The 57,671-nt window shown below is 53.5% G+C and carries 47 protein-coding genes (2 of these 47 cut by a window edge); 17 read left to right on the forward strand and 30 right to left on the reverse strand.

Going from position 1 to position 57,671, the window contains the following annotated elements; translation table 11 throughout:
* The 3 genes from glmS to FOE74_RS13680 all read left to right on the forward strand — a co-directional run.
* Positions 1-1,102, forward strand: partial view of a glutamine--fructose-6-phosphate transaminase (isomerizing) gene (gene glmS / locus FOE74_RS13670; RefSeq protein WP_149099168.1) — the 3' portion only. The gene continues 737 nt to the left of window position 1, outside the view; only the last 1,102 of its 1,839 coding nucleotides appear in the window; its start codon lies off the left edge, out of view; the stop codon is at positions 1,100-1,102.
* 530 nt (positions 1,103-1,632) lie between these two features.
* Positions 1,633-3,651 (forward strand): DUF1800 domain-containing protein, encoded by a 2,019-nt coding sequence (locus FOE74_RS13675; RefSeq protein ID WP_149099169.1) that lies wholly within the window; start codon positions 1,633-1,635, stop codon positions 3,649-3,651.
* A gap of 38 nt (positions 3,652-3,689) precedes the next feature.
* On the forward strand, positions 3,690-4,958 hold the full coding sequence (locus FOE74_RS13680) for a DUF1501 domain-containing protein (protein WP_149099170.1): 1,269 nt from the start codon (positions 3,690-3,692) through the stop codon (positions 4,956-4,958).
* Positions 4,959-5,383: 425 nt separating this feature from the next.
* Here FOE74_RS13680 and FOE74_RS13685 read toward each other — a convergent pair whose 3' ends face one another.
* On the reverse strand, positions 5,384-5,797 hold the full coding sequence (locus FOE74_RS13685) for a hypothetical protein (protein WP_149099171.1): 414 nt from the start codon (positions 5,795-5,797) through the stop codon (positions 5,384-5,386).
* Between the two features lie 48 nt (positions 5,798-5,845).
* Between FOE74_RS13685 and FOE74_RS13690 the strand changes: the two genes are divergently transcribed.
* A complete protein-coding gene (locus FOE74_RS13690) occupies positions 5,846-6,229 on the forward strand; it encodes a RidA family protein (protein ID WP_149099172.1) in 384 nt (127 codons plus the stop codon).
* A gap of 214 nt (positions 6,230-6,443) precedes the next feature.
* On the opposite strand, the gene FOE74_RS13695 is transcribed toward FOE74_RS13690, so the two are convergent.
* Positions 6,444-7,415, reverse strand: coding sequence for a YihY/virulence factor BrkB family protein (locus FOE74_RS13695; protein ID WP_149099173.1), 972 nt, complete (start codon positions 7,413-7,415; stop codon positions 6,444-6,446).
* Between the two features lie 210 nt (positions 7,416-7,625).
* Between FOE74_RS13695 and gltX the strand changes: the two genes are divergently transcribed.
* The 4 genes from gltX to FOE74_RS13715 all read left to right on the forward strand — a co-directional run bounded on the left by gltX (position 7,626) and on the right by FOE74_RS13715 (position 11,066).
* A complete protein-coding gene (gene gltX / locus FOE74_RS13700; RefSeq protein WP_149099174.1) occupies positions 7,626-9,164 on the forward strand; it encodes a glutamate--tRNA ligase in 1,539 nt (512 codons plus the stop codon).
* A gap of 226 nt (positions 9,165-9,390) precedes the next feature.
* Positions 9,391-9,753, forward strand: coding sequence for a hypothetical protein (locus tag FOE74_RS21240; protein ID WP_188686683.1), 363 nt, complete (start codon positions 9,391-9,393; stop codon positions 9,751-9,753).
* An 11-nt stretch (positions 9,754-9,764) separates the two neighbouring features.
* Complete coding sequence (locus FOE74_RS13710; RefSeq protein ID WP_149099175.1) at positions 9,765-10,526, forward strand: TIGR00266 family protein; 762 nt, start codon at positions 9,765-9,767, stop codon at positions 10,524-10,526.
* A gap of 168 nt (positions 10,527-10,694) precedes the next feature.
* Positions 10,695-11,066 carry an endonuclease domain-containing protein gene (locus FOE74_RS13715; RefSeq protein WP_149099176.1) on the forward strand — a complete coding sequence of 124 codons (372 nt, stop codon included), beginning with the start codon at positions 10,695-10,697 and terminating at the stop codon, positions 11,064-11,066.
* 103 nt (positions 11,067-11,169) lie between these two features.
* Here FOE74_RS13715 and FOE74_RS13720 read toward each other — a convergent pair whose 3' ends face one another.
* Both FOE74_RS13720 and lptB read right to left on the reverse strand, forming a co-directional pair.
* Entirely contained in the window at positions 11,170-12,657 is a 1,488-nt protein-coding gene (locus FOE74_RS13720) for a GH3 auxin-responsive promoter family protein (protein ID WP_149099177.1), read from the reverse strand.
* A gap of 381 nt (positions 12,658-13,038) precedes the next feature.
* Positions 13,039-13,770, reverse strand: a complete 732-nt coding sequence (gene lptB / locus FOE74_RS13725; protein WP_149099178.1) for an LPS export ABC transporter ATP-binding protein — start codon at positions 13,768-13,770, stop codon at positions 13,039-13,041.
* A 196-nt stretch (positions 13,771-13,966) separates the two neighbouring features.
* Here lptB and FOE74_RS13730 point away from each other — a divergent pair, with 196 nt between their 5' ends.
* Positions 13,967-14,713 (forward strand): glycoside hydrolase family 25 protein, encoded by a 747-nt coding sequence (locus FOE74_RS13730; protein ID WP_149099179.1) that lies wholly within the window; start codon positions 13,967-13,969, stop codon positions 14,711-14,713.
* A 307-nt stretch (positions 14,714-15,020) separates the two neighbouring features.
* Here FOE74_RS13730 and FOE74_RS21245 read toward each other — a convergent pair whose 3' ends face one another.
* From FOE74_RS21245 to recJ, 3 genes are all read right to left on the reverse strand, one after another.
* Positions 15,021-15,167 (reverse strand): hypothetical protein, encoded by a 147-nt coding sequence (locus tag FOE74_RS21245; protein ID WP_188686680.1) that lies wholly within the window; start codon positions 15,165-15,167, stop codon positions 15,021-15,023.
* Positions 15,168-15,336: 169 nt separating this feature from the next.
* Positions 15,337-18,270 carry an alpha/beta hydrolase family protein gene (locus FOE74_RS13735; RefSeq protein WP_149099180.1) on the reverse strand — a complete coding sequence of 978 codons (2,934 nt, stop codon included), beginning with the start codon at positions 18,268-18,270 and terminating at the stop codon, positions 15,337-15,339.
* Positions 18,271-18,735: 465 nt separating this feature from the next.
* Positions 18,736-20,442 carry a single-stranded-DNA-specific exonuclease RecJ gene (gene recJ, locus FOE74_RS13740; RefSeq protein WP_149099261.1) on the reverse strand — a complete coding sequence of 569 codons (1,707 nt, stop codon included), beginning with the start codon at positions 20,440-20,442 and terminating at the stop codon, positions 18,736-18,738.
* A gap of 1,230 nt (positions 20,443-21,672) precedes the next feature.
* Here recJ and FOE74_RS13745 point away from each other — a divergent pair.
* Positions 21,673-22,110: a PH domain-containing protein gene (locus FOE74_RS13745; protein WP_149099181.1), complete on the forward strand. Its 438-nt coding sequence runs from the start codon at positions 21,673-21,675 to the stop codon at positions 22,108-22,110.
* A gap of 86 nt (positions 22,111-22,196) precedes the next feature.
* On the opposite strand, the gene FOE74_RS13750 is transcribed toward FOE74_RS13745, so the two are convergent.
* The 13 genes from FOE74_RS13750 to pdhA all read right to left on the reverse strand — a co-directional run bounded on the left by FOE74_RS13750 (position 22,197) and on the right by pdhA (position 36,745).
* On the reverse strand, positions 22,197-24,017 hold the full coding sequence (locus FOE74_RS13750) for a tetratricopeptide repeat protein (RefSeq protein WP_149099182.1): 1,821 nt from the start codon (positions 24,015-24,017) through the stop codon (positions 22,197-22,199).
* 163 nt (positions 24,018-24,180) lie between these two features.
* Positions 24,181-26,286: a peptidylprolyl isomerase gene (locus FOE74_RS13755; RefSeq protein WP_149099183.1), complete on the reverse strand. Its 2,106-nt coding sequence runs from the start codon at positions 26,284-26,286 to the stop codon at positions 24,181-24,183.
* A gap of 83 nt (positions 26,287-26,369) precedes the next feature.
* Positions 26,370-27,635: a hemolysin family protein gene (locus FOE74_RS13760; RefSeq protein WP_149099184.1), complete on the reverse strand. Its 1,266-nt coding sequence runs from the start codon at positions 27,633-27,635 to the stop codon at positions 26,370-26,372.
* 12 nt (positions 27,636-27,647) lie between these two features.
* Positions 27,648-27,806 (reverse strand): hypothetical protein, encoded by a 159-nt coding sequence (locus tag FOE74_RS21250; protein ID WP_188686676.1) that lies wholly within the window; start codon positions 27,804-27,806, stop codon positions 27,648-27,650.
* Complete coding sequence (lptC, locus tag FOE74_RS13765; protein WP_149099185.1) at positions 27,803-28,369, reverse strand: LPS export ABC transporter periplasmic protein LptC; 567 nt, start codon at positions 28,367-28,369, stop codon at positions 27,803-27,805. The genes FOE74_RS21250 and lptC overlap by 4 nt, the downstream gene beginning before the upstream one ends.
* 101 nt (positions 28,370-28,470) lie before the next feature.
* Positions 28,471-29,811: a hypothetical protein gene (locus tag FOE74_RS13770; RefSeq protein ID WP_149099186.1), complete on the reverse strand. Its 1,341-nt coding sequence runs from the start codon at positions 29,809-29,811 to the stop codon at positions 28,471-28,473.
* Positions 29,804-30,520 (reverse strand): type III pantothenate kinase, encoded by a 717-nt coding sequence (locus FOE74_RS13775; protein ID WP_149099187.1) that lies wholly within the window; start codon positions 30,518-30,520, stop codon positions 29,804-29,806. The genes FOE74_RS13770 and FOE74_RS13775 overlap by 8 nt, the downstream gene beginning before the upstream one ends.
* Before the next feature lie 15 nt (positions 30,521-30,535).
* A complete protein-coding gene (locus FOE74_RS13780; RefSeq protein ID WP_225840813.1) occupies positions 30,536-32,416 on the reverse strand; it encodes a pseudouridine synthase in 1,881 nt (626 codons plus the stop codon).
* A gap of 68 nt (positions 32,417-32,484) precedes the next feature.
* Complete coding sequence (gene scpB / locus FOE74_RS13785; RefSeq protein WP_149099188.1) at positions 32,485-33,048, reverse strand: SMC-Scp complex subunit ScpB; 564 nt, start codon at positions 33,046-33,048, stop codon at positions 32,485-32,487.
* 17 nt (positions 33,049-33,065) lie between these two features.
* On the reverse strand, positions 33,066-33,449 hold the full coding sequence (locus FOE74_RS13790; RefSeq protein ID WP_149099189.1) for a TraR/DksA family transcriptional regulator: 384 nt from the start codon (positions 33,447-33,449) through the stop codon (positions 33,066-33,068).
* An 804-nt stretch (positions 33,450-34,253) separates the two neighbouring features.
* Positions 34,254-34,736: a 6,7-dimethyl-8-ribityllumazine synthase gene (ribH, locus tag FOE74_RS13795; protein WP_149099190.1), complete on the reverse strand. Its 483-nt coding sequence runs from the start codon at positions 34,734-34,736 to the stop codon at positions 34,254-34,256.
* A 162-nt stretch (positions 34,737-34,898) separates the two neighbouring features.
* Complete coding sequence (locus FOE74_RS13800; RefSeq protein WP_225840814.1) at positions 34,899-35,588, reverse strand: tetratricopeptide repeat protein; 690 nt, start codon at positions 35,586-35,588, stop codon at positions 34,899-34,901.
* A 110-nt stretch (positions 35,589-35,698) separates the two neighbouring features.
* Positions 35,699-36,745, reverse strand: coding sequence for a pyruvate dehydrogenase (acetyl-transferring) E1 component subunit alpha (gene pdhA / locus FOE74_RS13805; protein WP_149099192.1), 1,047 nt, complete (start codon positions 36,743-36,745; stop codon positions 35,699-35,701).
* A 140-nt stretch (positions 36,746-36,885) separates the two neighbouring features.
* Between pdhA and recF the strand changes: the two genes are divergently transcribed.
* The 4 genes from recF (at position 36,886) to FOE74_RS13825 (ending at position 40,081) form a co-directional block, all read left to right on the forward strand.
* Entirely contained in the window at positions 36,886-38,004 is a 1,119-nt protein-coding gene (gene recF, locus FOE74_RS13810) for a DNA replication/repair protein RecF (protein WP_149099193.1), read from the forward strand.
* Between the two features lie 618 nt (positions 38,005-38,622).
* Positions 38,623-38,949: a DUF721 domain-containing protein gene (locus tag FOE74_RS13815; protein ID WP_188686672.1), complete on the forward strand. Its 327-nt coding sequence runs from the start codon at positions 38,623-38,625 to the stop codon at positions 38,947-38,949.
* A 17-nt stretch (positions 38,950-38,966) separates the two neighbouring features.
* Complete coding sequence (locus FOE74_RS13820; RefSeq protein WP_149099194.1) at positions 38,967-39,440, forward strand: hypothetical protein; 474 nt, start codon at positions 38,967-38,969, stop codon at positions 39,438-39,440.
* Positions 39,441-39,505: 65 nt separating this feature from the next.
* Positions 39,506-40,081 (forward strand): acyl-CoA thioesterase, encoded by a 576-nt coding sequence (locus FOE74_RS13825; protein ID WP_149099195.1) that lies wholly within the window; start codon positions 39,506-39,508, stop codon positions 40,079-40,081.
* Between the two features lie 50 nt (positions 40,082-40,131).
* On the opposite strand, the gene cls is transcribed toward FOE74_RS13825, so the two are convergent.
* The 7 genes from cls to FOE74_RS13860 form a co-directional block, all read right to left on the reverse strand.
* Positions 40,132-41,649, reverse strand: coding sequence for a cardiolipin synthase (gene cls / locus FOE74_RS13830; protein ID WP_225840815.1), 1,518 nt, complete (start codon positions 41,647-41,649; stop codon positions 40,132-40,134).
* A gap of 56 nt (positions 41,650-41,705) precedes the next feature.
* The gene (locus tag FOE74_RS13835) at positions 41,706-42,737 is read right to left on the reverse strand and encodes a metal-dependent hydrolase (protein WP_149099196.1); all 1,032 of its coding nucleotides are present in this window, start codon (positions 42,735-42,737) and stop codon (positions 41,706-41,708) included.
* Positions 42,738-43,184: 447 nt separating this feature from the next.
* Positions 43,185-43,877 carry an ABC transporter ATP-binding protein gene (locus FOE74_RS13840; protein WP_149099197.1) on the reverse strand — a complete coding sequence of 231 codons (693 nt, stop codon included), beginning with the start codon at positions 43,875-43,877 and terminating at the stop codon, positions 43,185-43,187.
* Between the two features lie 111 nt (positions 43,878-43,988).
* Positions 43,989-45,476, reverse strand: a complete 1,488-nt coding sequence (locus FOE74_RS13845; RefSeq protein ID WP_149099198.1) for a DUF5687 family protein — start codon at positions 45,474-45,476, stop codon at positions 43,989-43,991.
* A gap of 489 nt (positions 45,477-45,965) precedes the next feature.
* On the reverse strand, positions 45,966-46,607 hold the full coding sequence (locus tag FOE74_RS13850) for a hypothetical protein (protein WP_149099199.1): 642 nt from the start codon (positions 46,605-46,607) through the stop codon (positions 45,966-45,968).
* The gene (locus tag FOE74_RS13855; protein WP_123126979.1) at positions 46,591-47,109 is read right to left on the reverse strand and encodes an RNA polymerase sigma factor; all 519 of its coding nucleotides are present in this window, start codon (positions 47,107-47,109) and stop codon (positions 46,591-46,593) included. The genes FOE74_RS13850 and FOE74_RS13855 overlap by 17 nt, the downstream gene beginning before the upstream one ends.
* Before the next feature lie 768 nt (positions 47,110-47,877).
* Positions 47,878-49,302 carry a Glu/Leu/Phe/Val family dehydrogenase gene (locus tag FOE74_RS13860; protein WP_149099200.1) on the reverse strand — a complete coding sequence of 475 codons (1,425 nt, stop codon included), beginning with the start codon at positions 49,300-49,302 and terminating at the stop codon, positions 47,878-47,880.
* A gap of 228 nt (positions 49,303-49,530) precedes the next feature.
* On the opposite strand from FOE74_RS13860, the gene FOE74_RS13865 reads away from it, so the two are divergent.
* The 3 genes from FOE74_RS13865 (at position 49,531) to FOE74_RS13875 (ending at position 55,261) form a co-directional block, all read left to right on the forward strand.
* Complete coding sequence (locus FOE74_RS13865) at positions 49,531-50,907, forward strand: M28 family metallopeptidase (protein ID WP_149099201.1); 1,377 nt, start codon at positions 49,531-49,533, stop codon at positions 50,905-50,907.
* A gap of 361 nt (positions 50,908-51,268) precedes the next feature.
* Entirely contained in the window at positions 51,269-52,687 is a 1,419-nt protein-coding gene (locus tag FOE74_RS13870; protein ID WP_149099202.1) for an HTTM domain-containing protein, read from the forward strand.
* Positions 52,688-52,936: 249 nt separating this feature from the next.
* Positions 52,937-55,261, forward strand: coding sequence for a patatin-like phospholipase family protein (locus FOE74_RS13875; protein ID WP_149099203.1), 2,325 nt, complete (start codon positions 52,937-52,939; stop codon positions 55,259-55,261).
* A 181-nt stretch (positions 55,262-55,442) separates the two neighbouring features.
* On the opposite strand, the gene FOE74_RS13880 is transcribed toward FOE74_RS13875, so the two are convergent.
* The 3 genes from FOE74_RS13880 to FOE74_RS13890 form a co-directional block, all read right to left on the reverse strand.
* Positions 55,443-56,450, reverse strand: a complete 1,008-nt coding sequence (locus tag FOE74_RS13880; RefSeq protein ID WP_149099204.1) for a hypothetical protein — start codon at positions 56,448-56,450, stop codon at positions 55,443-55,445.
* Positions 56,451-56,655: 205 nt separating this feature from the next.
* The gene (locus FOE74_RS13885) at positions 56,656-57,381 is read right to left on the reverse strand and encodes a head GIN domain-containing protein (protein WP_149099205.1); all 726 of its coding nucleotides are present in this window, start codon (positions 57,379-57,381) and stop codon (positions 56,656-56,658) included.
* Positions 57,382-57,571: 190 nt separating this feature from the next.
* A protein-coding gene (locus tag FOE74_RS13890) for a fasciclin domain-containing protein (protein WP_188686669.1) crosses the window boundary here: on the reverse strand, positions 57,572-57,671 show its 3' end. Its footprint extends 323 nt past the window's final position; only the last 100 of its 423 coding nucleotides appear in the window; its start codon lies beyond the right edge, outside the window — the gene reads right to left on this strand; the stop codon is at positions 57,572-57,574.

The raw sequence follows: 57,671 nt of genomic DNA on the forward strand, positions 1-57,671 counted from the left end.
TGAGAAAGGCGGCTACCCTCACTTCATGCTGAAAGAGATCTTTGAGCAACCACGTTCTATCATGGACAGCATGCGCGGCCGTTTGGTGGCCGAGAACACGCAACTGACCATGTCCAGCATCAGAGAGTATGCCACCCGTTTCAAAAACGCGGAACGCATTCTTATTGTGGCCTGTGGCACTTCCTGGCACGCCGGCCTGGTGGCCGAATACATGATTGAAGAGTTTGCCCGCATCCCTGTTGAAGTGGAGTACGCTTCTGAGTTCCGGTACCGGAACCCGGTGATCCGCGAGGGAGACATTGTGATTGCCATTTCCCAGTCTGGTGAAACCGCTGATACGTTGGCGGCCCTGGAACTGGCGAAAGCCAAAGGCGCCATGATCTTTGGGGTGTGCAACGTGGTAGGTTCTTCTATCGCCCGTGCCACCGACGCCGGTGCTTATACCCACGCCGGTCCTGAGATAGGGGTGGCCAGTACCAAAGCCTTCACGGCTCAGGTAACGGTTCTTTCCCTTATGGCCATGATGATCGCTGAGATGCGTGGCACCATGGAACTGACGGCTCTGCGTACCCTCATGCTGGAGATGGAGAAAATCCCGGCCAAGGTGGAGCAGGCATTGCTGCTGGACAAAGAAATACAGGCCATCTCTGAGATCTTCAAAGATGCGTCTAACTTCATCTACCTGGGCCGTGGGTTCAACTTCCCGGTAGCTCTGGAAGGCGCCTTGAAACTGAAGGAGATCTCTTACATCCACGCAGAAGGATACCCGGCGGCAGAAATGAAGCACGGCCCTATCGCGTTGATTGACGAGAACATGCCGGTGGTGGTGATTGCTACCAAAGACAGCTCTTATGAGAAAATCGTTTCTAACATACAGGAGGTAAGAGCCCGTAAGGGACGGGTGATCGCGATTGTGACCGAAGGTGATACCGTGATCCCGCAAATGGCCGAGTTCGTGATTGAGGTACCCAATACCCATGAAGCCCTCATGCCGTTGATCTCCGTGATTCCTTTGCAGTTACTCAGCTACCACATTGCCGTGATGCGGGGCTGTAACGTAGACCAACCACGTAACTTAGCTAAATCAGTAACGGTGGAGTAATATCACCTTGCTTAAGGTAAAAGGGGAGGCCAAACGGCTTCCCCTTCTTGTTTTAGGCCCTTTCTGCTTCAGCCCCCATTTCAGAAAAGGAGGTCAAAAAGGCGCTGTTTGCCATTCAACGCCTGCTTGGTCCTACTCCACTTCCTCCTGGCAGTAGCTACCAAACGGCAGGCTGGTTTAGCTACAATTCCAGACGCAGTCTGCTCTCCGGGCTCTGTTTCAGGGGCCTTTCCCCAAAAATAACCTTGAAACAAAACCTCATGACCAAAGGTTGCCACCTCTCTTTCAAGGTCCTTTTCCCTAAAACAGCCCTCAAACAGAGCTTCATGGTTGGCGGTTTCAGGCGGTAGGTTCCCTCATCATCCTATGGTCCAAGGACAACGGCTAAAAAAAGTGAGCTTACCATTAAACTTTGTAAGCCGTTTTCTATCTATAAGACACAGAACACCTTTGATCCTGAAGCACAAGAGGCTCAAGGCCTGACTATCTGTTGTTTGTCATCTTGTCCAAGCCCGTATCCCTTCACCGCTATGAAAAAAGCAATCCAGTTTTCGGTTCTTGCGCTGCTCCTGCTGGCAGGGGGGCTTATCTTTTCTTCCTTTAGGGAAAGAAACACCGTGGCTGCCAAAGGGCCGAAGTTCCCTTATAAAAAGGCGGGGCTTACAGAAAGGCAGGCTGCCGCCCATTTACTTAGCCGGTTCACCTACGGAGCCCAACCCAGGCAGGTAGACGAAGTGGTGAAGATGGGGCTGGAGAAATGGCTTCTACAGCAACTCACCGCCCAACTTCCCGATCAAGCGCTCCAGCAGCGGCTGGAAGCCTACAGCACCCTCAAAATGACCAATGAGCAGATCGTGCAAACCTTTCCGCAGAGGGGGCAATTGGTACGCCAGGCGGTCAAAGAGGGCGTGATAGACCAAACGAAGGTAAAGAATGGCTTTGCAGACAAATCTGCCAATGAGGAGTACCGCCAGAAGCTGGGTGACTACATGAAGCAGAAAGGGTTCAGGCAAGAGCGCGAATTGTACCAGGAGCTCATCAACCAGAAGATTCTTAGGGCGGCTTACACCCAGAACCAGTTACAGGAGATTCTCACCAGCTTCTGGTTTAACCATTTCAACGTGTCCTTCACCAACAAGAACTGCTCTCCTTATATCCTCTCCTATGAGCGGGATGTGATCAGGCCTAACGCGTTGGGCCAGTTTGAGAGGTTGCTGCTGGCTACGGCCAAATCGCCGGCTATGCTGACGTATCTGGACAATTTCAAAAGCACCGTTTCCTCAGAAAGCCTCACCCCTTCCCAGAAGAAAGTACAGCAGTACCAACTGCGCGCCTTGCAAGAACGGCAGGCCCAGGACTCGTCTGCCCAAGGCCTGCAGATGATGGAGATGGTAAAGGCCAGCCAGAAAAAGCAAGGTCTCAATGAGAACTACGCCCGCGAGATCATGGAACTGCACACCCTGGGCGTAGACGGCGGCTATACCCAGCAAGACGTGACCCAGGCTGCCCGGGTGCTCACTGGTTGGACTATCAACCCCGCTATCACCCAGTACAATGCAGCGGGGAACAAGGCGGCAGCCCCGGGGCCCAAGCGTTTAGCGGCCATGGCTACCCAAGGGTACGTGCTGGAAGAGGACTTCCGGTTCGCGGCCAACAAGCATGACAAAGGCAAGAAGGTGGTGCTGAGCAAAGAATTCGCAGCCAACGGCGGCTATGAAGAAGGCGTGGAGCTGATCAAACTCCTGGCCCACCACCCTTCCACAGCCAGATTCATCTCCAAAAAGCTGGCCGTACGCTTTGTAAACGACAATCCGCCGCAAACCCTTATAGACAAAATGGCTAAGACGTTTACTGAGAAAGGTGGCGACATCCAGCAGGTGTTGCTGACCATGGTTTCTTCGCCGGAGTTCTGGGACAAGGAGGCGCTGCGTGAGAAGACCAAGTCGCCGTTTGAGTTGGCCATCAGTTCGGTGCGCAGCCTGAACGCCGAGGTAAATGCCCCTTTCCAACTGCACAACTGGATCTCTAAAATGGGCGAGCGCATGTATTACTACCAGGCTCCCACGGGGTTCCCAGACAAGGCCGCCTACTGGATCAACACCGGCTCTTTGCTGAATCGCATGAATTTTGGCTTGGCCCTGGCCTCGCAGCGGATACCCGGCGTGCGGCTGGATCTGATGGCCCTGAACCAGCACCGGGAGCCGGAGAGCGCAGAGGTGGCCCTGGCCACCTACAGCCGCTACCTCCTGCCTGAGCGGGACCTCACCGAGACCATCAAGCGACTGACCCCTTCCCTCAAAGACCCTGACTTCAGCCACAAGGTGGATGCTGCCGCCAGCCAGAACAACCCCATGGCCCCCGCCGATGCTTCAGAAGACGAGGACCAGATGATGGCACCCCGCCTTGAAAAAAAGAACGGTGGCCGTAAAAACGCAGGCGCAGCTACCTCAGATTCTGCCAGAGCCAGGCAGGGGAACAACGGCAGCAACCCCATGCTGGCCCAAGTGGTAGGCATCATCATAGGGTCGCCAGAATTCCAGCGCCGGTAAAGGAACACAGCTTTCACCCATCACCAAAAGACACGGATATGATCACTAGAAGAGGTTTCCTGAAATCAGGGGCGTTGGCCATGTTTGTAGCCGGGCTGGGGGGCATGCCCAACTTCCTGGCCCAGGCCGCCAGCAGCTATAAACTGGCAAGGCCGTACAAGCGCAACAGAATACTGGTCTGCATCTTCCAGCGCGGGGCCATGGACGGCTTAATGGCCGTGACGCCCTTTACCGATGCTTATCTGCAGAAGGCCCGCCCCAGTCTGTTCATGACCGCCGCCAAGTCATCAGCTAACCCCTTGCTGGACCTGGACGGCAGATTTGGCCTGCACCCTGCCATGAAGGCGTTTGAGCCGCTGTTCCTTGAAAAGCGGCTGGCCATTGTGCACGGCATGGGCTCCCCTAACCCTACCCGATCGCATTTTGACGCCCAAGACTACATGGAGGCCGGTACCCCCTTTGACAAAGGCACGTCCAGCGGCTGGTTGAACCGGGCGGTGGGGCTATTGGGCCATGAAGCGGCCACTCCGTTTCAGGCCGTTAGCCTCACCTCTTCCCTGCCCCGCTCCTTCTACGGTGACCATGCCGCCGTGGCCATCAGCAACTTACAAGACTTCGGCATTCAGCTCCGCGGAAACCAGAAAGCTTCGGCCCTGGCTTCCCGCAGCTTTGAGGACCTCTATGACCAGACCTCTTCCTCCCTGCTCAACCGCACCGGCAAAGAGAGCTTTGAAGCGGTGAAGATGCTGAAGGAGGTAGATACCAAAAAGTACATGCCGGCCAATAACGCGGTTTACCCCAATAGTCCGCTGGGGAATTCCATGAAGCAGATCGCGCAGCTTATCAAGATGGACGTGGGGCTGGAAGTGGCTTTTGCCGAATCTGGGGGCTGGGACACGCACTTCAACCAGGGGGCTGGCCAGGGCCCGTTCGCGCGCAACGTGCAGGACCTGAGCCAAAGCATCACCGCCTTCTGGACTGATCTGGACGCCTACCAGGACGAAGTGGATGTAATGACCATGACCGAGTTTGGCCGCACGGTGCACCAGAACGGCAGCAACGGCACCGACCACGGCCGTGGCTCCTGCATGTTCCTCCTGGGCAATAACGTGAACGGCGGGCTGGTGCACGGGCAGGTACCCACCTTAGCCAAAGAAAACCTGGAAGACGGCCGTGACCTTCCGGTTACGACTGATTTCCGCAGCATTTTCAGCGAAGTAGCCGGAAAACACCTGAAGATCAAAGCCGACCAAACCCTGTTCCCGGACTGGAAGGGCGAGGGAATAGGCGTGATGCGCCCAGGGTGACCTGAGCCTTAGGAAATCGGTTTATTAAAACGGAAAGGGAAGCTAAACAGCTTCCCTTTCCGTTTCTAGCTAGTTTTCAGGAAACAACCTGAAATCCCCTTCGCGGGTGCGAGCCTGACGCTCTTGGCCGCACGCATGATGGAGGATTCCTTGGTTCTGGCTATCCCCAAGTCCAGCAATCAGGTTGTTCTAATGCTTCCCCATTATCCCATCTTGGAAAGCTCTTGTGGCCCGACTAAAAAGACCAAGGTAAAAGCGTTATTGCCGTTCGTTCACAAGATCCTTTCAGGATGACAAAGAGGGAAGAAGTTAGTTTTAAATTTGGTATGTATGCGATCACCATCCGCAAGCAGCGGGCGCCAGCGAGAAGTCAGCCGGTTTCAATCTACTTTCGGGCTGTTTTCGCGAAAGGGGGCGATAAGGTCTTATTTTTTATTGACCACCAACTGGTACAACGAGGCCAGGAAGACAAAAGCCTTATCTATGGCCCGTTGAGAATCCTCGCGGAGGGGGACTACTTCCAGGACTTCGCGGTTTAGCAGAGGCTGGCCTATCAAGCCTGCTAAGTGAAAGTTGAGAGGGGTGTGCGCAGAGGCGAACTCTGTCAGGTTCAGGTTATTCGCGTTGAAGAACACGGTAAGCTTTTCGCCCTTTCCTTGCTGGTTGTACTGGGCTAGGCGCTCTGGTTGCTCATGCAGCAATAGATCAATCACCAAATCTGCCTGTGGCAGCCAGGCTTTCAGTTCTGCCGGATCTTGTAAATGAAGGTAGGCTCTATTATAGAATTTCAGGCTAACTTCTGCTTCCTGCTCCTGGCTAGCCAAAACCAATGTGTTCATATTTCTGTACCTTTAGCCTGGTAAAGATACTGATTAACCTCTTTGTTTATGGCAACCAACCTTATAGAAAGCAAACACGCTCCGGCTCCCATTGGCCCCTACAGCCAGGCGGTATTGGCTGGCAACACCTTGTACGTCTCCGGGCAGATCCCACTGGACCAGGCCACCGGCCAATTGGTACAGGGCGACATCCAATCTGAAACGCACCAGGTCATGAAAAACCTGCAGTACATTCTACAGGAAGCCGGCATGGATTTCAGCCACGTGGTGAAGTGCAGCATCTTCGTGAAAGACCTGGGCAACTTTGCCGCCATCAATGAAACCTACGGCAGCTATTTCACCAGCAATCCGCCGGCCCGCGAAACCGTAGAAGTAAGCCGCCTACCCAAAGACGTAAACGTGGAGATCTCCTGCATTGCGGTGAAATTTTAATGAATGATTGAGAGATTGAATGATTGAGAGAGTGAGAGAGTGAGAGAGTGAATGATTGAGAGAGTGAAGGAATGAATGTTTAAAAGATGAATAGGAAAACCCTGTTTTAAGCCCGGTTTTCTGAAAACTGCCTCAAAAACCTTCTGAAGTACTCTTGCTTTCCCATTTTCTCACTCATTTAATCATTCTCTCAATCATTCAATCTCTCAATCATTCAATCACACTCCTCTCCTTTGGCCTTGGCCTCATTGGGGCCGGGCTCATCGTTCACTGGGGCGCGGCCTATCTCTACTTCTTTGTTGATGACCCGCACGGCGTAGTCTGAGGGGTAAATGTCAGTTCCGAAGCGGCGGGCGTACACCAGGGTGAACTGGGCACCCAGGAAGACGATCTGTGAGGTGTAGAATACCCACGTCAGGACCACAATCACGGAGCCCGCGGCGCCGTAGATACCCGCGAAATCACTGTTGCCCAGGTACAGCCCAATCAAGGATTTCCCCAGCGAAAAGAGCAAGGCCGTCACCAAGGCCCCTATCCAGACATCGCGCCATTTGATCTTGGCATCGGGCAGAAACTTGTAGATCAAGGCGAACAGGAACATGACCACCCCCGTGGAACCCACCAAATTGGCCAGTTGCGTTAACTGCAGCAGCGACGGGTCTACCTTGTTGGCCAGAAAAGAGGTAATGGCCACCAGAATAGCGTGCACCACCAAGCTCACCAGCAACAGGAACACAATGGCCAGGATCATGGCGAAGGACAGCAACCGGTCCAGGAGCAGTTTGAGGTATTCGTTCCGGGGCTTCGGCTTCACGCCCCATATCTGGTTCAGCGACTCCTGCAGGGAGATGAAGACGCCCGTGGCCCCCACCAGCAAGGTAAACACCCCCACCACGGTAGCAAAGGTGAAGTCGGAAGACTGGTTGATGTTCTCCACCATCTCCTGGATATCATAAGCCCCCTTGCTGCCTACCAGCTCCCGCAATTGCTCATACACCTGCCCGCGCACGGCATCGTGCCCAAAAACAGCCCCGGCGGTATTGATGATGATAATGAGAATGGGCGGCAGCGCGAAGATGGTGTAATATGCCAGGGCAGCCCCCTTCTGGAAGGAATTGTTATCCATGAAGTCTAACACCACTTCTTTGAGAATCCCCCAGAACTCTAGTAGCTTGTTTTTGAGCATGCCGTTGGTTTTCCTTCTTCATACGTACTAGAAGCGGCAGGTTTACAAACTTCTTGGCCGCCAGCCTGTTTCCTTACCAGCCCCTGCCTTCAAAAGAGGGGAGCCTGCTTGGTGCGGCAGAAAACAGAGGCGCAAGGTTTTACGCGTAAAAGCTTTACCAAAGCCTTGAAATACCGTACTTTTGCACCGCTATTGAAAGACCTATATACCATGGAAAGAGAAGTACGAGTACGCTTTGCCCCTAGCCCCACCGGGCCGCTGCACATTGGCGGGGTACGCACAGCGCTGTATAATTATCTGTTCGCGAAAAAGATGGGCGGCAAAATGTTGCTGCGCATTGAAGATACTGACCAAACCCGCTTTGTGCCCGGCGCAGAGCAATACATCTTTGACTCCCTGGAATGGTGCGGCATCACCCTAGATGAAAGTCCCGTGCACGGTGGTCCCCACGCGCCGTACCGCCAGTCTGAGCGCAAGCCCATGTACATGGACTACGCCCTGCAACTAGTGAACGCCGGCCACGCCTACTACGCCTTTGACACCGCCGAGGAACTGGAGGAAATGCGTGAGCGCCTGAAAGCCGCCAAAGTAGCCACCCCGCAGTACAACGCCATCACCCGCGCCACCATGAAAAACTCCCTCACCCTGCCTGAGGATGAGGTGAAGCGCCGGTTAGAGAGCGGTGACCCGTACGTGATCCGCCTCAAAGTGCCGCGCAAAGAGGAAATCCGTCTCAAAGACATGATCAGAGGCTGGGTCATGGTGCATTCCTCGGCCATTGACGACAAGGTCCTGATGAAGTCTGACGGCATGCCCACTTACCACCTGGCCAACATAGTGGATGACCATTTAATGGAAATCACCCACGTGATCAGGGGCGAAGAGTGGTTGCCTAGCGCGCCGCTGCACGTGTTGCTGTACCGTTACTTCGGGTGGGAAGACACCATGCCGGAGTTCGCGCACTTACCGTTGTTGCTGAAGCCAGACGGCAACGGCAAGCTGAGCAAGCGCGACGGCGATAAGCTGGGTTTCCCGGTATTCCCGTTGAACTGGACAGACCCTGTGACCGGCGAGAAATCAAGCGGCTACCGCGAGGCTGGTTATTTACCAGATGGTTTCGTGAACTTCCTGGCTTTCTTAGGCTGGAACCCGGGTACGCAGCAGGAGATCTTCTCTATGGAGGAACTCATTGAGGCCTTTAGCATTGAGCGCATCGGTAAATCCGGTACCCGTTTTGACATCCAGAAGGCCCGTTGGTACAACGAGCAATACCTGCGCGCCAAACCAGACGCAGAACTGGCCCAGTACCTGCTGGCCGCCCTGCCTGAGCAAGGCATTGACTGCTCTGAAGAGCGCGCCGAGAAGATCGTAGGCTTAATGAAAGAGCGCGTGACCTTCCCGCAGGATTTCTGGAAAGAAGCTTCTTACTTCTTCGTGGCGCCTACCCAATACAATGAGCAGGTAGCCGCCAAGAAATGGTCGGCCGCCGCCGCAGGTGCCTTTGAGGAATTTAGAAACGAGCTTGCCTCGCTGCCTGAGTTCAATGCTGATTCAGTGAAAGCTTTGCTTCTGCAGGTTCTGGAGCGCAACGGTTTGAAGATTGGCCAGGTGATGCAGGCATTGCGCATTGCCTTGACGGGCGTGGAAGCAGGCCCAGACCTTATGGCCATCATTGAGATCATAGGCCGCGAAGAAACCGAGAACCGCATTGACGCTGCCTTGACCAAGTTGGCGCAGTACGCCGCTTAAGCGGTTGGTACGCCTCAAAGCAAACCCTACGCTTTAGGCCCATTCCTTGCAAAAAGGGGCTTGAAACACGTTCAGGTAAGAATATTTCCGCCGTCATAGACAAGTGCTGCTTGTTTATGACGGCGGTTTCTTTTTAATTCGTTTATCCTTCTTCCAGAATTCCCGTTTGTAGTAGAAGCAACAGACCGGGTGGTGTTGCGCACGCCTGGCATAACCCTCTACTACTATGGCAAAGAAGAAATCTGATAAGGACAAAAAGGAGAACAAGCCCGAGAAAAAAGCAAAGGTACACCCTGAGCTGGAAGGCTTTGAGATCAAGATCAACCCCTTGGGTGATATTACCTCTAACTTCAACATTGACCAGTTGAATTCCTTTCTGGACCGTAACGTCTCTGACAAGAAACTAGTGGGCGACCAAGGAAAGAAACGCGAGGAGGAGGAGGAGGATTATCCCATTGAGGAAACCGTGGAGGAGGAAGAGAACGAGGAGGATTTCTTCAAAAAAAGGGCCGCTTTAGACGATGACGCAGATGATGATTTCTCTGAGAAAGGCGAGAAATCATCAGAGCCCAAGCCGAAGAAAAAATAAATAAACCTCTTATGATATCCCACGAAGTAGATTACCGCATTCATGGCGCTGATATTCAGGTGCTGGAAGTAGAACTGGACCCACAGGAAACCGTGATCGCCGAAGCCGGCGCCATGGTGTTCATGGAAGACGGCATCCAGTTTGAGACCAAGATGGGCGATGGCTCCAACCCCAACTCAGGCTTTTTCGGGAAGTTGGTGCAGATGGGCGCCCGCGCCATCACCGGCGAGTCGTTGTTCATGACGCACTTTACGCACCGTGGCCACGGCAAGGCCAAAGTAGGTTTCTCGGCTCCTTACCCCGGCACCATCATGCCCATCAACCTTTCTGAATTCCCGCAGGGTCTGGTGGTGCAGAAAGACGGTTTCTTAGCCGCCGCCCTGGGCACTAAGATCGCCATGCACTTTAACCAGCGGCTGGGCGCAGGCTTCTTCGGGGGCGAAGGCTTCATCATGCAGCGCCTCACCGGCGATGGCCTGGCCTTTATCCATGCGGGCGGCACAGTCATTGAGCGGCACCTGCACAATGAGACCCTGCGCGTAGACACCGGCTGCGTGGTGGCGTATGAGAACGGGATTGACTTTGACATTCAGCGGGCCGGCGGCCTGCGTTCCATGGTCTTCGGCGGCGAAGGTCTTTTCCTGGCTACCCTCCGAGGCACCGGCCGCGTCTGGATCCAGTCTATGCCGGTGAAGAAACTGATCCAGGCCTTGATGCCACACGGCGGCAACGCCAACAAAGAAGGCGGCATGTTTAGCAGCTTTTTAGAATAGAAGATGCAGTAGATACACGCTTACCAAAACACCGCTCCAAGCGGTGTTTTGTGTTTTAGGGGTATTTTGGAGAAAACGGGCGGAAAGAAGTTTAGCAAGATTCTCCCCTTGAGGGGAGTTAGAGGGGTGTTTACACCTGCAGTAAATGTTTTACGTAAACTGTCTGCCATGCCAAACAGAATCATCCCATACCGCCCAGACCTAAGGGAGAAGGCAAGACAACTGCGCAACAACAGCACCCTGGGAGAGGTATTACTTTGGGAAGAAATCAAAAACCGGAAACTAGGTCTTCAATTTCACCGGCAAGTACCCTTGCTCAGTTACATTGTTGATTTCTACTGTCATGGACTACGGTTAGCTATTGAGGTGGACGGAAGCAGCCATGATGAAAAAGGAGAATATGATTCTAAGCGGGAGCAGGAACTGAGCGCCTATGGGGTGAGATTACTCAGATTTGAGGACATGGATGTGAAGAGAAGAATGCCCTATGTTGTGCAGGAGATTCTTTATTGGATAGAAGACCACAAGAACCCGCAGTAGTAAGTTCTCCTGTGTAAACACTCCTCTAACTCCCCTCAAGGGGAGAATCTACATACCAAAGGCAATATTGCCGCTACAGGGAATAGTAAGGGTGGAATGACTTTTACCCCAGATTATTCACCTCCAGGATCTCCTCCAGGTACTTGCGGTCGTTGGCCAGGCGCGGCACTTTGTGCTGTCCGCCCATTTTGCCTTTGTGCTGGAGCCAGTTCAGGAAGGCGCCGGCAGGGGCCACGGTGATCAACGGAGCCTGCAGGGCCAGGTCTTTCTGGCGTTTGGCATCATAATCTGAGTTGATACTGCGCAAGGTCTGATCCAGCACCTCGGTGAACTGATCTAGGCTGGAAGGCTGCCGGGAAAACTCTATAACCCATTGATGCCCGCCTTTGCTCTTGCCCTCAAAGTACACCGGGGCGGCCGTGAAGTTAGTGATAGTGGCACCCGTGGCCTCGCACGCCTTGGTGATCGCGGTTTCGGCGTTCTCCACTACCACCTCCTCACCGAAGGCGTTTATGAAATGTTTGGTGCGGCCTGAGATCTTGATGCGGTAAGGCGCCAATGAAGTGAACTTCACCGTGTCCCCAATCTTGTAGCGCCAAAGGCCGGCATTGGTTGAGATGATGAGGGCGTAGTTCTTGCCCAGTTCCACCTGGTCCAGGGTGAGCACTTTGGGGTTTTCCCCGTCGGCCTCTTCCATGGGGATGAACTCGTAGAAGACGCCGTAGTCCAGCATCAAAAGCATCTCGTCTTTCAGGCTGGGCTCATCCTGTATCCCGAAGAATCCTTCAGAGGCATTGTAGACCTCCAGGTAATTCATTTTCTCTGAGGGAATGAGTTGCCGGAACAGCTCGCGGTACGGACCGAAGGCCACGGCCCCGTGGGTGAACAGCTCCAGGTTAGGCCATACCTCGGTAATGTCTTTCGCGCCTGTTTCCTCTAAAATGCGGTTTAAAAGCACGTAAGTCCAGGTGGGCACGCCCGAGATGCTGGTTACGTTCTCTTTCACGGTGATCTCCACCATCTTGGCGATCTTCTCTTCCCACTTGTCCATGAGGGCCACCTTGAGCGGGGGCGTGCGCATGGCCTCGGCCCAAATGGGCAGGTTCTGCATGATCACCGCAGAGATGTCACCGGTGCGGGTATTGCTGTTGAAGTCGTTGGGGTGGTGGCTGCCGCCGATGGAAAGGCTCTTGCCCGCGAAGACCTTGGTTTCTGGGTAGTTGTTCACGAAAATGGACAGCATGTCTTTGCCTCCCTTGTAGTGACAGTCTTCCAGCGCCTCTGGGGTCACAGGAATGTATTTGCTGCGGGCGTTGGTGGTTCCGGAGGACTTGGCAAACCATTCCACCTTGGTGGGCCACAGCACATTCTGCTCGCCGCGCATGACACGCTCAATGTACGGGTAGAGGTCTTCATAGGCGCAGATAGGCACCCGTTCCTGAAACTCGCGCACGCTCATTTTGTCTGAGTAGCCGTATTTCTGCCCCCATTCGGTGTTTCGGGCGGCATTGGTCAGGTTTGAAAACAACTCGTTCTGCACATCATGCGGGTACTTCCTGAAGAGGTCTATCTGATGGATCCTCTTCTTCATTACCCATGTTACCAGCGAATTGATTATCTCCACTCTTTATATTGTTAATTGTTGGTTGTTGATTGTTTTGACCTGCTTACGTTTTAAGGTTATCGTTGGTCACTTTGATGAGGCTGTTGATCAAGAGAGGCAACTGCTGTAAGCGTTGGAATATGTGCTTGTACTGCTCTTGAATGAATTGGTTGCTCACCGCTGATTTCCCCAAAGAAACCCTCCTTCCCTTCCTGTCATCCTGAAAGGATCTTGGTGGCGAACGGTAATTGCGATGAAAAGAAGCCTTTCTAGTTTGCCCACAAGATCCTTCCAGGATGACAAAAGAGGGGGCTACACAGAAGGTAAGCTTACTGGAGCAACAATCAGCAATCAACAACCAACAATTAATTAAACCTTCCGCTTCAGCTCAAAGTGCTTGCCCAGGTACACGCGGCGTACCTGTTCATCGGCGGCCAGTTCCTCGGCGGTGCCGGATTTCAGGATCTTGCCCTCAAACAGCAGGTAGGCGCGGTCTACGATGGAGAGCGTCTCGTTCACGTTGTGGTCGGTGATGAGAATGCCGATGTTCTTGGTCTTGAGCTTGGCCACGATGGTTTGGATTTCCTCTACCGCGATGGGGTCTACCCCGGCAAAGGGCTCATCCAGCAAGACGAAAGACGGGTCTACGGCCAGGGCGCGGGCAATCTCAGTCCGGCGGCGTTCCCCGCCAGACAGCACCACGCCTTTGTTCTTGCGCACGTGTGTGAGCGAGAACTCCTCCAGCAACTCCTCTACTTTCTCCTTTCTAGCTTGCTTGCTGATGTCGGTCATCTCCAACACTGACATGATGTTCTCCTCCACGGTGAGATCTCGGAAAACCGAAGCTTCCTGCGCCAGATACCCTACGCCTTTCTTGGCGCGCCGGTACATGGGCAAACTGGTGATGTCCTCCTGATCCAGGAAAATGCGTCCGGAGTTAGGCTTCACCAACCCCACAATCATGTAGAACGAAGTCGTCTTCCCGGCTCCGTTCGGGCCCAGGAGGCCTACAATCTCGCCTTGGTTTACCTCTACGCTCACATCGTTTACCACCGTGCGAGACTTGTATTTTTTGAACAGGTTTTCGGAACGTAAAATCATTGCCTTAAAATTAAGCAATAAACCGCAGATGTAGTACGCTAACGAAAAAGAGCATTGGCTACGTATCTTTCCATCTAAGGTTCTAGCCCTCAATATGATTTATCAAACAATGTGCTAGCCTCCTGTAAAGATTACTTGCAAAAGCTACTGTTTCCCCTTACCTTTTACTACTCTTTACTCCTTGCCCATAGCGTCTATGTTTTCTCTGTTACGCAAAGCAGCTCGCCGTTCTGGGGCGGCAGCGGCCTTAGTTCTCTCCTGTTCGCTGCTGCTAGGCGCCGGCTCCGGCCCTTCGTCTTTCTTGCATGGCATAGACGTGTCAAGGTACCAACAAGAGGTAGACTGGAAACATGTGAAAGAGTCTAACATCAGTTTCGCGTTCATCAAAGCCACTGAGGGAGATTTCCTGAAAGACCCTTTCTTTGACCGTAACTGGGAGCAAAGCCGCCAGCAGGGGATTACGCGCGGGGCCTACCACTATTACCTGCCTTGGGTAGACGTTGACCTGCAGATAGAGAAGTTCAAGAACACCGTTAGGCTACAGCCTGGCGACCTGGCGCCGGTACTGGACGTAGAGACGTTTGCCCCAGATATTCCTGACGCGAAGATGCGCAATGACGTACGCCTCTGGCTTTCTGCCATTGAGGAACATTACGGCGTAAAACCCATCATCTACACCTACCAGGCATTCTATGACCGTAAGCTGCGCGGCCACTTCCCAGGATACCATTTCTGGATTGCCCGCTACCAGAACGCTGAGCCTGCCACCCACCCCGGTGACAAGATGGCTTTCTGGCAGTATTCTGAAAAAGGCACCGTAAAGGGAATTAACGCCCCGGTAGACGTGAACTGGTTCTACGGTGATGTAGCCGCGCTGAGTTCTTTCTGCGTACCTATCCCTCCGCCCGCCGCTGCCCCGGGTAGCATGGCAAAAACCAATTGATTTCCGTTCCCCTTTTCAGAAAACGGGCCTAAAACAGAAGCAGTCCTCGGTTTGGGCCAACCTCTCCTTTGGTGCCTCCTTTTCTGCTGAAGCACTTTACCGGCGGCGTTTGCCTAAGAACTTTCCAACGGCTACCCCAAACGCTGTTCCCAGCAGGAATAGCTGAGTTGACCGCACTAAACGTCGTCTTGCCTGCTGTTACCTCAAACGCGCCGTTTAGAATGGTGAGCAAACCCGCTCCTTCTCCTCCGGCCTGCGGGAGCGCCGCTTCTCTTTTCTTCCTTCCTTGCCCGAAGCCGCCGCCAAATCATAGGACTATCTGAGCCACCGGGATAATGGTCTTGCCCTGCGTTTCTATGGGCTTTCCAAAGCTATTCTTCAAGGACGCATTCTGGTTCAGGCTGGCCATGACCAAAGCCCCAATGTTTTTATCCTCTGCGCCGGTGGCTGTCATATCAGGTGCCTTTCGCCTCCCTCCTGCACCTGTTCCTACTCCAGATGGTTTCCCTTTGCCGTAGCGGCCGTTGCTCCTGCCTAACCATCTGCCCATAAAAACGCCCCACCTCCCTTGCCGGGAAGTGGGGCGTTTTTATGGTACTTTCAGGAAAAAAACCTGTAAACCCTTACCGCATGGTGGTCGGGGTGGCGGTAGGAGTAGCGGTTGGTTGCTGACCAGGGGTGGGCGTAGTCTTAGCCGGTTCCTCAATCAGCTCCAGGCCGTACTCTTTGCCCTTTACCAGCGTAGGCACGCCTTTCTTCATCCAGGCGGGTTCCGGGGCTCCTTTCAGGTAATGGTCAAAAAACTGCGACATGCGCACTGACAGGTCTTTGCGATTCTTGCGCTGCATGAGGTTGTGGGCCTCGCCGTTGTAGACCAAGAGCCAAACCGGTTTGCTCAAGCGGCGCAGGGCCATGAACATCTCAATGCCTTGGTACCACGGCACGGCACCATCATTGTCGTTGGCCATCATCATGAGCGGGGTTTCTACCTTGGGCACGTAAAACAGCGGCGAGTTCTCAATGTACTGCATGGGCTTCTCCCACAGGGTACCGCCAATCCGGCTCTGGGTGCGCTCATACTGGAACTGACGGCTCATGCCGCTCTCCCACCGGATTCCGCCGTAGGCGCTGGTCATGTTGCTCACGGGCGCACCGGCCATGGCGGCCTTGAACATGTTGGTGCGCGTGACTAGGTACGCTACTTGGTAACCTCCCCAGCTCTGCCCTTGCAGCGCCATATTCTTCTCGTCCACGAACCCTTTGGCTACTAAACTCTGCACGCCTGGTATGATGCTGTGGTAGGCGCTCTCCCCGGGGTAGCCGTCTTTGTAGATGATGTCTGGCACGAACACCAGGTAGCCCTGGCTCACGAACAGCGGAATGTTGATGGTAGAGGCACTGGGTGCCGGCGAGCGGTAGTTGTGCAGGGTCTCGGCGTTGCGCTCATAGAAATACACCAGCATGGGGTACTTCTTTTTCGGGTCGAAATTCTCTGGTTTGAACAGCAGGCCTTCCAGCGGAGTCCCGTTGTCTGAACGCCAATCTACCAGTTCCACGCTGCCCCATAGGTACTCACTCTGCTGCGGGTTGGCGTTGCTGATCTTCTGCGGCGTAGCGAACGCGGTATTGGTCACCCACAGGTCTGAATACTCCTTGAAGTTGGCTTTCCGGAACACGAGGCGGTCGCTGTCTTTGGCTTTGCGTACGCTCACAAAGCTATACGGCTCCATCAGGACTTTCTGCGGAACTCCGGTTTTGGTCACGTAATCGGTGTAGAAACCGGCGTCTTTGGTCTTGAGGTTCAGGGTGCGCAGCAATAGCCTATCGTCTACGGGAACTGTCCGCAGGCTCGGGTTCAGGCTCACGTACCGGAACTGGAGGTTGTTCTGCCGGCCGTACCCGTCTGTGATGTTCACGGCGGCGGCTTTCCCGGCGGGGTCTAAACGCCAAAGGTCATAGCGGTCGTTCACCAGCAGGTACTGGTCATCTTTCGTCCAGCCGGTCAGGCCATAGTCATCCGGAAGAGAGGGTACGTCATTCTGCTCATCGTAGAAGGCCACCTTCAGCTTTTTGGTCAGGTTCACGGGGCTAGACGCTTTCACAGACATAGCCTTCCAGGAGCTGTCCGAGGGCTCGTACCAGTACAGGTATTTGCCGGCCGGCGACAACCGAGGGGTACCGCGGGTGTCTTTCACGGCCAGCCGGCGGCTTCCGTCCTTCAAATCAATCAACCAGGCATCTTGCCGCGAAGGGGTGTCATAGCCCACGCTCAACAGGTAGTTCACGTTGCTGCTGCCCACGGCCACATCGGCGGTACGCCCCGGGTTAAGAGAAACGTCTGGGATCTCCAGCGTGGCCAGCTGCACTATTTTCTTGCCTTTTACGTCATACAAAGCCAGAAACGAACGCTTCTGCTCGCGCTCCAGCTGCTTGAGCTGCATGGGCTGAATGAGCGGGTCACGGTACGTCCAGACATCCAGGCTTACTTTGTCTTCTTCCAGCTTGGTAGAGTCTTTCTCATACTGGGTAGGCCGCGGGAACGTGCCGAAGAACAGGCGGTCGCCTTTGTCTGAGAAGCCCAGTTGCGCATGCTCACTCACCATCCATTTAGACGGCACGCCTTTGTAAGCGGTATCGGCCACCACGCGGGCGCGGTTGTCCTTGGGCGTCCAGTGCAGCAGGTGGAAATAGCGGATGTCTTTGCCGGTGCTGTCTTTGCTGGCTACGAAGGCCAATTGCTCCCCGGCTTTGTCTGTGGTGATGTTCTTGTAAGAAACCCGGCCACTGTCTACAGGCATTACCTTGCGGGCGGAGGTGTTGAACGCGAACACGCCTGCTTTGTGCAAGGAATCTTTCTCGGCTTTCACAAAGAACAGCATGTTGCCTTTCTCGGAGAACAGGAAATCTGTGACGCGATCAAACCGGTATTCCTGCCCGGTGGGCAAGTGCCGGAGCACCAGTTCGGTGCCGTCTTCTTTTTTGCCCGAGCCGCCCGCGGCTGGTCTGCCAGCCGGCGCTTTAGCGGCTGGAGCCGGAGTGGCTGTTTTGGTTTTGCTGGTATCTTTGGCGGCCTTGGTGGCCAACGGGGCCTCCAGATGGTAAGCCACCCATTCCCCGTTTTCCTTCGGGAGTTTATAGGATTTCACCCGCGCCACATAGTACGTACTGCCCTTGGCCAGGTCATGGATCGCCAGCGAGTCTTTGGGCATCTCCTCGGGCTTTTTCTTCTTGAGCTTGGCCTGGCGGGTAGCGGCAAAGGAAGGCTTCACCTGAAAAACAGCAAACCGACTGTCGGCGGTAAAGGCGTTGCGGTACCCGCGGGCAAAGGTCTTGCCGGTACTCAGGCCCAGTTCACGCAGATGCAGCACCCCGTCGCCCTCCTGCGGGTTCACCGCGTACAGCAGGTACTTGCCGTTATGGGAGATAGAATCTGCCTCAATGCTTTTCCAGGAGTCATAGACCTCATGGGTCAGTATTTTCTTGGCGGGCGCCTGCGCCTGCACCGTCAACGCACCTGCGGTCAGCAAGAGCCCTGCCAAAAGGATTCTGGATTTCATGGTAGGTAGTAGTTGTTTGTCATGTGATGGTAAGCTGAACTTAAAAATACATTATCTCCCCGTTACATGCGAGGGGAATTACAGCTAAATCACATTTAAGCCCTATTTTGAGAAAACAGCCCCAAAACTGGAATTTATCCTTCTCTGGAAAGAGAACTCTGACTTATGGGAGGAGGCAGTTAAGCGGCAGGATGAGTTGTTGGTGATAACACCAACAACGGCGGAAACTCTGACTTGCGGACGGGGGCTTTGTTAAGAAAGGTAGGGGCAATCCTTGTAATTGCCCTGATCGGATGGTTACGTAATGAAAAGGATTATTTAGAACCAGCTACCACGTGGAACAGTAAGGCAGAAAGCCACGGCAAAACCATGGGGACGGCAAAGGGCAACTACAAGGGATTGCCCCTACTTCCTTTTCTGCCCTGTTTCAGCAGAAACAGCTGAAAAACGGGCAACGGGTTCTTCCTACGCGAAGCGGATATCTTTGATGCGCAGCTGGAGCGAAACGTTGCCACGAAAGACGTTCTCCTCCAGGCAATAGCACACGTCAAAAGGAATGCCTTTCTGGATGCGCGGGTAGTATTCGGCCATGCCGAAAGCGATGGCGTCAAAGAAGGTCTCGCCGTCTTGGGTGAGGCGAAGCTTGAGATGGGCATCGCCTACCACTCTGGCCGAACCGGTATCATAGACACAGGTGCTCATGAACACCGGTGCCATGTTGCCCGGCCCAAACGGCTCCATCTGCTTGAGGATGTTGAAGAACTTCTGGCTGATCTGGTGGAACTCCAGCGGTGTGTCTATCTCTACCATGGGTACCAACTGCTCTTCCAGAATGGTACTGGCCACGATTTGCTCAAAACGCTCCCTAAACGCCGGCACGTTCTCTACGGGCAGCGTAAGCCCGGCAGCGTACATGTGCCCGCCAAACTGGTCCAGCAGGTCTGAACAAGCCACAATGGCCTGGTGAACGTCAAACCCATGCACGGAGCGGGCAGAACCGGTGGCCTTGCCGTTAGACTCCGTGAGGATGATGGTGGGGCGGTAATATTTCTCGATGCAGCGCGAGGCCACAATGCCTACCACGCCTTTGTGCCAGTTCTCTTTGAACAAGACGGTAGAGCGGGCGTTGCGCAGGAAATCGTCTTCCTCAATCATGAGCAAGGCCTCTTTGGTGATGCTGGTGTCATGGCCCCGCCGTTCTGAGTTGGAGACGTTGATCTTCTGCACCATGTCAAAGGCTTCCTCCTTCGTTTGGGCCAGCAGCATGGCTACCGAGCGCTTGGCATCTCCCATGCGGCCGGCGGCGTTGATTCGCGGGGCAAACCCGAAGACGATCTGGGTGATGTCCATTTCGCTGCGCAGCTCAGCCAGTTCTTTCAGGGCTTGGAGGCCGGGCCGCAGCACGCCGTTGTTCAGGCGCTGCAAACCATGGTAGGCCAGAATACGGTTTTCGCCCGTGATCGGCACAATATCTGCGGCAATGCTCACCACCACCAGGTCAAGTAATTGGAACAAGGGCTCCTCATCAACTCCCAGTTGCTGGCAGAAGGCCTGCATGAACTTGAAGCCTACGCCACAGCCAGCCAGTTCTTTGTACGGGTATGGACAGTCAGAACGTTTGGCGTCCAGCACGGCCACGGCCTGGGGCAATTCCTCGTCGGGTAAGTGGTGGTCGCAGATGATGAAGTCAATGCCTTTGGTGTTGGCATACGCGATCTTGTCTATGGACTTCACGCCGCAATCCAATGAGATGATCAGGCTGTACCCGTTTTCCTGCGCCCAGTCAATGCCCTGGAACGAGATGCCGTAGCCTTCCGCGTAGCGGTCTGGGATGTAGTACTCTATGCGGCCCTGAAAAAACCGCTGCAAAAACCCATAGACCAAGGCCACCGAGGTGGTGCCGTCTACATCATAATCGCCGTAGATGAGAATGCGTTCTTCTCCATGGAGGGCCTCCAGAAGCCGGTTGACCGCCTTGTCCATGTCCTTGAGCAGGAACGGGTCATGCAGGTCGTGCAAAGAGGGGCGGAAGAATGCTTTCGCCTTGTCAAAGGTGCCAATCTCCCGCTGGCAGAGAATGCTGGCTAAGGTAGAACCAATGTTCAGGCTATCGGCTAGATTCTGTACTTTTGCGGCGTCCGGCGCTTCCTTTACTACCCATCGTTTCTGCATCGGTTGTTGCTGCGGCTTGTTCTGTGGAATGAGGCCACAAAAATACGAAATCTGAGACATAACCGGGCACTCCTTCCTAAACCTTGGTGCTTTTAAGACACCCAACTTTCCATTCTAGCGATCTCTGCGTGAAAAGACTCAAAGAAATTTACCACAAATACAAAGATTACGGCTTGGTTGATGGGCTCATGTACCTTTCTTTCTTCTTGTTTCTGGCGTTGTTGTTTACTTTTTGCCAGGATTAAACCGGCTTTTGGTGTTTTGCAGAAACACTAAAAAAGTTAGGGTTACTGGTGTTTCCGTAATCACTAAGACTTAAGCCTTTTGCTTTTAGAGCTGGTTTGTGCATGCCTTACGTAGTTCCCTTGGCTGTTCTGCTTGTCGCGTAGGTGCATGCCTTATGATATTCCCTTGGCTGTTCTGCCTTATTCGTAGGCGCATGAGCATTTCTGTTTCATAGTTTCCGCTAAGCGCTCACGGCCGCGAGGCCCCGCCTTCCGCCCTCGCGCTGTGCCCTCTACTCCACCCGCCTCGCTCTCGCTCAGGGGCGGTCGAGTGCTAGGCGCTCAAGCGAAAGGCTGGAATAAGCAATGCGTGGGGGAATGGTGGTAGACCTCACAGGTTTTGGAAACCTGTGAGGTCTTGGCTCCCCACGTTTCAAGGCTTCAACTTAGGTTCTATGGCTCGGACATACTTACTTAACTAAGGGCTCAAGGCAAAGCAGGTTCTCGGGGAAAAGGTGTGATAAGGGGAATTCCCTCTCCCTCCGGGAGAGGGTTAGGGTGAGGGGCAGCGGGCGTTCAAGGCAAAGGCTTCTCCAGTTAGGAACCTACTCCCCCTCATCCTAGCCTTCTCCCTGAGGGAGAAGGAACCCTGGTATTGCGTTTTGGGCCTGGTTTACAGAATGGAGTCGGGAAACGCATTGCCGCTTAGAAAGTCGTTTCCTAACAAAATTAACCCATGGATTTCTATGGTTCAAGTTTGCAACTTGGACCTACCATGAGAGGCAGTTTTCAACTGCCCTTCTATGCCTCTATTGCGCAGATTTACTTCCATGCTTTTTTCGAAACAGTCGATAACCCTGGCTGATCATTCAAAAGACCTCACAGGTCTTGAAGACCTGTGAGGTCTTTGTTCATGCCGTTTCCGGCTGGTTTTCTAGGAACTAACCTGAAAGCAGAAGCTCAGGGGAAGTTTTCCGTATCTTAAGGAAGACTAATTTTGAACGTAATGGCTTCTGTTACATTCTATTCTTCTAGAAGCTGGGTGGTAGCGTTGGCGGTTTGGGGTACTACTGCCTTGTTGGCTGCCCTGGTGGTGCAGGAAGCCTCAAGTGAACTTCCGCTCCTAGGGAAGATGGCCCTGGGGCTTTTCTGTCTGCTGGTCAGTGGACTGCTGCTCTGGACCTGGTTCTGCACTTATTACCAAATCTCCGGGGAAACGCTCTATTACCGCTGCGGTCCGCTCCACGGCAGTATTCCTATTCATAAAATAAGGGACGTGCAGCTAAATACTCACCTCTGGGCTGGGTTGCGGCCTGCCTTGGGCTTGCACGGACTCGTCATCAACTATCACCGTTGGGATACTATTTATTTCTCTCCGGCAGAAAAAGAAGCCTTCCTGAACGCCCTCCGGGAAGTGAATCCGGAGATTGAGGTGAAAGCGTAAGGGCTTGGGTAATTCGGTTCTGAACACCCCTGGTGTTTTGAGGCTCTTTCTCTGAAAAGGACCCTGAAACATTAGGGGCGTTAAATTTACACCTTATCGCCGCGCAGTTTCCGGAGCCTTTTACGGGCCTCGGCCACGAACACGCTCCCGGGATGCTTCACCAGCAGTTGGTTGTAGAGTTCCTGGGCTTTCTCGGGTTGCTTGAGATTCTCCTCGTTCAGCTTGGCCAGCAAGAACAGCGCATCATCTGAGAGGATGTCGTATTTGGGGTTTTCAATGATGCGTTGCAGGTTCTGGGCCGCCTCTGGAAACTGGCCCATCTGCTGCTGCAACTCTGCTTTCTGGAAGTAGATCTCGTCGGTGAGGCTGTGGCCGGGGTATTTAGTAAGCAGTTTATCCAAGGCACCCAGGGCTTCTGGGTATTTGTGCTGGAACACCAGGAAATCAATGGCGGCGTATTCTTTGAGCGCGGCCGCCGAGGTATCCATTCCGGTGTTATCAATGATGAGCAGGCTCAGGTCCAGGGCATCATTGGCGATCTCCCGGCTGGTAGCCAGTTTCAGGATGTCCAGGTGACTTTGGGCTAATTCAAAATCACCTTTGTAGTAGCTGAGACGAGCGTTCCTTAGCTTGGCTTCATAGCCCAGCGGCTGCTCCTTGTGAGTTTTCTCTACCTGGCTGTACAGTAAAGTGCTTTCCCAAGGCTCGCCGCGCAGCAGATAGATGTCGGCTAAGCCTAGTTTGGCCTCGGCCACTACGTTGGGTTGTGCCCGGGGCATGGCAATGACCTCTTGCAGGTTCTTCATGGCGGCCTCTTGGGCACCCAGGTAAAAGGCCTGTAATTCGCCCAGCTCCTTGATGACCTCGGCGGTACGGTCGCTGCGGCCCAGTTCCTGGAGCAGGGTCTCGTATTCCTGGGCTAGCAGTTTTATTTTCTCCTTGTCAATGGGAAAAGTGTTCTTGACCTGTTCTTCGCGGGCTTTGATAATGCGCTGCCGCGCGATGGGGTACAGTTCGCCGGTACGGTACTGCTGCATGACATAGGTATAGCCCTCAATAGCGGTGGCGTAGTCTTTGTTGCGCAGGCTGATGTCGGCTAGGGAAAGTACCCTGCCGCCCCCGCCCTGGGTGCGGCGGTCCAACGCCCGCGTTTGCAGCAGGGCCGGCCCGAAGTCTTTCCGTTGCAACAGGGCCCAGATGAGCAGCTCCTGTACCGGGGTGTCATCTGGCTCAGCCTGTACGGCAGTCATGAGGCGCTGCTCTAGCATACTCAGTGATTCTTCGTCGCGGAGCGTATTCTGGAGCATGTTCTGGGCATAGGCCAGGGGAACGGCGCTGTTCCTCACCTGCCGCAGCACTTCGTCTACCAGCAGATTGGTTTTGCGTTGGTAGGCGTACAGTTGCAGGAGCTGTGGGGCAAAGGTTTTGTCGCTGCCGCTTAACTGGCGGGCCCGCAGGTACACTTTCTCAGCGTATTCCAGCATGTCTGCCTGCTGGAAGGCGGTGGCCACCCCATAGACGTTCTCGGGTGTGGTGGCCTGCACTACCTGCGCCCATTTCTTCTCAGCGGCGCCCGTGTTGCCCGCTGCGTTTAGCACCCGTCCCTCGTCTACAGCATAGGCAGGCACCTCAGGGTGTTTCTTCTGGGCGCGCTTCACCAGTTTGTCGGCTTCTTTGAAATTACGCAGGGCCAGCAGCGTCTTGAGGTAGTCTGGGTACACCTGCCCAAACTGGATTTCCTGCTCAATCAGCTTGCTGTACAGGGCTTCGGCTTTGCTGAACTCGTTTTGCCGCAGGTATTCCTTGGCCAGGCTCAGTTGCTCGGGCACTCCCTGCGCCTTGCTTTGCGGAAGACCCCACCCTAGCCCCCCCAGGAGCAGCCCCCAGACTAATATCAACTTTTTCATATGGTGTCTCCAGCTAAGCTATTCTTCCTTAACGAATTCTACTGGTATTCAATATACTGTTTTGCCTCCGTTTTTTGAAAACCAGGGAAGAAAGGAATTGGTTTAAACCGCAAGAGCCGCGCTGGTGGCGCGGCTCTTGCAATATCTCCTACTTCTGGGTGTTCTAGAAGAACCGAACCCGGTTGTCTTCAATGTTCGCGTTCTTGCGTACGGCCTCATACAAGGCACTCTGGGCACGACCGGCCCGCACACCTTGCAGTTGCTGTTTCACAGAAGCAATGTCTGCTACCGGGGCCGCTGGCGTGATGCTTTTCAGCTCCACCATCACCACCCCACCTTCGCCATCAATAGGACCGGTGCGCTGGCCTGGCTTAAGGCCGAAGGCTTTTCCAATGGCTACTGGCTCATACCCTAAACCTGGTACCGTAGCCGCGCCCAATGTCACATCATTGGCCGGACGAACCAAGGCATCTGGTCCGTATTTAGCGGCAATCTGATCTAATGAACCAGAAAGGGAAGCTAGCTTGTCTTTGATTTTTTTGGCTTTCTGTTCGTTGCGTACGGCGGCAGTTAACTCATCGCGTACATCTTCTACTTTGGCGGTTCCTTTTTCACGCTTGCCGGTTAATACCGCCACCACGTATTGGTCATCCATGGTGATCACCGGAGAAACATCGCCTTTTTTGGTGTCTTCAGAGAAAGCCCAGCGAACCAGCTCCCGCGCGTTCTGCAGGTTGTTGATGGCACGGTCAGCAGCGGTGATGTTTTTGGCTTCTGCCTGCATCACGCCTTTCTCATTGGCTACCGCTTTCTTGAAGTCTTCCAGGCTAGAGCTGTTAGAGGCAATGGCGCTGGCCCGCCCAAAGGCAGATTCACGGGAATTGTCGCTAGGGGTCATGGCCCGGGATACCTGCGCTACCTGATAGGTTCTGGTAGTTTTAGGCTCGGTGATTTTCACAATGTGGTATCCATAGTCCGTCTCTACCAGGTTAGGCAACAGACCGGCTCCTGAGGCACCAAATACCGCTTTCTCAAAAGCCGGCACCATGCGGCCTTCGGTGAACCAACCCAGGTCACCACCCATAGAGGCAGTTCCGTCGGTTCCGTGCTGGGCGGCCAGTTGGGCAAAGTTAGCACCGCCTTTGATCTGGTTCAGGAGATCCTGGGCTTTGGCTTTGGCAGCGGCTTTGGCCTCTGGCGTAGTGTTCTCAGGTTTGATCAAGATGTGGCTGGCGCGTACAGAAGCCTGGCCACCGTCTTTCACATCCATGATTTTGTAAAGGCTGAAGTTACCGTTCTGCATAAACGGACCGTACATCTTGCCTTTTTCCAGAGACTGGTTTTTCAACTCTTCAGGTAACTCATTGGCGGCTACGTACGCGCTGTTGAAAGGCGTATCTGACTCTGCCTTCACAAACAGAGAGTCATTCTCTGTGGTAGCGAAGCGGGCGGCCAGTTCAGCGGTTTCTTCACTGTACTGGGTGCTGTCTTCTTTAGAAGCGGTTACCGGTATGGTCACATAGGTGAGGGAGCGGCCTTCTTCTACTTCAAATTTCTTCTTGTTCTTGTTCAGGTACTCGCTCAGCTGGTCATCGGTTACCTTGATGGCAGAATCAGCGATGCTGAAATAAGGCACAAACAGAGACGTGATACTGGCTTTGGTGTTTTGCTCGGCGTTGAAGCGCTTGGCTTCTTCAGTGGTCACGTAGTTTGAGAAGGTGAACAGGTTGTAGTACTTGTTCCGAAGGCGGTCTGTGGCCAGATCTGCCTCGTATTTACGCCAGGCGGCCTGCTGCTCTGCAGGCATGCTGCCCAAGTTGCGCAGGGTTTGCTTTACCTGCTCTACGTTGAACATACCGGTCTGTGGGTCAGTGAACATCTGTCTCAAAGCCGGGTGTACGTTACGGCCTTGCACCATGTCTACCTGCTCTTCCGCAGAAATACCCAAGCCTACTTTCTCAAACTCCTCCTCAAAGGCATACTTGAAAACCAGTTGGTTCCAGGTCTGCTCCCGCAGAGAAGCCAACTCAGCTTCTGACGGCGGACGGCCGTACTGGCTGGTATAGTTGTTCTTGGCCTCTTCAAACATGGCATCGAATTCCTGCACCGACACTTCATGCCCGGCTACTTCCCCCACTACCAACTTGTCCCCGAACAGGCGGGAATTTGGTCCCAGCAGGTCTCCCAACACAATGAAAATGAGCAAGCCAATAGCAATTGCGCCAATGGCGAAGCCTGACTTCTCCCGAATCTTGTTAATTAATGCCATGTAAGTGTTTGACGAATTTTAAGCGTTATGCAAAATAATCGCAATAAGTGATAAAATCAAAATATAAGTACCTATCGCGCAGGTTATTCTTCTGAAGGGGCTAACCTAAGGGCCAGATGTACCGTATTGATGCGGTGTTCGTCCATAGACAGGATCCTGATCTCAAAGGGCGGAACCACCACCACATCGCCCGCGTTGGGTATTTCTTGCAATACAGACAAGATAAAACCGCCTAAAGTTTCATAGTCGCCCTCTGGCAGGTTCAGGTTGTATTTCTCATTGAGGTAGTCAATTTCCTGGCGGGCACTGAACAGGTAAGTGTTGGGTTCTGGCAAGGCCTGTTCCAGGAGGTCTTCCTCGTCGTACTCATCGTTGATGTCACCCAAGATCTCTTCCATCACGTCTTCCAGGGTCACAATACCGGAGGTGCCGCCAAACTCGTCCAGCACCAGCACAATGCTGCGGTGTTCGGTGATGAATTTCACGAACAGCTCTTTGGCCAGCATGTTTTCGGGCACGGCTTCTATGGGAGTCAGAATCTCTTCCAGGGTAGCCGGGTTGCTGAACAGCGAGAACTGGTGGCAGTAGCCCAGAATATGGTCCAGAGAGTCCTGGTAGATCAGGATCTTGGAATGTCCCGTTTCCACCAGCGCCTGCCGCAGCACCTCTACCCCTTCCTCCAGCTCAATGGCATCAATCTCGGTGCGGGGTACCATGCACTCGCGCACCTTCACATTCTTGAACTGCAGGGCGTTGTGGAAGATCTTGCTGTCTACCTCATTGGTAGGGGTAAGCACGATCTCTTCGGGGGAATGTAACTTAACAGCGAAAGGCTGCAAAGCTATCCCGTTGGCCACTACCTCGGTCTCGCTTTCGTCGTCTTTTTCTGAAAACAGGCCAAAAATGGAGGTAATGATAGAGGTGAGAGGATAAAACAAGACCACGAAGAAAGCCATTGGAGCGGCCGCCAGTTTTAGAAGACGGACCGGGGCGGTAAGACTAGCCAGTGTACCCACCCCCAGCACCAGGAGCCAGGCTGCCAAAACGGTTCCCACGCCTGCCGCTACCTGGGCCACCTGCGCTGGTAGCGCCTGCTGCAACAGAAAGGAGAAGCTCCCAAACAAGCCCAACCCCAGCAACAAAAGGGAGAGCCCTATGCCCAAGTGAATAGAAAGCAAAGTCTGCCGCTCGCGGGCCAGGAGGAAACCTACCAGGGAGTGGGAGTTCTCTGCCACCTGTAACCGCAGGTACGCCCGCCCGATCTGTCGCATGCCCACTTCAGCCACGCTGAACAGCGCGAGCAGCAGAATCCCTACTGCGGCTGATATGTACAAGAAGGCAAGGTCCATGAGATAGGAAAGTTAACGCTTTGGCTTATCCATACGGAAAAGCATGAGAAAGATAAAAGACAACATGATGATCCAGTAACTTTCCAGCACGCCCACCACAATGGATTGGTGCACGCCAATGACCAGGAAAGCGACGGCCAGCGCCATGTAGATAGTTTGCTTGAGGGTCATTGCTTTAAGACAAAAGAGCCGGAGAACTGTTTTAGCGTGTAGTCTGAGAAGTCTTGCTTGGCCGTTAAGCCCACGCCCGTCACTACTTCATCTGTACTGGTGATGCGCACAAACTTGTCTGTGAAGATGGTTTGCTTCTGCCTTTCCCAGAACAGCTCCTCGGTGTTCAGCTGCTCTTGCTTGACCATGTTCTTCACCACCACATCATTGCGGGCAACATACTGGTCTTTGGCTTTGTCATAGCGGCCGTACTTGGCGGTGATGATGGTAGTAGGCTTCTCTTCTTCATAGAAGGTGATGTGCATGCCTTTGGTATATACTATATCACCGTTCTGCAACTGCTGTTCCACCGGGGCGCTCAGCTTCAGTTTCATCTTGGCCGAGTCGCTGTAGATGGTGACCTGGTTGTAGGTCTCAGAAGAAGGGCCTTTGTACTCAATGGGCTTGATGGTCTCATCTGCCTGCTGGCAGCCCCCACTGAACGCGGTCAGCAGCAGCACCAGCAAGAAGGGCGCCGAGGGGCAGCAATGTTGTATGAGCAGGGTCTTAAGGCGGTTACGCATTCCTTTAAACGGTTCAGATACCAGACCCAAAAATCAGCGAGTGATTCAGGGCCTGGTATCTGTCTTTCTTTTTATGGATTTGTCTGGTGAACGCTGAGGGCTTAGTCAAACTTCCGCTTGATGAACCATTTGTTGTTGAAGGTCACTCCCACGTTCACCCGGAAATACTGCTCTTTGAGCCCTGTGTTTTTCGCTTGCATCTGCCCCACGGTAAAGCTGGTGTTCAGCAAGGCCTGGGTGTAGTCTGGCGGACGAACGCCTCTGCCCAAGGGCAGCGAAAAACCCCAGGTGACAGCCATGTCTTTCAAGTCATGGGCGGTCACGGCGTTGCTTCCCTGGCTAATGGCTTTGATCTCTGAGTTACCGTAATAGCCCCCGAAGCGGTAGGTTACCCGTCTAAAATAAGAGCTCACAGAGCCGGCATCCGGGGTAAACTCAGTGCCTACGCCCACACGGTAACCGTCTCCCATTTCCTGACGGCCTTCGCCTTTGTTTAAGCTGAAGCCTCTGAAATCAGAGCCTTTGGTTTGGGTATAGTCTGCGCCTAAAGACCAGTTTTTGTTGTTGTCATACGCCACGCCTACCTGCAACATCTGCGGCAGGGTGGTATAGCCTTCCAAACTATCGGTGACCAGGCTGGAGATGACAGACTCATCCAGAAAACGTCTTTCCTGCGCTACCTGTCTATCTGTTTCAATGTGGGCTTTGCCGGTATAGGTGGCGCCAAAAGCCAGGTTGGCTTTGTCGCTTACCTTCTTGCGGTAATGCAGCCCGCCTTTGAACATAAGGCCAGAATACCGCGAAGAGGTGCGGATCAAGGTTTTCTGCAAGGCACTGGTGGAGTCTTCCCTATCTACCAGCACCGTGGACTCCTGCCGGTCAATGGTCCCGAAGAGGTAAGACCCGGACACCCCAGCGGTCAAACCGGTAGCTATCCGTACCCCATTGGCAAAATACACCTCGTTCAAGCCGCCGCTGCCGTTGTACTCGCTAAAGGAGGTAACGGTGTTCTCTGCGCCTTTCACGGGGCTGCTGGAGACAGAGGCATAGTTCACCCTGCTGTACGGCCGCAATCCAATGGAAGCCGTCCAGCGGCGGGAAAGGGGAAGCGCCAGGGCCAAAGACCCCAGGTTGGCCGTTCCGTCTATCTGGGAGTTATTCTTATCTGACAACCGCTTCAGTTCCGCGGCTACGGCCGCCTCAAACGTGACTGAGCTGTTATAGAAAAGCAGCGCCGGGTTCTGGTCATTGATGAGTGCCCCACTACCAGAGGCCACACCTATCTGCCCCATGGCCGCACTGCGGATAGAGCTGGTACCATGCGCCATGTCTCCTACCCCAAAGCGGGAATAAGGGGAGTTGGAGAGCTGTTGCGCCTGCCCTTGCTGTGCCCCAAGGGCTAGACCAGAAATCAATAACAGTGCGCGGAAAGGCTTATACATTATACTCAAGTATTCGGTTTAACCCGATTAAAACCAATTCGGGAATGACAAAGATGCGTGCTTTTACTGTACTTTCAAAAAACCGGGCGTCTCCGCCGCAGAGAATAACGGCCAATGGTTTGTATTGACGTTCATAATGTTGAATCATGCCTTCCGCCTCGGCCACCACGCCAAAAAGAACTCCTCCTTTTATGGCCTCAGCGGTGGTTTTACCAGGTCTGGGCGGTAAGTCAAAACCCGCCAGCAGTGGTAGTTTGCCGGTAAAGGAATGGACCGCCTGGTACCGCATGGCAATGCCCGGCGATATACTGCCGCCTTGGTAAGTACCGTTGGCTTCCAGCAGGTCATAGGTGATGCAGGTACCCGCGTCTATGATGAGGCAGTGCCGGTCTTTGAGCAGGTACTGCGCCCCTACCGCCGCCGCCAACCGGTCTGCCCCTAAGGTTTGGGGTGTACCGTACTGGTTCTGCACCGGCACCGGAGTCTGGGCATTGAACAGTATCCGGTGCCCCGTCACCGGAATATGCTGCACCAGTTCCGCTGACTCCTGACTCACTGAAGACATGATGGCGTTTTGCAGGGGAACACCCGCCAGTTGCTCCCCCAGAGAGGAGAAATCTGGTGCGGTGAACTGCTGCACCAAATGCCCGTCTTGAAAAAGACCGGCCTTGATGCGGGTGTTCCCCCGGTCTATCGCCAAATTCAGCATTCTTGGAACGACAGATTACATAAAGTATTTCAGACGCACTACTTCTTTTTCAGATAAGAAACGCCAGTTGCCTCTAGGCAGGTCTTTTTTGGTTAAGCCTGCATACTGCACCCGGTCCAGGGTGACTACATCATAGCCCAGGTGTTCAAAGATGCGGCGCACAATGCGGTTGCGGCCAATGTGGATCTCAATGCCTAAGAACTTGTTGCTGTCTCCTAAAAGCGCCACTTCATCTACTTCGGCTTTGCCGTCTTCCAGCATGAGGCCCTCTTGGATCTGCTTCACATGATCTTGCGTGATGGGCTTGTCCAGTTCTACCTGGTAGATCTTAGAGACCTTGTTAGAAGGGTGCGTCAGTTTCTGGGCCAGTTCGCCGTCATTGGTGAACAACAGCAAACCAGTGGTGTTTCTGTCTAGACGGCCTACCGGGAACATGCGCTCTTTAGAGGCATTCTTCACCAGGTCCATCACGGTTTTGCGGCCCTCAGGGTCATCTGTGGTGGTCAGGAAGTCTTTTGGTTTGTTGAGGAGCACGTACACGGTTTTCTCGCGGCTCAGGGTTTTACGCCCGTACTGCACCGTATCTGTGGGAGCCACTTTATAGCCCATCTCCGTTACCACCTGTCCGTTTACCTTGATCTCACCGGCGGCAATCAACTCATCTGCCTCGCGGCGCGAACAGATACCGGCGTTGGCGATGTAGCGGTTCAGGCGCAGGTCTTCGTTTCCGTACGACTCGTCTCTTTTCTTGCGGCGCTCTTCATAGCGTTTCAGGTTGTAGAAAGGAGCTTCCTGGGTTTCCTCATCAGTGCGCCCGAAGCGGCCTTCTTTGAAACCTTTGCCGTCGGCTCTGGCCGGACGGTCTTTTCTATCTGTACGGTCTGCCCCGCGGGCTGGCCTATCTGTACGATCTGGCCTTGATGAACCCCGCTCCGGACGGTCATCCCGTTTCTGGAAAGATGAAGCACGGTCATCGCGGCCGCGGTTTTCACGTGGAGCACTGCGGTCAAACGGCCGATCGCCTTCCCTGCGGGCTGGGCGCTCTGAACGGTTTTCGTCACGATTTCCAGAAAATGGCCGGTTTTCGCGCGGAGCATCACTGCGGCGCTCATCACGGTTAAAGCCTCCTTCGCGGCGCTCACCGCCCTGGTTATAGCCATTGCCTTCACGGTCGCCGGTTCTTTCTCTGCGGTCATCGCCACCACGGTTGAGCCCACGGTCGTTGCGGTCTGAGGAAAAACCGCCTGGTTTTTGGAAACCACCTTCGCGGCGGTCACCGCTACGGGCCGGACGATTATCGTCTCTGCCGGCTCCGAAAGCCGGACGGTCTGAACCTCGGCGGTCACCGCCCCGCTCGTCACGGTTGCCGAAAGAACGGCGCTCGCCGCCTCTTTCTTCTCCGCCCCTGGCCGGGCCTCTGCCGCCTTCACGACGGTCCTGGAAAGAACCACCGCTGCGGGTGTCTCTGCCTTCAGAGCGGTTGAAGCCGCCTTCTCTGGGGGATCTGCGGTCTGAACGGTCATTCTCACCACGGGGCCTGAAATCTGGGCGGTCGTTGCCTCTGTCTGGTCTCTCAAAGCCGCGGGCCGGACGGAAATCTCCTCCCCGGCGGTCGTTTTCCCTTCTGGGAGCCCGTTCTCTGTTCTCGCGGTTGGTGTTTACTTCTCCGTCACGGTCATCATCTTGGCGCGGTCTTTCTGAACGCTCGCGGCCACCGGTGGCTCTATCTGATGGGTCTGAGTCTCTCTCTCGGTTGCGGAAGCCTCCTTCGCGCCTGTCGCCTTCTGAGCGGTCAAAGCGGGTGCCTCTGCCAAATACTTTCTTGTTGTCATCCCCGGAGTTATTATTCCGTGGACGGTCTGTGCCTTCTTGAGGCATATCTTCGTTTCTAGCCATGTTCTTGTGAAAAATTGCAGTATCGCTACTGTATAAAAAGGATGTGATGCAAGGGATGTGGTGCTATGTTAGAGCGCGGCGGCTTCGCCGATGGTGTTCTCTTCCGGGGCCAGGTCTCTGAGCTGCGGAAGGTCTTTGAGGTGGTTGAGACCAAAATATTCCATGAACTTCTGGCTGGTGCCAAACAGGACGGGGCGCCCAATGGTATTGGCTTTGCCTTTTATTTCCAGCAGGCCTTTCTCCAGCAGCCGCTGGATGGCGTAGTCACAGCTGACGCCTCTGATCTGCTCTACCTGTGAGCGGGTGATGGGCTGTTTGTAGGCAATGATGGCCAGGGTCTCCAAGGCAGAGGCCGACAGCTTCTTCTTGGACTTATGCTTCAATAAAATGCTGACTGAATCTTCATAGGCGGGCTTGGTGAGAAACTGGTAGCCCCCGCCAATGGCGTAAATCTGAAAAGCGAACGCGTCGGTAGAGAATTGAGCATTGAGCTGCTCAATTCCCTCCAACACATCACTCACGCTCACCTCTGTGACCAGGGCCTCAGAAAGGCATTTCTGCAATTCCTCAATAGACACCGGCGAGGTGGCGCAGAAAATAAGCGCCTGAAGATGATTCAGTAACAGGTTCAAATTGTATGCGGTTTAATTTAGTCGTTGCGGCTCATTTTGGCCTCAATGGTGTGCTGCGTATGCGGCACCGCCTTTAAACGCTCCTTCGGGATCAGTTTACCAGACTTGATGCACACCCCGTAGCTTCCGTTCTTGATGCGGATAAGGGCATTCTCCAGCTGCTGGATAAACTTCAACTGTCTAGAGGCCAACTGGTTCAGACTTTCTTTCTCCTGGGTATCTGCTCCGTCTTCCAATACTTTGGAAGTAGAGGCTGTATTGTCAGTACCAGAATCATTTCGTCGACTCAAGGTTTCCTTGATAAAGGCAACCTCCCGGCGGGCGTTGTTCAGTTTCTCAATGATAATTTCCTGAAATTCGTTCAACTCCTCTTGGGAATACCGTTGTTTTTCTTCACTCATGGCTTGTTTTGTTCGTAACGGTTTGGGTATGGTTTGTTTGTATTCAAGATAAGATAGTCAGTCTGCCCTGGTAAATCTTGCTGCCTTAAGTACGGATAATTTATACTACCTCAGGCTTCTACCAATAGACTGTCCATTTATTTTTTGCGCAAAAATACAGTTAATATTTCGTAAAACTAAGCAGAGTATCAAATTGATAGCCGAATTCTTCTATTTCTTCTTTTCAAAGGTACTTTTTTCGGCTGAAACCTTGATAATACAAGTTGGCTCTTTAGAGACAATAGCCTCTGAAAACCGCCTACTTTTAAAGAATTGGCGCTTTTTCGCTGCTTTTGGCTGACCTTTTCTCCCGTTCAACCCTAATGTTTCAGACCTTGCCTCCCAAGGCTCCGTAGGCAAGCAATTTCCTGCTAATCAATTTTTTAACTATTTCTCTCAGACGAGAGACCAAGCAAGTCCACTTCCTTTATTTGGAAAATAGCTTGATTCCAATACGGAAGAGGCCTTCTATGGGCAAGCTTCTTCAGCCGGACCCAGGTTCCAGGTGCCTTATGTGATGGGCAGTAGTGATAAAGATTTACTGCTGGGTTCTTTCAAGGCTTCAGCTCTGGGGCGGCTTGCCTGAGGGACCGCCATCACTATGACTTAATTGCCGGATGGCGGCCATTTGTTTAGCGCCTATTTTAGTGAAACCAGGGCAAAACCACCTCAGTTTTCTTGGGCTACCACCATCCATCAAAAAAAGGAGGGCTAGCCCTATACGTGGTTAGCCCTTCTTCTCTGCTTATTCTTTTCAAGGAAGCCCTAGTTTACCCAGTTCAGCATCTGGATGGCGGTAGCGGCCGCTTCCACGCCTTTGTTCCCGTGTTTACCGCCCGCCCGGTCCCAGGCTTGCTGTTCATCATTGGTGGTGACCAACCCAAAGATCACGGGCTTGTTGAACTTTAGGCCTACCTGGGTGAGGCCTTGGGCCACGGCATGGCAGATGTAGTCATCATGCTTGGTCTCGCCTTTAATCACCACTCCTAAGGCAATAACGGCATCAATCTCGTTGCTCTGGGCCAGGAACTGGGCCCCCAGGGTCAATTCAAAAGAGCCGGGCACAGTGTTGCGGTAAATGTTCTCGGGCTTGGCGCCGTGCTGGAGTAATGTCTCATAAGCCCCTTGGCAGAGGGTGTCGGTGATTTCTTTGTTCCATTCTGCCACTACCAGGCCAAATTTCTTGCCAGAGATGTCTGGCAAGTTATCTGAGTTGTAACTACTGAGGTTTTTAAGGGCGCTTGCCATTTTCTATGAAGGTTAAAGGAAGGGTGGTTCTCTGGGGCTGGTTTGGGCATTTTTTACCCAAACCAGCCCGGAAACGTTCTACGCAAATTTGCACAAAAAAACAGAGCGCCTGCTGAAAATAAATTTCAACAGGCGCTCTGGGTAAGTCGGCTTTGATAAGCCTTATTTCTTGGCTAATCCCTCAGCACGGGCCTTGTATTTCTTAGCGTCGTTCACCTCTGGGCTCAGCGGGTAGTCTGTAATCACGCGGTCAAACACCTCTACGGCCTCTGCGTACTGGTTGCCAGCCTCATAGGCCATGGCGGCTTTCATGAGATACTGCGGAGAGAAGAAGTCATTGGCTTTGTGTTCAGCGGCTTTCTTGTACAGGGAAGCCGCTTCTTCTTTCTTACCCAATTCCAGGTTGGCGTCTCCTTGCAGGCTGTAGGCGCGGGCCTGTAACAGCAAATCATCAGACTTGAACTCCTCCAGGTAATTGAGGGCCTCCTGGAATTTGCCTTGTTTCAAGGAAGCCACGCCGGCGTAGAAGTTGGCCAGTTTACCCGCTTTGGTGCTGCCGTACTCTTCTGCCACGGACTTGAAGCCCGCGTTCTGGCCGTCGCCGTTCAGGGCTTTGTTCAAGGAATCAGCTTCTAAATAATACTCTGCCTGGAACATGGCAGCCAAGGCTTCCTCGTTTTTAGTCTGCTGGTTCTGGTAATACAGAAACCCACCTACTATGGCGAGCGCAATGGCTACAAAGATCCCGATAAAGAGGTTTTTGTTACGTTCCACAAAGTTCTCCGACTGGAGTAGCCGGTCAGCCAGCGCATCCGGGTTTTCTAATAGCTCGAATTCGCCTTCTCGCTTCATTGTGTTGTTTGACATCAGTAAGTATGAATAAAATTTAGATGCTGTTCTTGAAAAAAGCCTTGCCCGTTGAACCCCAAACGGTTAGCTTGGGTTCCCGCGGGCCTGGTTTTTTAGTCCATCACGTAAGGGTAGTTAGGCTCTACGTAGATGTCGGTGTACAATTCCTCTGGTTCTGGGTACGGAGACTTCTCCGCGAACTCCACCGACTCCTGTACCTGGGCCTTGATTTTGTTGTCAATCTCTTCCAGTTCCTGCTCAGTAGCGTATTGGTTCTCCAGAATGGTGAAACGCACGCTCTCAATAGGATCTTGGTTACGGTAGTTCTCCAGTTCCTCTTTGGTACGGTACTTAGCCGGGTCAGACATAGAGTGGCCTTTGTAGCGGTAGGTGCGGAACTCCAGGAAGGTAGGGCCTTCACCGGCGCGGGCACGCTCAGCGGCACGGGCTACGGCATCATGCACATCTTCGCAACGCATGGCATTTACCGCCTCAGAAGGCATGTCATAAGACAAGCCTAGTTTGTAGAGTTCGGTCACGTTAGACGTACGCTGCACCGAGGTACCCATGGCGTAGCCGTTGTTCTCTACCACAAAGATCACGGGCAGTTTCCAGAGCATGGCCATGTTGAAGGCCTCATGCAAGGCTCCCTGACGCACGGCACCGTCACCCATGTACGTGATGCACAGGTTGCCGGTCTTGTTGTATTTCTCAGCGAAGGCCAGACCCGCGCCCATAGGCACCTGGGCACCCACAATCCCGTGGCCGCCGGCGAAATTGACTGATTTGTCAAAAATGTGCATGGAACCGCCTTTGCCTTTAGAGCAACCGGTGGATTTGGCGTACATCTCGGCCATAACAGCGTTAGGAGAAGTTCCCAGCCCCAGCGGGTGGGCGTGGTCACGGTAGGCCGTGATCCATTTATCGTCTTTGGTGAGGGCGGTGATGGCACCGGCCGCACAGGCTTCCTGGCCAATGTAGAGGTGACAGAAACCTTTGATTTTCTGCTGGCCGTATAACTGGCCGGCTTTCTCCTCAAATTTGCGCATGAGTTGCATCATCTCATACCAGCGCATATAGGTCTCTTTTGAAAATGCTGGGGCAGCGTTTACCTTTGCCTTTTTCGCATTATTCGTCTTCGCTGCTTTCGTCTCTGCCATACTAGTATAGGTAATTCGTAAGGGTTAAGTCAAAAATTTCAGAACTTGCCTGCTGGCTTTTTACCGGTAGCTTTAGCCCCGGGTTGGTTCTGTAAGGTATTATAACATGCGAAATTAAGTAAAAATCTGAAAACAAGTTCATGCTCCTCGAAAATCTACACGTCCTGCACTTCAAGAACTACGAGGAAGCTACCTTGCCTTTTTCTCCGCACATCAACTGTTTCATTGGCGACAACGGCAGCGGCAAGACTAACCTATTAGACGCCATCCACTACCTCTCGCTCACCAAAAGCGCTTTTACCTCCTCAGACCTGCAGAACATCAAAGAGGGCGAGGACTATTTCATTGTACGCGGCCGGTTTAAAACCGAAGAGAAAATAAGCGCCGTGCAGTGTTATTTAAAAAACGGGCAGAAAAAGATTATCACCTTAAACAAAGCCCCTTATGAGCGGGTGAGCGAACATGTGGGCAAGTTCCCGGTGGTGCTCATCTCGCCCTATGACACCGACCTGATCAGGGAGGGCAGTGAGGAGCGCCGCAAATTCTTTGACTCGCTCATGGCCCAGCTGGACCACTCCTATCTGGACCTGCTCATTCATTATACCTACGTGCTTAAGCAGCGCAACTCGCTTCTGAAGCAGTTCTATGAAAAGAACTATGTGGACAAGGAGTACCTGCAAGTGTTAGATGAGCAACTCATGCCACTGGGCACGGAACTGGGCATCAGGCGGGCGGCCTTTCTGGAATCCTTTGAACCCGTGTTCCAGCGGCACTACCGGCACCTTTCAGATTCCCATGAAGTGGTGACGCTGGCCTACCAGAGCCAGCTCCTGCGGCAGAACTATGCCTACCTGCTAGACCAGAGCCACCGCAAAGACCTGCTCCTGCAACGCACCACCGTGGGCCCGCACAAAGACGATTTCGTGTTCCTGATGGAGGGCAAGAGCGTGAAGAACTTCGGCTCACAGGGGCAGCAGAAAAGCTATGTGATTGCCCTCAAGCTGGCCCAGTTTGAGATGCTTTCTGCGAAAAACGGCCAGAAACCGCTCCTGCTCCTGGACGATATCTTTGACCGCCTGGACGAGAAGCGCATCACGCAGCTCATGCAACTGGTGGCCAACCACACCTTCGGCCAGATTTTCCTTACAGACACGCACCTGGACCGCACCGATAAAATCCTTCAGCCCCTGTCTAACAATATCAGGCGGTTCAGAATCTCAGAAGGCACCGCCGAGACCATTGAGGAGGAAGACCTGTAGCGGCGTTACCCTGTAACGCCGAAGCTGATTTATCTTTAGGCAGTTCTCCTCTGTAAACCACCAAACTGATCTGGCTAGGGGAAAATCACTGTTTTGAGGAACTGCTCTGGCGGCTTGCACCACGGTTTGGGGACTTGCACCTCGGTTTGGGACTTGCACCTCGGTTTGGGACTTGCACCTCGGTTTGGGACTTGCACCACAGTTTGGGACTTGCACCACGGCGTTACGGTGTAACGCCGCTACAGTGGATTCTCATGCTGGGATAGATATACCCCTGATTTTTGCTTCTTTTCTGGAAAGTAGGCCAAAAGGCCGAATGGGGTTATAATTGCTTCTTTGTAGTAGTCTCCTTCCCGGCTCTGATGGTGGTTCTCCTATGTCAGCGCTTTAGGGTTCATTGAAATAATATCAGCCTTTTCGGCCGTAGATTGCGGAGAAGTCTCGTATGAAGGAAAGGTGCTTTGGACTGGATTTCTGTAAAACAGCCTGTCAACAGCAAGTGTATAACTCTGGTAACCGTGGGGATAACCCGGTTGGTAAATTCATCTGGCCAAACCCCACCAAAGCGCCTGCAATTAAAGTAATTTAGCGCCGTAGCCTTACCTAAAAAAGCCCTTTATGTCCCTGCGTCCGCTTAATCCTACCAGTCCGTTCATGCGCAAAGCTGATACTATCTCTTTGAAAGACAGCATTGATGCCATGCTCAAAGCCTATAAGCTGAACGGGAAGCTGAGTGAGGTGCAGTTGGTGAGCTCCTGGGAGAAGATCATGGGCAAGGCCATTGCCCTTAAAACCCAGGAGGTGTTCGTGCGCAACCGTAAGCTGTTCGTGCGCCTTACCTCGGCCCCGCTCAAGCACGAGCTGAACATGGCCAAGACCAAAGTCATCTCCCTCATCAATTCTGAGATGGGCGAGAAAGTGATTGATGACGTAGTGTTCCTGTAATACTGGCCTAGTCCCCTATGAAATATCTTCTTCTTGCAGGGTTCCTGATAGGTGTCAGAATGGGTAGCGGCCAATCTGTTCCCCCTGCTCTGGATACCTTGTTGCTGAAGAAGATAGTGGATACTTCCCTTCATTTCCGGAGTGGTGACTTTCCAAAAGAGCCGAGGCTTGCCCTGCTTCTCATCTCAAAGGAAGCCGGCATTTACCAATTGGAGTCGCTGTATGCCACCTCTCCTGCTTTTGATCTATCCAATCAGCAGCTTCTTCTCCAAAAACTCAGAAAACAACCCGCTGGTGCTCTGCCAGATACTTTCTCAGCAGTGGTTTCACTTGAGTTCGGCCTGGCCGGAAATGCGTCTTTTCCCTCACTTGCTGAGAAGCAGGCCGTACAAAAGAAAATTACCGACCTAAGGAATAAACGCCAGCTGGTGCTGCACCAAGGAAAGATGACGTTATCTTCCATCACCTGTTCCTCCATCAGTACCAGGTAATCCAGAGGTGCGTTCCTGATTCTCCCGGTTTCTACCCTATTTCTGGAAAACAGCGTAGAAGCCCCATGCACGAACCTATTCCAGAACCAGACATCTTCAGGGCAGTCTCCCATTCCCGCACCACCCTCACCGAACTGATGATTCCCAGCTACGCCAACTTCGGGGGCAAGATCCACGGGGGTATTCTGCTGTCGCTCATGGACAAAGTAGCCTATGCCTGCGCGGCCAAGCATGCGGGTAACTACTGCGTGACGGTCACAGTGGACGGGGTTAATTTTCTGCAGCCGGTAGAGGTGGGCGAGCTGGTGAGCTTGATGGCCTCTGTGAACTACGTGGGCCACACCTCTTTGCTGGTGGGCATCAAAGTCATCGCTGAGAATGTGAAATCGGGCTTCGTGAAGCACACCAACACCTCTTACTTTACCATGGTGGCCAAAGGCGAAGACGATAAACCCACCAAAGTGCCCGGCCTTCTATTGGAGAGTGCAGAAGATGCCCGGCGCTTTTTGGAGGCCCTGCAACGCAAAGAGATCAAGGCCCGGTCTGAGCGGGAGTTCAAAGAGATAAAAACCAACCTGGAGCTGCGCCAGAATATCTCTGCCCTGGTAGGCCAGCGGTGCCAGCTGGGGTTTGCCCTTTAAGCAGCTATAGGTTCCTTTGCCTGAAAACAGGCCCTAAACACCTTCCCCTCCTACAGCAACGGCGACAGCAAACGGGCCAGTTTCTCAAAGAACTGTTTCAGGCGAGACCTTTCCCGCCAGGCTTCCAGCTCAATCTTGGTGGCGTGCTCCAGGTCCTGGTAGAAAACATCGCGCAGCTGCTGGGAAAGGGCGGTATCATAGACCACGGCATTCACCTCAAAGTTGAGCTCAAAGCTGCGGTTGTCCATGTTGGCGGTACCTACCATGCTCACGGTGCCGTCTATGACCATGGTCTTGGAATGGACGAAACCTTTCTGGTACAGGTAAATCTCTACGCCGGCCTTGAGCATGTCATCATAATATGACCAGGCCGCCGCGTTCACCAGCGCGGAGTCTGAGGTACCCGGTACCAGCAGCTTCACAGAGACTCCTCCCATGGCCGCCACGGTCAGCGCCTGCAGAATACTCTCGCCAGGAATAAAGTACGGCGAGGTGATCAGGACTTCTTTCTGAGCCAGGAAGATGGCCTGCAGCAACGAGAACAGGATGGTTGGATGCGGAGAGTCTGGCCCGCTGGCGGCAATCTGCACCAAGGTGTGGGATTCTGGCTGGGGCTCGGCAACAAAGTAACTTCTATGCGGGTGCAGCTGCTGGCCCGAGGAGAAGTTCCAGTCACAGAAAAACAGGTACTGCAGGTAATAGATGCCGGGGCCCTGTATTTTCAGGTGGGTGTCGCGCCAGAAAAGCCTTTCCTGGTGCTGGGGCTGGTTGATGTACCGGTCTGCAATGTTGATGCCGCCTACAAACCCTATCTGGGCGTCTATGATGATGATCTTGCGGTGGTTGCGGTAATTGAGCCGGTTGGCCAGCAACAGGAAGTGGATTTTGTGGAACGGATAGGCCTCTACCCCGGCCGCCCGTAGCTCGGCCACGTATTCTCCCCGGATGGCCCTGCTGCCGTAATCATCATAGATAAAGCGCACCTCCACCCCGGCCCGCGCCTTCAGAATCAGGACATCCTTGATTTGGTTGCCTATGGTATCATTGTCAATGACGTAGTATTCCAGGTGGATGTGGTGTTGGGCCTGGCGCAGCGCCTGTAGCACCTTCGGGAATTTCTCCTCGCCGTTCAGCAGTAGTTCCACGTGGTTGCCGCCGGTCAAGGGACTAAGGCCGTCTTTCACCAAAAGCTTCACCAGTTCTTTGTAGCCTTGCACCGTCGCACTGCTGGCGAATATTTCCTTGGAGTAGGAAATCACCCGTTCTTCCAGCTCCTGCAGGAAGATCTCGCCCTCCACCAGTTTCTTGGTGTACATGCGGCGCTTCTTGTAGTTGATGCCGAAGGAGAAGTAGATGATGATGCCTATCACCGGCACAAAGATCACCAGCAGCAGGTAGGCCAGTGTTTTGGAGGTAGAATCGGTGTCATAGATAATCCGCAGGCATACCCCTATCATCACCGTGAAGTACACGATGTTCCAGATCAGCAACCAATCAATGCTTTCCAGCAGATACGCCACTTGGATTCTCTTTAACGTGAACGGAGGTATGGGTTGAAAAGCCCTCATCAGCGGAGGGCTCTAGCAATTTATAAGTTCTCTTTAGGCATTTACTGGCCTTTCGCTTAAGGTTTCTTCTCCCGCCCCACCAGGATCATCTTGAACATAGCCTTGAGCGCCTCTTGGTTCCAGCCTCGTAAGCGGCCGCGCTGCATGACCAGTTTGTTGTCTATGCCCTGCGGATACAGATAGTAATGGAACGTGAATGGGTTGCGGGGGTTCTGCCAGCCCATGATTTGCCCGTACCGCAGCACGTTGAACACCAGCGAGTCATTCCGGCGCTCTACGGTATAATACCCCCGGGCAAATTTCTGTAGTTCCTGTACTTCCTGTTGGTCTGGTGCGGAGGTCAGCAAAGTCTTGTTCTGGGGGAAATACTGGAATTTGGTGGTGAGTTCCGGCGGAGAGAAGACAGACACGTGGCCCACATAATACCCGGCCTCTGCCTGCGCCACCACGTACCACAGCCAATTGTTCAGCGGCGTGGGCGTGACAAAAAATCCAGAGTAAGGCAGCTTTTGTTTTTCCAGGGAGGCTATTACTTTCTCCCGCACCTGTATCTGGTTTGACACGGCGTACCCCAGGTAAAGCGCCGGCAGCACCAAACCTGCCACCGCCCAGCGCCACCGGGCGGGGTGCGTGTCCTTGAGCCAGAGCAGGGCCACCAGCGCCACGGCAGACCCCAAAGAAAAGAAAGGATCTGCCACATACAGCAGGTGAAAAGAAAAGCGATGGTGCTGGAAAGGCTCCAGCAGGCCGGTTCCATAGGCGGTACAGGTATCTACCAGGTCATGTACGACCAGCTGCACCAGGAAAAACAGGAAGAACTGCCCCCAGGAGATCTGCCGGTCTTTGTACCACCGGTGCGCCAAGGCACTTAGTAGCAGGGCCGCTACCAGCGCGAACAGAAGGGAATGGGTAGCCCCCCGGTGCACCAGCAGATTCTGGTAGGGCTCTAACCACAGGGCCGCGGCCACGTCTAGGTCTGGCAGGTTCGCCGCCACGGCCCCCCAAAGCAAAGCCCGTTTGCCTAGCTTTTTAGACAGCAAGAGGTCGCCGAGGCAGGCCCCCAGCGCGGCGTGGGTGAGTGAATCCATGGAGAGGTGGGTCTTGAAGGTAGGCTATACGCCCGAAACTACAACTGCGTTTTAGGCCAGATTTTTCAAAACAAGCCTGGAAAGAAGAGCCTCCCGTGGTGGTTCGGCGGAAGCCAATTTGTCTTTTAGGTAAGTTCCCTTGACGCCCGGCTGCTTTATTGTAAACTAGGCCATGAGGACCTCCAAGGCTGATGTTCTAAGTATATTTGCTGACCGACGATGCCCTCATAAACTTGCCCATTTTCCTAAATTAGGCTTTAAATGGCATTGGTCTGCATCACCAGTTTCTCACCCCCACATTAAGCGGCACTGGCTTCCAAAAGAAGATGCTTTGTTTAAGGGCTGTTTTTGAAAAACGGCCCTTAAACAAAGCATTCTGCATTACCCACCACCTGTGGATTAGTGTGTTTCGACATTCTGCTTTTCCACAGAAAGACTGGTGGATAACTAGACGGTAAAGTAGCTTTCCAGCTGCTGAAGCGTGGTTTCGTCGGTTTTCATGTCTTCTACTACCTTGCCTTTTTCCAGCAGCACAATGCGGTCACACACCTCGGTGACGTGGCTCAGGTCATGGCTGGAGATAAGCATGGTCATGCCCCGGCATTTGAGGTCTTTGAGCAGGTTCTTGAGCCTGATCTGAGAGCTGGGGTCCAGGTTGGCGAAGGGTTCATCCAGAATAAGCAGATCAGGATCAGACATGACGGCGGCGGCCACGCCTACCTTTTTCTGGTTTCCTTTAGAGAAGTCCCTGATGTACTTGCGCTGTTCCAGGATCTCCCCGTTGAAGAAGTCCCGGAAGCTTTCCAGGAAAGCCTGCACATCACCCGTGGTCAAGCCATGCAGCTTGCCCAGGAAGGCGAAATACTCCTCGGGGGTAAGGAAATCAATCAGGAAGCCTTCGTCCAAATGCGAGCCAGTGTATTGTTTCCAGTCCTCTGTGGAGCGCACGTTCTCGCCCTGGCTGAACACCTCACCGCTGGAGGGCCTGATCAGGTCCAGGATCATCCGGAAGAAGGTGGTCTTGCCAGCCCCGTTGTTGCCCACCAGCCCTACGGTTTCCCCTTTCTGCACGGAGAGGGCGGGAATATTCACTACGGTTACCCCGTTGTAGCTTTTTTGGAGGTCGCGTACTTCTATCATATTGTTTTCAATTGGCGCATGCCGGCAACCTTGAAAGGGCCATCACTTGCGTTGTTGTAAGACTTTAACTGCAGAGACAAATTTTTTCCTTGGTCACGCTAGACCACCCGCTTATGCCTGCCTGAAACCGGCGGCAATGGCGTACTTCTCCCGCTGGAACCGGTTGACCACCACGCCCAGCAACTGCCGGTGGAAGATGAATCCCAGCAGCCCTACCAGCGCCATGGCGGCAATGCCCCACCACGGTCTATCCATCAGCCCGAAGGGCAGGTAGATCAGGATGGGCAGCAGGAGGGCCGGCAACATCATGATGAACTGGGAAGCCCCCACCCCCTGCCAGTTGAAAGAAGCGCTCTTGCTCAGGTCAATGCGTTTCTTGTTGTAGGTGCTCAGGAACAACACCACAAAAGTGTTGATGCCTATGTTGTAGAGAAAACAGGCGGTATTGATGAGCACGATCTTGCCGCCTATGCCCGGCATGAGCCCGTAGAGCAGCGTGACCAGATACGCAATGGTGCAGGCAGGTACAAAGAGCCAGAACTTGCCCAGGTAAAAGGTATAGGGGCTCAAGCGCTTGGTGAGCAAGGCATCAAAATGGGCACTCTGCCAGCCCGGCACAAACTGCCCGTAACTGAGCATCAGGAAGCCGGTCATGAAAATACCCGGGAAGATGAGCATGGCAAAGCCGTTGGTGTAGATCTCATTGGTGTAGAAGATGAACCCGTACGCCAGAAAGAAGACAGACATCATGGTAGTGGACTTGGGCCGTTTGTGGCGCAGGATCAACTTCAGCTCCAGTCCAATCAGGGTGCCCAGTTCCCCAAAGCGCTGCAAAAAACCGATCTCAGCGGAGGCTCCTACGCTCGCCTGTTTTCTGACGCGCATCTCTTCTGGGTAGGTATGCGCCATCAGGAACCGGTAATTGAGCAGGTACACGGCCACCAGCAGCACCAGCGGCACCAGCACCCACACCGGGTTCTGGCCCAGGGCCTGGAAGAAAGTACCCGAGGCGGCGCCCAAGGAAATGTACCCCAGGTAATCTACCAGGGCCAGGGCTACTACCGCCAACAGAAACCCCACCGTCACCATGGGTTTCTCTACCAGTTGGCGCTTGAAATACAGGGTCAGGAAATTATTGGTGAGCGTGAGCAGGAAAAGCCCCAGCACCCACAGCCACACCCCGCTGGTGCCGTACACCGCAGGCAATACTTTCATCGCGAACGGAATGAACAGCAGCAAGGGCAGAAAATTGAAGAGGCTGGTAATGGACTTCCAGAGCACGAAATGCACTAATTTCCCCTTGCCCACCGGCAGGTGCAGATACGGCTGAATGCCCAGCACCGGCAGTTCCTGCATGAAGAACCGCAACGCCAGGTCTAGCAGAAAGTAATAGAGCAACACCCCGTTGATGATGGCCACCGGATCTTTTCCGGGCAGCAGCTGTTCCAGGATCTTGTCCAGGAACAGGCTGATCAGCACCACATACAGCAGCAGGATCAGCATGAAGAACCCCAGGACCAGGTTAATGGCCAGGTTCTTCTGCCACACGCTTGACCGGGTGGCTTCTTTCCATTGGTGAGAAAGTAAAACTTTAAGCATACGTACAGAAGGATAAGGAGGCCTTTCTCTTCCATTAGTCTGTACAAGCGCCTATATATTACAGGTCTGTTAGGTCTTTTTACGCCTTTCCTGAGGATGTTTTCTCAAAAACAGGCTAAAAACCAGGGTTCTGAAACCAAAGGAGGATGAAAAGAGAGTGCTTGAACCAATCTTGTCGAAGAGACGCCATAGCGGGATTTTATCTGGTAGTTGGGCAAGCAACCCTAGATCTGGCCGTACCAACAAGCAGTAGACGGTTGCTTAACCATTTAGGAAAATGCCGCTGTTTAGTGAAAACGGCCCGAAAACAATGGTAAGAAAAGCCTTAACAGGAAAAATCCTCCAAGGCTTGCCCAGATGTAAGGAAAAGTATCCGCAGAGGATTTTACCTATAAAGCGGCATCTTCTGAAAAAGCAGGAATAAATTTTATAGAAGAAAACAAGAAGGGTCACACGGTCAGGAAGGAAAACCCACGTGGAACAGAAAATTTATGCCGCGGCTACCTCCAGGCTTTCCAGTTCACAATAGGCGCCTTTCAAGGATTTGAGGTGGTTGCCGAACATCTTCCGGATGTACCATCTCAGGAAGAAATAGCCCAGCACGGCCCCAATCACAAACCCCAGGATCAACCGGAAATACATCTGCTCCCAGGGCAGGTGCGAGAGGCTGATGCCTTTGGCCAGTTTCAGGTAGGCCAACTGCCCGGCGGCCAGGCCGATGGGCGCCAGGAGCATGTTCGTCCAGAAATAGAGCTTGGTAAGCCCATGGAGCATCTCAATCAGGTTGCCTAAGGTGGCCCTCAGGTTGGTGGTAGTCACATTCAAGCCTTTCAAATAAGACAGCCGAGCCCAGAAATAGCCCAGGAACGGCAGGCAGATCACCATCACCACCATGCACAGCGCCTGAAAAGCCGGGTCTTCCTTGAAGAAGATAGCCCCCAGGCCCGCCACCAGAATGGTCATGACCTGCACCCCCAACTCAAAGTAGATGTTGCGTTTCAGGGTGGTCACGGCATTCTCCGTGCGGGCTTTGAGCAGGCCCGCAATCTGGGACTCCGTCACTTGGTGGGCGGCGGCAGCCTGGGCGGCATATACCTTCCAGGTATCTTTGAGGCTATCTAATTTCATCATACACCGGGGTTAACAACTTCTCTAATTTCGCCTTGATGCGGTTCAATTTCACACCCACGTTTGATTTGGTGATACCTATGATTTCAGCCATTTCATCATAGCTTCTATCTTCCAGGTACAGCATCACAATGGCCTTCTCTACCTGAGAAAGCTGGTCAATAGCGGCATAGAGGTACTTGATTTTCAATTCGTACTCAGCGGAGGTATCTGGCGCGGCCGGAATCTGCAGGTCCATGTCTGAGAGAGACCCGTGGTGCGGCCGGCGGCTTTCCTTCCGGAAACTGGAGACAGCGGTGTTCAGCGCCACCCGGTACATCCAGGTACTTACCTTGGATTCGTGCTTAAACGTAGGATAGGACCGCCAAAGTTGCAGTACTATTTCCTGAAACAGATCTTTCCGCTCTTCCGGGTCCCGGCAGTACATGCTGCATACCTTATGGATCAGAGCCTGATCCTGGGCAATGAGCTTGACAAATTCTGCGCGTAAGGCCGGATTCTCCACCGTGGTACGAAAAGGTTTACATATTAGTAGCCAAGGCCACTGGTAAATTACAGGAACCACCTGAAATACGGAACAGTCTGCCTCTAATAAACCTGTTTATGGGCCCTTTCCTGAAAAAGAACCTAAAACGGCTGGTCTGAGGTGAATTTCTGTTTTGGTTCAGGATCTGGTGTTATTTCCTTATTAGCTTCTATTTATTCTCAACTAAGGACCGCCTTTCCCGGTTTCGCTGCGAGGCAGCGAGGGCAGTCGCAGACTTCCCAAATTGGTAGGTCCAAGTTGAAAACTTGAACCAGATATTTGTTGGTTGGAGAAGTAAATCTGCGCTTTCCTTCGTTCCTCATAGGGGAGTATAAAATTGTTAGGCAGTAAGGCATTTCCCTGCTTCTTTCTGTAAATCAAGCCCAAAACCCAATACCGGGGTTCCTTCTCCCTCAGGGAGAAGGTTAGGATGAGGGAAATGTTGCCAAGTAGATAGGCCTTTGCTTTGAACACCCGCAGCCCCTCACCCTAGCCCTCTCCCCCGGGGAGAGGGAAATTCTGTTATCACGCCTTTTCCCTGCCTTTGGCACTTTGCTAAAAGTCTTCGCTACCCCAAGAATAGCGGAAACCCTCTTCCCTCACCTCTTTAGGAACCACAACCTACCTCCGCTTTAAACCGGCAGTAAACGAAAAGCTTCCTCCGTAAAAAAAAGCCCTGCCAGAAAAGATCTGGCAGGGCTTCCTGTTTTCAGGCTGATTTCCGGAAAACAAGCAAAAAAACAAACCTTACGGGAAAATACCCAGCGACTGGTAGCTGACGCCAATCTTCTCAATGGCAGCATAGAAACCAGCGGTACGCAGGTCAGTGATGCCTTTGATCTGGTGCGTCACCTCCCGCATTTCCTGGTAAGCTGTGATCATGGTGTCTTCCAGGCCAGAATACACCAGGTCGCGTTCATCGGCGCCGTGGATGATCAGGAGTTTCTCCTCGGCGGTAAGGGTTTTCCCGGTGGTTTTCTCAATAGTGCTCACTAAACGTTTCAGGCTGGCTTCCTCGGCGCGTTTGCCCATGCGCCCGAAGCGCACGTTAGACAAGTTCTTGAGCCACTCAAAGTAAGAAACGGTTACCCCACCCGCGTTCAGGTACAGATCCGGAAGAATCACCACACCGCGGGCATGCAAGATGCGCTCCGCTTCCTGCGTGATAGGACCGTTCGCACCCTCGGCAATGATTTTGGCTTGGATGCGCTCAGCGTTATCCAGGTGAATCACGTTCTCCAGGGCAGCCGGCAGCAACACGTCACATTCGTACTCCAGCATCTCCGCTGAGTTGGGGATGAATTTCCCGTCAGGGTATCCCTCAAACGTACTGTTTTCTTTCCGGTACAGGAAAATGCTGTCAATGTCCAGTCCGTCGGGGTTAAAGAGACCGCCTTCACGCTCGGCCACTCCAATGATCAGGGCACCGTCTTGCTGCAGGAACTTGCCGGCATGGTAGCCCACGTTCCCTATCCCCTGGATGATGATCCGCTTGCCGGCTACGCCGCTGCTCAGGCCAAGGGGCTTGAGTACCGCCTCGTCATGCAAGGCTTCGCGCAGCCCGAAGAAGATACCTAAACCAGTGGCCTCGTTCCGGCCCCTGATCCCGCCCTGGCCTACCGGCTTCCCGGTCACGCAGCCTAAGGCGTTGGTCTCGCCAAACTTGAAGGTGTGGTAGGTATCGGCTATCCAGGCCATTTCGCGGCTACCGGTGCCATAGTCGGGCGCGGGCACATCTACGGCCGGGCCGATGAGGTTTTTCTTGATGAGTTCTGAGGCAAACCGGCGGGTAACCCGTTCCAGCGTCTCAACCGAGGAGGTTCTGGGGTTGATCTTGACCCCACCTTTAGCCCCGCCAAACGGCACATCTACCACGGCACACTTGAATGTCATGAGGGTGGCCAGCGCTACTACCTCATCTTCGTCTACGTGCATGCTGTACCGGATACCGCCTTTAGTAGGCAGCTTGTGTTGGCTGTGCTGGGCCCTTATTCCCTCAAACACCTGTATCTGGCCGTCTACCTCAACCGGGAAGTTGACTTTGTAGACACTGTTACAGATCTTGATCTGGGAGATGATACCAGGGTGGAGTTTGGAATGTTGGGCTGCCTGGTCAAAGTAATAATGGACACTGTCCAGAAACTCTCTGCCGGGTGAAACGGGTTGGCTCATAGTTCATGCATTTGGTGGTCCTGAGTAAAACGTACTAACACACGTTCACGTTGCTTGCCCTTGAAAATGTTCCACGAAGAACATTTTTTCCTCCCCCTTTTGGCGCTGTTTTCCTGAAAAAGGGCTTGAAACAGTTTCTCATCGGGGCAGGCCGCAGGTTATTGGTTTCTCCCGATTATTGCGGAAATTACACGACAGAAAACCCCATTTAGACAACCACTCCTTCTTATGCTTCTTTCTTTTCCTTCTTTTGCCCGCGTAGGGGCCGCTGCGGCCGGCGTTTTCCTGCTCTCCCACCTGGCCGGGGCCCAAACCATTGTCAAAACCGACCCTGTGATCAAGTCCCTGACCGAGCAGGTCTCTGCCCAGGAACTGGAGCGGTTGGTGCGCGGCCTGGTGAGCTTTGAGACCCGCCATTCGCTGAGCACGGTCAAAGACAAGAAAAAAGGCATTGGCGCCGCCCGTAACTGGGCCGAGGCCGAATTCAAAAAAGCCGCCGCCACCTCTAACGGCCGCATGACGGTGACCCAGGACAAATACACCATCAAAGCCGACGGCCGCCGCATCAAGGAAGACGTGGAAATGGCCAACGTGATGGCCACCCTCAAAGGCACTGATCCCGCTGATGACCGCGTGTTCATTGTGAGCGGGCACATTGATTCCCGCAACTCAGATGTGATGGATGCCACCGGCAAAGCCCCCGGCGCCAATGATGACGCTTCTGGTACCGCCGCCGTGCTAGAACTGGCCCGCGTCATGGCCAAGCAGTCCTTTCCCGCCACCATCATCTTTGTGTGCGTGCAGGGCGAAGAGCAGGGCCTATACGGCGCCAAGCACCTAGCAGAGCGTGCCAAAGCCGAGAACTGGAACCTGGTGGCTATGCTCAACAATGACATGATCGGGAATTCTTTCTCAGACGAAACCAACCTGAAAGACAACACCCGCGTGCGGATTTTCTCTGAGGGTGTTCCCGCGCTGGAAACCCCTGAGATGACGGCCCTGCGCAAAAGCACCGGCGGTGAGAACGACAGCCGCAGCCGCCAACTGGCCCGCTACATGAAGGAGATGACTTCGCGGTACGTGCCCCAGCTGGAGGTGGTCCTGAACTACCGCACCGACCGTTTCCTGCGCGGCGGCGACCATACCCCCTTCAGCCAGGCCGGTTTCACCGCCATCAGGGTATGCGAGATGAACGAGAACTACCGCTACCAACACCAGAACGTGCGCACCGAAAACGGCATCGCCTACGGTGACTTCCCGGAGCACGTGGACTTTGAGTACGTGCGCAAGAACACCGCCATGAACCTGGCCACCCTGGCAAACCTGGCCCTGGCCCCTTATTCACCTGAGGAAGTAGGCGTAGTCACCAGCAACCTCACCAACCAGACTGAGTTGAGATGGAAGGCCCCCGCCAAAGGCGAAAGACCCGTGGGTTACTACATTCTCATGCGGGAAACCTCAGCGCCCATGTGGGAGAAGAAGATCTATGTGGAAGGCACCACCACTACCCTGCCCTACTCCAAAGACAATTATTTCTTTGCCGTACAGGCCGTAGACGCGGAAGGCCATGAAAGCCTGCCCGTCATGCCCAAGCCTCTTCGGTAAGAGCCTTCCCCTAGCCCTTCTCCCACAGAGAGGGGCTTTTTTGGAAGGTGTTTCAGGATAGGTTTGAGAAAAGCAGGAAAAAGCCCTACTGTAGCGGCGTTACACCGTAACGCCGTGGCTCCACGGATCAATACTGGGCCCATCAGGCAAAAACCACCTTGGCAGCGTCTGGTTCTTGCGGGGCAGGTAGGCAGGCCTGTTCTGTGGGGAAACCTCTGTTTTATTGAACCGCGGCGTTACAATGTAACGCCGCTACCTTTTGCAAAACCAAGGAATCTGTTTAGCTCTTTTTCTCCAAAACAAGCCCAAAACAGTTTATCAGAATAAGGCTCTTCCTGTTTGTCATTTCGTAATAGTACGCATGAGCTCAAATACTACTTATATACAAGCCAAACCATCGCTTTTCACCTGGCTTAGGCAGCCGGTAGACAATGCGCCGTTGGTGGTGTTCCGGTGGTGTTTTGGGCTTTTGCTGTTCCTGGAATCAGGCGGAGCGATTTTAACAGGCTGGGTGAAGAAGGCCTTGGTAGAGCCTGCCGTGCATTTCCCCTTTATTGGGTTTGAATGGCTGAAACCGCTTCCGGGCAACGGCATGTATTTCTACTACGGGGTAATGGCGGTACTGGGGCTGCTGGTGATGGTGGGCCTTTTTTACCGGGCCAGCATTACCGCCTTCACGCTTCTGTGGTGGGGCGCTTACCTCATGCAGAAAGCCAGTTACAACAACCATTACTACCTGTTGCTGGTGCTGTGTTTCCTGATGATGCTGGTACCGGCCCACGCCTACGCCTCCCTAGACGCGAAACGGCGCCCGGAACTTCGCTCACCCAGTTGCCCGCGCTGGTGCCTGTTGATCTTTGTGGTGCAGATGGCCATTGTCTATACCTATGCTGCCCTGGCCAAGATAGAGGCTGACTGGCTGGCGGGCATTCCCATTAACATGTGGTTTGCCAATAAGAGCCACTTCTATCTTATTGGCGGACTTCTGCAAGAGGCCTGTTTCCAGAAACTGGTAGTCTACGGGGGTATCTTCTTTGACCTTTTGATTGTTCCGCTGCTGCTGTGGCGCCCCACCAGGAAGTGGGCGTTCATTCTGGCGATCTTCTTTCATGGGTTCAACTCAGCGGTGTTCCACATTGGCATTTTCCCGTACCTGGCCCTGGCCCTCTGCCTTTTCTTTTTCCCCCCGGAAACCATACGAAGGAAGCTGCTGCCCCGTAAGCCAGCTTTTGCCCCTGACGCGCCTGTTTGCTCCACCCACGGGTTACGAACAAGGGAAAAAGCCCTATTCCTTCTCTTAGGGCTCCATTTCCTGGTGCAGATAGCCCTGCCCCTGCGGCACTGGTGGTTTCCGGGCAATGCCAACTGGACCGAGGAAGGTCACCGCATGGCCTGGCACATGATGCTGCGCTCCAAATCCGGTTACGCGCAGTACCGGGTGGTGGCAGACGGCCAAGTCTTCTGGGAATACCCCCAGCAGCACCTTACCCCCAAGCAGGCCCGTATGGTAGCCACCCATCCAGATTTGATCTGGCAATACAGTCAGTTTCTGAAAAACAAGTACCAAACGCTGGGCTATTCCCAAGTGAAGGTATTTGCGCATACCCAGGTAAGCTTAAATCGGCGTCCGCACCAACTGCTGGTAGACTCCACCGTGAACCTGGCAGCGGTTCCCTGGAGCCCGCACCGCCCATCGCCTTGGGTGCTTCCCTTGCAGGAAGATAAGAGCCCTGCCACCCCAGAAGGTACCAAAGAGGGTGCCCGAGGCAGCTTTGAGTAAGGTCTGGTTTCCCGTTTTAGCGCCGCCGCCGTTCCCTAGGCCCTTTCTTGGCAGCGGGGCCTGGAACAAAAGACTTTCCACCAACCTTTTACCCCTTAATTTAGTAAGTGCACGTATGGGGCTTTGTCTAAAGCTTTGTAAAGCCGTTGCCAGTACTTCCTTTCCCACCAAGGTCTTACCTTGTCTATTGGCCAAAAGCACACAGAACACGCAAGGCAAGCCCTCTTAACCCATTTTTAGCTGTAGTATATGCCAACACTCTTATCTCATTTAAGGGTATTCTTCGTTTTCCTTTTATTTTTCTCTTTTTCTGCAAAAACCTCCGCCCAGAAAGTAGGAGTTGTCTTGAGCGGCGGCGGCGCCAAAGGGCTCGCCCACGTGGGGGTCCTGAAAGTGCTGGAAAAAAACAACATCCCCATTGACTACATTGTAGGAACCAGCATGGGAGCCGTGGTAGGGTCGCTCTACGCGGCAGGCTTCTCTCCGCAAGACATTGAGGATCTGGTGTTGTCACCCAAGTTCCAGTACTGGGTGTCTGGCCGGCAGCTGGAAGACCGGGCCTTCAACTACTTCAGCCTGGATCCTTCGCCGGCGGCCTTGCGCTTGCCTCTCACCCTCCAGTCCAGCCTAAAAGTGCAAACCACCGGGGGGCTGGTGAGTGACGTGAACCTCAACTATGCGCTGGCCTCTACCCTGGCCGCCGGGGGAGCCATTGCAGAGTATAACTTCAATAAACTCTTTGTCCCGTTCCGCGCCCTCACCGCCGAGATTTTCACCCGGCAGCAGATTGTGCAACGGAAAGGGTCACTGGCAGATGCCGTGCGAAACTCCATGGCGGTACCGCTGGCTTTCCGGCCTATCCGGCAGCCTGACGGTAGGTACCTGTTTGACGGCGGCCTGTTCAACAACTTCCCTACTGATGTCATGCGCTCTGAGTTCAAGCCAGACGTGATTATTGGGGTGAACGTGGGGGATGTCTCCTTCAAGAAGTACCCCAAAGACAAAGACGATGAGTTGCTGGGCAGTTCCCTCATCTTCCTGAGCTTTGACGTAGCCGATACCTTGGCCGTAGGCCCCAACGGGATTTTGATCCAACCAGACCTGGAAGGCTTCGGTACCACCGATTTTGCGAAGGTGAAAGAACTCATTGACATTGGGGTTCAGTCTGCCGAGGCGAAGTTACCGCTCCTGAAACAGCGGATCACCAAGCAAGTAGACTCTACGGACCTGGTGAAAAGACGGAATGCCTTTCAGGCCCAAGCTCCCCCGCCACGCTTTGCCCGGGTGCAGGTGCAGGGCCTCAAGGAAAACCAGAACACCTACGTGAGCAAGTTCTTTTTGCGAAAAGGGAAGGAATACACCATAGATGAGATTGAGGAAGGCTACTATCGGCTGGCTGCCAATGACTTTTTCAGGGGTATTTACCCGCGCATCCAGTTTGACAGCACCGCCGGGGGGTACGTGCTCAACATTGACGCCCAGCAGAGCAACAACGCTACCGCAGAGGTAGGTGCCGTGTTCAGCACCCGGCCCGTAGACAACCTCTACGTGGGCCTGGAATACCGGTACCTGAACCGGCTCCTGTATACCGTGGGTTTGAACGCCAACCTGGGCAGGTTCTATTCTGCGGGCCAGTTTGGGATCAGGTTGAATATGCCCGCCCGCATTCCGTTCTACATAGAGCCCTCTGTCATGTACAGCAGGTTCAACTACCAAACCGGCACCAGCTTCTTTGACCTGGGTGACGCGGCCAGTTCCCAAGTGCAGCAACGCGATTTCAAGGTAGGGCTTCAAGCGGGCTTCAGCCACAACTTCCGGAGCAGGTTTGTGATTGACGGCGCTTATTTCTCTAATGAAGATGAGTATGCCAATGCCAAGAACGTCTCTTCTGATGACAAGCTAGACGAGACCGACTTTGTGGGCCTCACCGCTGCCTTTCGGTTTGAGCGCAATTCACTTAACCGGAAAATGTATTCCACCCGCGGGCATCGGGCGGTACTGGGGTTACGGGCCGTTTCTGGGGAAGAATCTTACAGACCAGGGTCTACCTCCCTTTTAACGGAAAGCCGTACCGCAAACCATAAATGGCTGCAGTTCTCAGCCACCTATGAGGGGTACTATCCGTTTAACAATGATAAGAGCAGTTGGGGTTACTTCTTTGAAGGCGTAGTCAGCACTCAGGGGCCGTTCACCAATTACCGCTCTTCCCTGACCTCTTCGCCGGCGTTCAACCCGCTGCCAGATTCACGTACGCTCTTTCTAGATGCTTACCGCACCAGCCGCTACGGGGCCGTAGGCTTACGGTACTCCCAAAGCCTTCTCACTAAATTTGAATGGCGCTCAGAAGCCTTCGTGCACCTGACGCACCGGCCTCTGGAAGAAGGCCCCATGCAACAGGCGGTGAGAGCCAGCGGTTTTGACCGGCCCCGTCTTACGGCCAGTACCGGCATTATTATGCACTTGCCCATTGGTCCGGCAGCCCTGCACTTTATCCATTATGACAATGACGAGAACCGGTGGAACATCTTCGGGCACGTAGGCTTCCTGCTGTTCAGGGGGCGTACGCTGCAATAAGGCGTCATACTCCAGCTTGGCTGTGCTAATACAAGAAAGGGTTTGGGGGCTGTTTCATAAAAACGGCCCTCAAACCCTTTCTCAATTTCAATCTAATAATTGCGCTTACCGGCTAAGCTGGGATGCCTCTACAGGTTCCTGATGAAGCAAAGCCTGGGTGCGTGGCTAAAGCAGCAACTTCTTATTCCTGATGGGCAGAGACCAAGGGTTGGTAGTAGTCAAACTGGGTCTTCAGGAAAGGCGTTTCCTGGCCGTTTTCTATGATATGGTGCAAAATAGATTCTAGCTTGCCGTTGGTGTGGTAGCTGAATGCCTCGCGTACGTACAGCTGCTCCCCCCGGAATACCTTCTTCTCTATGACCTGACGCCGGTCATTGTACGTTAGCCGGATTACTTCTGGTTGGACCTCTTCCCCGGTGAGTAGCACCATCTCTTCCGGGAGCAGAAGGGCATTGTAGTTGATCTTCACTCTTTTCTGGGCCAGGTTGCCTGAGAGACTTTGCAGCTTCCGTTTTACCACCCTTCCCTGGACAGCGGTAAAGCGCCATTGAAGGCCTTTCTCGTGGAGGAGGTGTGGCAGGTCATAGTGGAGAACAAACTGGGAGTACAGGTTCTCCGCATCTGGAGAGGCATCTGGAAACTCCTGAGCTATTCCCTCCTGGTCTACGGGCACTGTACCCAATAATACCTGCTGCCCGTCACGCAGTTGGTAGAGGGTTTTTGATTTCACGTACTCTGGCAAGTAGTGCAGGTTCTTCTTGTATTTGATGCCTATCCCGGCCAGTTCATGGGTGGTGACGGAAGAATATTCCGGTTCCAGGTCACGGCCCGCAATGGCCTCAGAGAGTATTTGTGAAATTATTCCCTCCCTCTCAAGGTGGGTGCTTTGGTTTTTATTTAACAGCAATACCGCGTCCATGCCCTGCAACTTGGCTTTGGCTTTGATGGCGTTCACTAGCGTACTATAAGGAACGGCATTACCTGTGGCCTTTTGCTCTAGAATAGCCACTTTCACAAAAGCGGTATCGGCTGGTCTTTCGCCCGGGAAAAACACGTCCACTTCCTTTCCGTGAAACGGGGTGGGCAAGGAAGACAGCCTGTGCTCTAAGCCGGTAGGCGCATACCTTTTCATGCAACCGGTACCACACACAGCAAAGGCCAGAAGGGAGAGGTAGAAGAAAGATCTCATGCAGAAACGTAAGGTTCGTTGATGGTCTCTAACTGACAGTTCAAAACTTGGTTTCCCCTACCGCTTACCTAGTCTATTCTTACTTATCACAAAACTCACCTATAGTAAAGCGCCTGTCTGCCAGAGAAGTCTTTCTCTGGCAGACAGGCGCTTAGGATAAGTTATAGAATAGGGCTGTTCTTATTAAAACAGGGCTAAAACCGCTTTATCCGCGTTTTTTTACCGTGCCGCTGCCGCTTACACGGGTATCTATGGTAGGGCTTCCTTCATACCACACCCGGCCACTGCCGCTGATGCTGGACTTGAGGGAGGTGGTGGCATGGATCTCGCAGGAGCCCGAGCCGCTGATGCTTACTTTGGCATCATTGGTCTTGAACTCAAATCCTTTCATGGAGCCGGAACCGCTTACCGAAATGGTGCTTTCCTTTCCTTCGCCTTTCAGTTCAATGTTGCCGGAGCCGGAGATACGGCTGGAAACCTTGTCTGCATGGGCCTGTAACTGGATAGCACCAGATCCGCTCACCGCCAGGTCCAAGGTGGCACTCTTGAAAGTACCTTCTCCTTTGATGCTCCCTGACCCGCTCACAGACAGAGCCTCTACCTGCGGTACGGTGATGTAGATGGTCACCCGTTTCTTGTTTGATGACTCATTCTTCCACTCTTGCCGGTCTTTCCTTTTGATGGTGAGCTGGCCGTTCTGTACTTCGGTCACCAGTTGCGCCAACTGCTCAGCATCTCCCTCCACTCTCAGGCTTTGGGTATTGCCCTGGCGCAGAATCACGTTGGCCGGATACGCCAACCCTATTTTCTTGAAAGGAGCCACCGAACGGGTCTCGTCCTCTACCAAAGAGGAACGGGTGCTTTTAAACGAAGACAGGGAACCAACCAGAGCCAGCACGGCCAGTAAACAGAAGAGGCTAAATCTTTTCATAAGAATGTATAGGGTTACGTTTCAATCTAAAGATGTAGCTTTTGGGCAAACGGTTGCTTCTGAGACAAGATATATTTCCTGGTCGGATTTTGGCCTGGTTTACAGAAAGTAAGGTAGAAATAGCTTCCCTTCAGGGAAAACAGCAAAGGCCACCTTTTGGGTGGCCTTTGCTGTTAAAGGGCAAATATCTTTAGAAAGAAGTTTTGCTAGGTTGGAAGGCGCCGTTCATTTGATGCCACACGCCATTGCTGAAGAGCTGATCTGGCTGGGTTAACCGAACCCCACTCACT

It is taken from the genome of Rufibacter glacialis (assembly GCF_008271745.1).
Lineage (GTDB): Bacteria > Bacteroidota > Bacteroidia > Cytophagales > Hymenobacteraceae > Nibribacter > Nibribacter glacialis.

Coding starts and splice junctions, on each gene's coding strand:
- FOE74_RS13675 (WP_149099169.1), top strand. CDS start 1,633: ATGAAAAAAGCAATCCAGTTTTCGGTTCTTGCGCTGCTCCTGCTGGCA.
- FOE74_RS13680 (WP_149099170.1), top strand. CDS start 3,690: ATGATCACTAGAAGAGGTTTCCTGAAATCAGGGGCGTTGGCCATGTTT.
- FOE74_RS13685 (WP_149099171.1), bottom strand. CDS start 5,797: ATGAACACATTGGTTTTGGCTAGCCAGGAGCAGGAAGCAGAAGTTAGC.
- FOE74_RS13690 (WP_149099172.1), top strand. CDS start 5,846: ATGGCAACCAACCTTATAGAAAGCAAACACGCTCCGGCTCCCATTGGC.
- FOE74_RS13695 (WP_149099173.1), bottom strand. CDS start 7,415: ATGCTCAAAAACAAGCTACTAGAGTTCTGGGGGATTCTCAAAGAAGTG.
- gltX (WP_149099174.1), top strand. CDS start 7,626: ATGGAAAGAGAAGTACGAGTACGCTTTGCCCCTAGCCCCACCGGGCCG.
- FOE74_RS21240 (WP_188686683.1), top strand. CDS start 9,391: ATGGCAAAGAAGAAATCTGATAAGGACAAAAAGGAGAACAAGCCCGAG.
- FOE74_RS13710 (WP_149099175.1), top strand. CDS start 9,765: ATGATATCCCACGAAGTAGATTACCGCATTCATGGCGCTGATATTCAG.
- FOE74_RS13715 (WP_149099176.1), top strand. CDS start 10,695: ATGCCAAACAGAATCATCCCATACCGCCCAGACCTAAGGGAGAAGGCA.
- FOE74_RS13720 (WP_149099177.1), bottom strand. CDS start 12,657: ATGAAGAAGAGGATCCATCAGATAGACCTCTTCAGGAAGTACCCGCAT.
- lptB (WP_149099178.1), bottom strand. CDS start 13,770: ATGATTTTACGTTCCGAAAACCTGTTCAAAAAATACAAGTCTCGCACG.
- FOE74_RS13730 (WP_149099179.1), top strand. CDS start 13,967: ATGTTTTCTCTGTTACGCAAAGCAGCTCGCCGTTCTGGGGCGGCAGCG.
- FOE74_RS21245 (WP_188686680.1), bottom strand. CDS start 15,167: ATGACAGCCACCGGCGCAGAGGATAAAAACATTGGGGCTTTGGTCATG.
- FOE74_RS13735 (WP_149099180.1), bottom strand. CDS start 18,270: ATGAAATCCAGAATCCTTTTGGCAGGGCTCTTGCTGACCGCAGGTGCG.
- recJ (WP_149099261.1), bottom strand. CDS start 20,442: ATGCAGAAACGATGGGTAGTAAAGGAAGCGCCGGACGCCGCAAAAGTA.
- FOE74_RS13745 (WP_149099181.1), top strand. CDS start 21,673: ATGGCTTCTGTTACATTCTATTCTTCTAGAAGCTGGGTGGTAGCGTTG.
- FOE74_RS13750 (WP_149099182.1), bottom strand. CDS start 24,017: ATGAAAAAGTTGATATTAGTCTGGGGGCTGCTCCTGGGGGGGCTAGGG.
- FOE74_RS13755 (WP_149099183.1), bottom strand. CDS start 26,286: ATGGCATTAATTAACAAGATTCGGGAGAAGTCAGGCTTCGCCATTGGC.
- FOE74_RS13760 (WP_149099184.1), bottom strand. CDS start 27,635: ATGGACCTTGCCTTCTTGTACATATCAGCCGCAGTAGGGATTCTGCTG.
- FOE74_RS21250 (WP_188686676.1), bottom strand. CDS start 27,806: ATGACCCTCAAGCAAACTATCTACATGGCGCTGGCCGTCGCTTTCCTG.
- lptC (WP_149099185.1), bottom strand. CDS start 28,369: ATGCGTAACCGCCTTAAGACCCTGCTCATACAACATTGCTGCCCCTCG.
- FOE74_RS13770 (WP_149099186.1), bottom strand. CDS start 29,811: ATGTATAAGCCTTTCCGCGCACTGTTATTGATTTCTGGTCTAGCCCTT.
- FOE74_RS13775 (WP_149099187.1), bottom strand. CDS start 30,520: ATGCTGAATTTGGCGATAGACCGGGGGAACACCCGCATCAAGGCCGGT.
- FOE74_RS13780 (WP_225840813.1), bottom strand. CDS start 32,416: ATGGCTAGAAACGAAGATATGCCTCAAGAAGGCACAGACCGTCCACGG.
- FOE74_RS13790 (WP_149099189.1), bottom strand. CDS start 33,449: ATGAGTGAAGAAAAACAACGGTATTCCCAAGAGGAGTTGAACGAATTT.
- ribH (WP_149099190.1), bottom strand. CDS start 34,736: ATGGCAAGCGCCCTTAAAAACCTCAGTAGTTACAACTCAGATAACTTG.
- FOE74_RS13800 (WP_225840814.1), bottom strand. CDS start 35,588: ATGAAGCGAGAAGGCGAATTCGAGCTATTAGAAAACCCGGATGCGCTG.
- pdhA (WP_149099192.1), bottom strand. CDS start 36,745: ATGGCAGAGACGAAAGCAGCGAAGACGAATAATGCGAAAAAGGCAAAG.
- recF (WP_149099193.1), top strand. CDS start 36,886: ATGCTCCTCGAAAATCTACACGTCCTGCACTTCAAGAACTACGAGGAA.
- FOE74_RS13815 (WP_188686672.1), top strand. CDS start 38,623: ATGTCCCTGCGTCCGCTTAATCCTACCAGTCCGTTCATGCGCAAAGCT.
- FOE74_RS13820 (WP_149099194.1), top strand. CDS start 38,967: ATGAAATATCTTCTTCTTGCAGGGTTCCTGATAGGTGTCAGAATGGGT.
- FOE74_RS13825 (WP_149099195.1), top strand. CDS start 39,506: ATGCACGAACCTATTCCAGAACCAGACATCTTCAGGGCAGTCTCCCAT.
- cls (WP_225840815.1), bottom strand. CDS start 41,649: ATGAGGGCTTTTCAACCCATACCTCCGTTCACGTTAAAGAGAATCCAA.
- FOE74_RS13835 (WP_149099196.1), bottom strand. CDS start 42,737: ATGGATTCACTCACCCACGCCGCGCTGGGGGCCTGCCTCGGCGACCTC.
- FOE74_RS13840 (WP_149099197.1), bottom strand. CDS start 43,877: ATGATAGAAGTACGCGACCTCCAAAAAAGCTACAACGGGGTAACCGTA.
- FOE74_RS13845 (WP_149099198.1), bottom strand. CDS start 45,476: ATGCTTAAAGTTTTACTTTCTCACCAATGGAAAGAAGCCACCCGGTCA.
- FOE74_RS13850 (WP_149099199.1), bottom strand. CDS start 46,607: ATGATGAAATTAGATAGCCTCAAAGATACCTGGAAGGTATATGCCGCC.
- FOE74_RS13860 (WP_149099200.1), bottom strand. CDS start 49,302: ATGAGCCAACCCGTTTCACCCGGCAGAGAGTTTCTGGACAGTGTCCAT.
- FOE74_RS13865 (WP_149099201.1), top strand. CDS start 49,531: ATGCTTCTTTCTTTTCCTTCTTTTGCCCGCGTAGGGGCCGCTGCGGCC.
- FOE74_RS13870 (WP_149099202.1), top strand. CDS start 51,269: ATGAGCTCAAATACTACTTATATACAAGCCAAACCATCGCTTTTCACC.
- FOE74_RS13875 (WP_149099203.1), top strand. CDS start 52,937: ATGCCAACACTCTTATCTCATTTAAGGGTATTCTTCGTTTTCCTTTTA.
- FOE74_RS13880 (WP_149099204.1), bottom strand. CDS start 56,450: ATGAGATCTTTCTTCTACCTCTCCCTTCTGGCCTTTGCTGTGTGTGGT.
- FOE74_RS13885 (WP_149099205.1), bottom strand. CDS start 57,381: ATGAAAAGATTTAGCCTCTTCTGTTTACTGGCCGTGCTGGCTCTGGTT.